43 protein-coding genes and 2 riboswitches (2 of these 45 only partly in view) are annotated in these 57,671 nt (G+C 69.9%); of the genes, 12 read left to right on the top strand and 31 right to left on the bottom strand.

Translation table 11 applies throughout. From position 1 onward, the window contains the following. Nucleotides 1-63, top strand: partial view of a precorrin-3B C(17)-methyltransferase gene (cobJ, locus tag R9B84_RS08575; protein ID WP_423757642.1) — the end only. The gene continues 1,647 nt to the left of window position 1, outside the view; only the last 63 of its 1,710 coding nucleotides appear in the window; the start codon falls outside the window, past its left edge; the stop codon is at nt 61-63. A gap of 6 nt (nt 64-69) precedes the next feature. On the opposite strand, the gene R9B84_RS08570 is transcribed toward cobJ, so the two are convergent. After that, complete coding sequence (locus R9B84_RS08570; protein WP_423757641.1) at nt 70-1,272, bottom strand: MFS transporter; 1,203 nt, start codon at nt 1,270-1,272, stop codon at nt 70-72. A 94-nt stretch (nt 1,273-1,366) separates the two neighbouring features. Here R9B84_RS08570 and R9B84_RS08565 point away from each other — a divergent pair, with 94 nt between their 5' ends. Further along, on the top strand, nt 1,367-2,269 hold the full coding sequence (locus R9B84_RS08565; protein ID WP_423757640.1) for a LysR substrate-binding domain-containing protein: 903 nt from the start codon (nt 1,367-1,369) through the stop codon (nt 2,267-2,269). Between the two features lie 259 nt (nt 2,270-2,528). Then, complete coding sequence (locus R9B84_RS08560) at nt 2,529-3,884, top strand: chitinase (RefSeq protein ID WP_423757639.1); 1,356 nt, start codon at nt 2,529-2,531, stop codon at nt 3,882-3,884. 193 nt (nt 3,885-4,077) lie between these two features. On the opposite strand, the gene R9B84_RS08555 is transcribed toward R9B84_RS08560, so the two are convergent. The 4 genes from R9B84_RS08555 to R9B84_RS08540 all read right to left on the bottom strand — a co-directional run bounded on the left by R9B84_RS08555 (nt 4,078) and on the right by R9B84_RS08540 (nt 8,760). Beyond that, the gene (locus R9B84_RS08555) at nt 4,078-4,821 is read right to left on the bottom strand and encodes an IclR family transcriptional regulator (RefSeq protein WP_423757638.1); all 744 of its coding nucleotides are present in this window, start codon (nt 4,819-4,821) and stop codon (nt 4,078-4,080) included. A gap of 52 nt (nt 4,822-4,873) precedes the next feature. Continuing rightward, complete coding sequence (locus tag R9B84_RS08550; RefSeq protein ID WP_152864030.1) at nt 4,874-6,040, bottom strand: acyl-CoA dehydrogenase family protein; 1,167 nt, start codon at nt 6,038-6,040, stop codon at nt 4,874-4,876. 127 nt (nt 6,041-6,167) lie between these two features. After that, nucleotides 6,168-7,469, bottom strand: a complete 1,302-nt coding sequence (locus R9B84_RS08545; protein WP_423757637.1) for a CitMHS family transporter — start codon at nt 7,467-7,469, stop codon at nt 6,168-6,170. Between the two features lie 127 nt (nt 7,470-7,596). Next, a complete protein-coding gene (locus tag R9B84_RS08540) occupies nt 7,597-8,760 on the bottom strand; it encodes a CaiB/BaiF CoA transferase family protein (RefSeq protein ID WP_423757636.1) in 1,164 nt (387 codons plus the stop codon). Between the two features lie 275 nt (nt 8,761-9,035). Between R9B84_RS08540 and R9B84_RS08535 the strand changes: the two genes are divergently transcribed. Together R9B84_RS08535 and R9B84_RS08530 are read left to right on the top strand one after the other, a co-directional pair. Continuing rightward, nucleotides 9,036-9,260 carry a hypothetical protein gene (locus R9B84_RS08535; RefSeq protein ID WP_423757635.1) on the top strand — a complete coding sequence of 75 codons (225 nt, stop codon included), beginning with the start codon at nt 9,036-9,038 and terminating at the stop codon, nt 9,258-9,260. Nucleotides 9,261-9,410: 150 nt separating this feature from the next. Further along, a complete protein-coding gene (locus R9B84_RS08530; RefSeq protein ID WP_423757634.1) occupies nt 9,411-9,833 on the top strand; it encodes an NUDIX hydrolase in 423 nt (140 codons plus the stop codon). Nucleotides 9,834-9,854: 21 nt separating this feature from the next. Here R9B84_RS08530 and R9B84_RS08525 read toward each other — a convergent pair whose 3' ends face one another. The 8 genes from R9B84_RS08525 to R9B84_RS08490 form a co-directional block, all read right to left on the bottom strand. Next, complete coding sequence (locus R9B84_RS08525) at nt 9,855-10,181, bottom strand: low molecular weight protein tyrosine phosphatase family protein (protein WP_423757633.1); 327 nt, start codon at nt 10,179-10,181, stop codon at nt 9,855-9,857. A gap of 39 nt (nt 10,182-10,220) precedes the next feature. Beyond that, nucleotides 10,221-10,793 (bottom strand): DUF1993 domain-containing protein, encoded by a 573-nt coding sequence (locus R9B84_RS08520; RefSeq protein ID WP_423757632.1) that lies wholly within the window; start codon nt 10,791-10,793, stop codon nt 10,221-10,223. Nucleotides 10,794-10,965: 172 nt separating this feature from the next. After that, nucleotides 10,966-11,418 (bottom strand): YaiI/YqxD family protein, encoded by a 453-nt coding sequence (locus R9B84_RS08515; protein WP_047900659.1) that lies wholly within the window; start codon nt 11,416-11,418, stop codon nt 10,966-10,968. A gap of 82 nt (nt 11,419-11,500) precedes the next feature. Continuing rightward, nucleotides 11,501-12,109, bottom strand: a complete 609-nt coding sequence (locus R9B84_RS08510) for a vWA domain-containing protein (RefSeq protein ID WP_423757631.1) — start codon at nt 12,107-12,109, stop codon at nt 11,501-11,503. A 68-nt stretch (nt 12,110-12,177) separates the two neighbouring features. Further along, nucleotides 12,178-13,263: an ATP-binding protein gene (locus R9B84_RS08505; protein WP_423757630.1), complete on the bottom strand. Its 1,086-nt coding sequence runs from the start codon at nt 13,261-13,263 to the stop codon at nt 12,178-12,180. Further along, nucleotides 13,260-17,069 (bottom strand): cobaltochelatase subunit CobN, encoded by a 3,810-nt coding sequence (gene cobN / locus R9B84_RS08500; RefSeq protein ID WP_423757629.1) that lies wholly within the window; start codon nt 17,067-17,069, stop codon nt 13,260-13,262. Before cobN ends, R9B84_RS08505 begins: the two co-directional genes overlap by 4 nt. A gap of 6 nt (nt 17,070-17,075) precedes the next feature. Next, entirely contained in the window at nt 17,076-18,164 is a 1,089-nt protein-coding gene (cobW, locus tag R9B84_RS08495; RefSeq protein WP_152864010.1) for a cobalamin biosynthesis protein CobW, read from the bottom strand. 25 nt (nt 18,165-18,189) lie between these two features. Further along, entirely contained in the window at nt 18,190-19,248 is a 1,059-nt protein-coding gene (locus tag R9B84_RS08490; protein WP_423757628.1) for a HoxN/HupN/NixA family nickel/cobalt transporter, read from the bottom strand. Nucleotides 19,249-19,436: 188 nt separating this feature from the next. Continuing rightward, nucleotides 19,437-19,700: riboswitch (cobalamin riboswitch) on the bottom strand. Nucleotides 19,701-19,824: 124 nt separating this feature from the next. Next, nucleotides 19,825-20,062, top strand: a riboswitch (cobalamin riboswitch). Between the two features lie 110 nt (nt 20,063-20,172). Between R9B84_RS08490 and cobA the strand changes: the two genes are divergently transcribed. From cobA to R9B84_RS08470, 4 genes are read left to right on the top strand one after another with little or no spacing between them, the layout of a single operon-like run. Next, on the top strand, nt 20,173-20,982 hold the full coding sequence (gene cobA / locus R9B84_RS08485) for a uroporphyrinogen-III C-methyltransferase (protein WP_423757627.1): 810 nt from the start codon (nt 20,173-20,175) through the stop codon (nt 20,980-20,982). Beyond that, nucleotides 20,979-21,356 (top strand): cobalamin biosynthesis protein, encoded by a 378-nt coding sequence (locus R9B84_RS08480; RefSeq protein ID WP_423757626.1) that lies wholly within the window; start codon nt 20,979-20,981, stop codon nt 21,354-21,356. The genes cobA and R9B84_RS08480 overlap by 4 nt, the downstream gene beginning before the upstream one ends. 34 nt (nt 21,357-21,390) lie before the next feature. After that, nucleotides 21,391-21,993, top strand: coding sequence for a cob(I)yrinic acid a,c-diamide adenosyltransferase (cobO, locus tag R9B84_RS08475; protein WP_034184156.1), 603 nt, complete (start codon nt 21,391-21,393; stop codon nt 21,991-21,993). 2 nt (nt 21,994-21,995) lie between these two features. Further along, the gene (locus tag R9B84_RS08470) at nt 21,996-23,300 is read left to right on the top strand and encodes a cobyrinate a,c-diamide synthase (RefSeq protein ID WP_423757625.1); all 1,305 of its coding nucleotides are present in this window, start codon (nt 21,996-21,998) and stop codon (nt 23,298-23,300) included. Between the two features lie 91 nt (nt 23,301-23,391). On the opposite strand, the gene R9B84_RS08465 is transcribed toward R9B84_RS08470, so the two are convergent. From R9B84_RS08465 to R9B84_RS08450, 4 genes are all read right to left on the bottom strand, one after another. After that, entirely contained in the window at nt 23,392-23,691 is a 300-nt protein-coding gene (locus tag R9B84_RS08465; protein ID WP_423757624.1) for a type II toxin-antitoxin system RelE/ParE family toxin, read from the bottom strand. Next, nucleotides 23,681-23,926, bottom strand: a complete 246-nt coding sequence (locus tag R9B84_RS08460) for a type II toxin-antitoxin system ParD family antitoxin (protein WP_152864002.1) — start codon at nt 23,924-23,926, stop codon at nt 23,681-23,683. The genes R9B84_RS08465 and R9B84_RS08460 overlap by 11 nt, the downstream gene beginning before the upstream one ends. Before the next feature lie 121 nt (nt 23,927-24,047). Next, a complete protein-coding gene (bamE, locus tag R9B84_RS08455) occupies nt 24,048-24,587 on the bottom strand; it encodes an outer membrane protein assembly factor BamE domain-containing protein (protein WP_423757623.1) in 540 nt (179 codons plus the stop codon). A 213-nt stretch (nt 24,588-24,800) separates the two neighbouring features. Next, on the bottom strand, nt 24,801-25,964 hold the full coding sequence (locus R9B84_RS08450; RefSeq protein WP_423757622.1) for a M20 aminoacylase family protein: 1,164 nt from the start codon (nt 25,962-25,964) through the stop codon (nt 24,801-24,803). A gap of 341 nt (nt 25,965-26,305) precedes the next feature. On the opposite strand from R9B84_RS08450, the gene R9B84_RS08445 reads away from it, so the two are divergent. Together R9B84_RS08445 and R9B84_RS08440 are read left to right on the top strand one after the other, a co-directional pair. Next, a complete protein-coding gene (locus R9B84_RS08445) occupies nt 26,306-27,379 on the top strand; it encodes a type IV toxin-antitoxin system AbiEi family antitoxin (RefSeq protein WP_423757621.1) in 1,074 nt (357 codons plus the stop codon). After that, nucleotides 27,348-28,253: a nucleotidyl transferase AbiEii/AbiGii toxin family protein gene (locus R9B84_RS08440; protein ID WP_423757620.1), complete on the top strand. Its 906-nt coding sequence runs from the start codon at nt 27,348-27,350 to the stop codon at nt 28,251-28,253. Before R9B84_RS08445 ends, R9B84_RS08440 begins: the two co-directional genes overlap by 32 nt. A gap of 48 nt (nt 28,254-28,301) precedes the next feature. Here the strand turns inward: R9B84_RS08440 and R9B84_RS08435 are convergent, their stop codons facing one another. From R9B84_RS08435 to R9B84_RS08395, 9 genes are all read right to left on the bottom strand, one after another. Continuing rightward, nucleotides 28,302-28,718 carry a PIN domain-containing protein gene (locus R9B84_RS08435; RefSeq protein WP_423757619.1) on the bottom strand — a complete coding sequence of 139 codons (417 nt, stop codon included), beginning with the start codon at nt 28,716-28,718 and terminating at the stop codon, nt 28,302-28,304. Beyond that, the gene (vapB, locus tag R9B84_RS08430) at nt 28,715-28,978 is read right to left on the bottom strand and encodes a type II toxin-antitoxin system VapB family antitoxin (RefSeq protein WP_129514536.1); all 264 of its coding nucleotides are present in this window, start codon (nt 28,976-28,978) and stop codon (nt 28,715-28,717) included. Before vapB ends, R9B84_RS08435 begins: the two co-directional genes overlap by 4 nt. 251 nt (nt 28,979-29,229) lie before the next feature. Beyond that, complete coding sequence (locus R9B84_RS08425; RefSeq protein ID WP_423757618.1) at nt 29,230-30,246, bottom strand: GNAT family N-acetyltransferase; 1,017 nt, start codon at nt 30,244-30,246, stop codon at nt 29,230-29,232. Then, a complete protein-coding gene (locus R9B84_RS08420) occupies nt 30,246-31,085 on the bottom strand; it encodes a formyltransferase family protein (RefSeq protein WP_423757617.1) in 840 nt (279 codons plus the stop codon). Before R9B84_RS08420 ends, R9B84_RS08425 begins: the two co-directional genes overlap by 1 nt. Nucleotides 31,086-31,167: 82 nt before the next feature. Then, nucleotides 31,168-33,468 carry a TonB-dependent siderophore receptor gene (locus tag R9B84_RS08415; RefSeq protein ID WP_423757616.1) on the bottom strand — a complete coding sequence of 767 codons (2,301 nt, stop codon included), beginning with the start codon at nt 33,466-33,468 and terminating at the stop codon, nt 31,168-31,170. 22 nt (nt 33,469-33,490) lie between these two features. After that, nucleotides 33,491-34,867: a lysine N(6)-hydroxylase/L-ornithine N(5)-oxygenase family protein gene (locus tag R9B84_RS08410; protein ID WP_423757615.1), complete on the bottom strand. Its 1,377-nt coding sequence runs from the start codon at nt 34,865-34,867 to the stop codon at nt 33,491-33,493. A 32-nt stretch (nt 34,868-34,899) separates the two neighbouring features. Then, nucleotides 34,900-35,940: a GNAT family N-acetyltransferase gene (locus tag R9B84_RS08405; RefSeq protein WP_423757614.1), complete on the bottom strand. Its 1,041-nt coding sequence runs from the start codon at nt 35,938-35,940 to the stop codon at nt 34,900-34,902. Further along, entirely contained in the window at nt 35,930-40,939 is a 5,010-nt protein-coding gene (locus tag R9B84_RS08400) for an amino acid adenylation domain-containing protein (RefSeq protein ID WP_423757613.1), read from the bottom strand. The genes R9B84_RS08405 and R9B84_RS08400 overlap by 11 nt, the downstream gene beginning before the upstream one ends. Before the next feature lie 9 nt (nt 40,940-40,948). Further along, complete coding sequence (locus R9B84_RS08395; protein ID WP_423757612.1) at nt 40,949-50,614, bottom strand: amino acid adenylation domain-containing protein; 9,666 nt, start codon at nt 50,612-50,614, stop codon at nt 40,949-40,951. A gap of 285 nt (nt 50,615-50,899) precedes the next feature. Between R9B84_RS08395 and R9B84_RS08390 the strand changes: the two genes are divergently transcribed. Next, complete coding sequence (locus R9B84_RS08390; protein WP_423757611.1) at nt 50,900-52,645, top strand: cyclic peptide export ABC transporter; 1,746 nt, start codon at nt 50,900-50,902, stop codon at nt 52,643-52,645. A gap of 179 nt (nt 52,646-52,824) precedes the next feature. On the opposite strand, the gene R9B84_RS08385 is transcribed toward R9B84_RS08390, so the two are convergent. The 5 genes in view from R9B84_RS08385 to R9B84_RS08365 are tightly spaced (each overlapping or abutting the next) and all read right to left on the bottom strand, a layout consistent with a single transcriptional unit that may run on beyond the window. Continuing rightward, entirely contained in the window at nt 52,825-53,850 is a 1,026-nt protein-coding gene (locus R9B84_RS08385) for an ABC transporter substrate-binding protein (RefSeq protein WP_423757610.1), read from the bottom strand. Continuing rightward, entirely contained in the window at nt 53,847-54,647 is an 801-nt protein-coding gene (gene fhuF, locus R9B84_RS08380; protein WP_423757609.1) for a siderophore-iron reductase FhuF, read from the bottom strand. The genes R9B84_RS08385 and fhuF overlap by 4 nt, the downstream gene beginning before the upstream one ends. Next, nucleotides 54,644-56,734, bottom strand: coding sequence for a Fe(3+)-hydroxamate ABC transporter permease FhuB (gene fhuB / locus R9B84_RS08375; protein ID WP_423757608.1), 2,091 nt, complete (start codon nt 56,732-56,734; stop codon nt 54,644-54,646). The genes fhuF and fhuB overlap by 4 nt, the downstream gene beginning before the upstream one ends. After that, entirely contained in the window at nt 56,731-57,579 is an 849-nt protein-coding gene (locus R9B84_RS08370; protein WP_423757607.1) for an ABC transporter ATP-binding protein, read from the bottom strand. Before R9B84_RS08370 ends, fhuB begins: the two co-directional genes overlap by 4 nt. Then, nucleotides 57,569-57,671, bottom strand: the 3' end of a protein-coding gene (locus tag R9B84_RS08365) for a TauD/TfdA family dioxygenase (protein ID WP_423757606.1). Its footprint extends 917 nt past the window's final position; 103 of the gene's 1,020 nt are visible here — the last part of the coding sequence; its start codon lies off the right edge, out of view — the gene reads right to left on this strand; its stop codon occupies nt 57,569-57,571. Before R9B84_RS08365 ends, R9B84_RS08370 begins: the two co-directional genes overlap by 11 nt.

The raw sequence follows: 57,671 nt of genomic DNA, 5'->3' as shown, positions 1-57,671 counted from the left end.
ACACGGCGTTTCGCGATCGACGGCGGACGCGAGTGGGTCTATACGCCGCGCTGGTATCGCTGAACGCGGTCAGCGCGTGAACCGGGCGCCGCGCACGTCGGCATGCCCGGTGCCGGCCGCGCTACCGGTTCGCCAGAACCGGTACACGAGCACGCCGACGATGGCCTGCGCCACGACGACGAACGCGACGCAGCCGGCCCATCCCCAACGATGCCAGCCGGACACCGGCAGGATCGACCCGAGACTGCCGCCGAAGTAATAGCAGGACAGGTAGATGCCGATCGCCGTCGAGCGTGCCGTCGCAGCGGCCTGCGAGATGAACGCGTTGGCCGATGCCTGTTCGACAAACACGGCGGTCGAACTGAGCGCGAGGCCGGCCAGGATCACCGGCACGTTGTCGGACAGCGTCAGCAATGCACCGCCGATCGCGAATGCAGTGGCCGCGAGCCCCGGTGTGCGCGGGCCGCGATGCCGCGCGACGCGCCCCGCGAGCGGCGTGACGACGACGGCCACCAGGAAGACCGCATAGATCGCGCCGATCCCGACCGTGCCGAAGCCGAACGGCGCGCGGGCAAGCCGCAAGCCGACGAACGTGAACGTCGCGACCTGCGACGCAAGCACGCACGCGCCGATCGCGAACGACGCAAGCAGCGGGCCGCGCGTGACGATGCGCCATGGCGGCCCCGTGTCGGCCTCGTTGCCGGAAGGCCGCGCAATCGCGCCGGCCGCCGGCAGGCTCGCGTAAATCGCGACGCCCGTGACGAGACACAGCGCCGCGACGATATCGAGCGCGTGCCGCCAGCCCCACATCGACGTCAGCAGGTTGGTCGCGAAGCGCCCCGCGAAACCGCCGAGCGTCGTACCGGCGACGAACAGCGCGCCGATCTCGGCCGACGTGCCGCGATCGAAGCGCTCGCCGATCGTCGCGATCGACAGCGCGAAGATGAACGGCATCAGCAGCCCGGCGGCAAAACGCGCACCGAGAAACGACGCGAAACTTGCCGCATGTGCGGACCACACGACCGGCAGCGCGACCGCCACCGCCGCGAGCGAAATCGCGATGCGCCGCTCGATGCGCGCAGCCAGCATGCCGACGAACGGCGCGATAATGGCGACGGCCGTCGTGGTCGCGCTCACGCCCTGCCCCGCGCGTTCCGCGCTGACGCCGAAGGTCGCCGCGAGTTCGTGCAGGATGCCCTGCGTCGAATAGAGATTGAGAAACGCGGCGAAGCCGCAAAGAAAGAACGCGACACGCGTGATCCTGTCGTTCATCGGAGTTGCCCTGTCATCGATGCCGACAGTCTGACGAACGCGCCACACGCACGCCAATACCGTTTTCATCGCCATTGATACCGGAACGACAACAATGCTCGACCTGCGCCGCCTTCGCTATTTCGTGGTCGTCGCCGACGAACTGCACTTCGGCCGCGCGGCATTGCGCCTGCGTGTCGCGCAGCCGCCGCTGACGCGCCATATCGCCGCGCTCGAAAGCGAGCTCGGCGTTCGGCTGTTCGAGCGTTCGACGCGTGCGGTGCGGCTGACGCCGGAAGGCACGCTGTTTCTCGAGCATGCGCGCAACGTCGTCAGCGCGGCCGCCGAGGCGGAGACGAGCGCACGCAAGATCGCGCAAGGCGTCGCGGGGCGCATCGTGATCGGCTATGCGAGTTCGATCCCGATGTCCGACACGTTCCCGGACGTGATCCGCGCCGCAAGCCGGACGATGCCCGACGTCGAGCTCGCATTCCGCGAAGCGGCGACTGCCAGCCAGCGCCGGCAGATCGCGGACGGCACGATGGACATCGGCTTCGGCTGGGCGTGGGACGGCGCGCCTGGCGTAGCGGTTGCGTCGCTCGTCGCGTCGCGCGAACCGCTGGTCGCGGCCGTGCCGGCCGGCAATCCGCGCGCGGGCCGCGCGAGCATCGACGTGGCGGAACTCGCGGACGAAACCTTCGTGACCTTTCCGCCCGGTTACGGTTCGGCGTTGGCCGCAGCGCTGGACGACCTGTGCGCGCAAGCCGGATTCGCACCGCGGATCGGCGCGACCGCGGCGCAGATCACGACGCTCGTGTCGCTGGTGGCCGCCGAACGCGGCATCGCGATCGTGCCGGGTTTCACCGCGACGTTGCAGCGTCCGGGCGTCGTCTATGTACCGCTCGCCGGCGCGCGCGCGGTCGAGCAGATCGTGTCGTGGAGCGAGCCGTTTGCGTCGGCGTGCGTCGAACGCTTCGTCGCACTGGCACGTTCGCTCGTGCAACCTGCATCGGCGTAATGCGACGTTAGCGACGCGCATCGGGCGTCGCGCGATCGGCACGATCGATCGGGAAAATCGTCCGCCCGATGCGTTGCACAACGGTGTCGAATCGGCAAGATCGTTACGTATCGGGAATCAAATAACAAAAAGAACTCCTGACTATTCACTATTCGGCGCGAATCCTCCAAGATGGGCACGCCGCCGGCCGGGCATGCCCGGTCGTCCGCCCGGCGGCGATACGCGGGCCAGCGTATCCCTCTTCCACTTGGAGAACACAATGAACAACAATGTGTTGCCGCGTTTCATCCCGCGCGCGCTTGCCGCGGGCTGTCTGCTCGCCGCCGCGAGCGTGTCGCAGGGTGCCGGCGTCTATGCGCCGTTTGTCGACGTGACGCTCTACCCGACGCCGCTCGTCGACCAGATCGGCGTCCGGCAAGGCATCCAGCAGTTCACGCTCGCGTTCGTGGTCGCGGGCAACGGCTGCGCGCCGTCGTGGGGCGGCGTGCAGCCGATCGGCAGCGGCGCGAGCGGCGGCCTGCTGACCGCGCTGTCGACGTCGATCGCGAGCTACCGCGCGAAAGGCGGCGAAGTCGCCGTGTCGTTCGGCGGCGCGAACGGCACGCCGCTGATGCAGGCCTGCTCGACGGTTCCCGCGCTGAAGACCGCGTACCAGACCGTGATCGACACGTACGGCCTCACGCATATCGACTTCGATATCGAAGGCGCGTCGCAGCAGGACACCGCCTCGGTCGCGCGCAACTTCCAGGCCGTCGCGCAACTGCAGTCCGACTATGCGGCGAAGGGCACGCCGCTGCACGTCACGCTGACGCTGCCGACGATGCCGACCGGGCTCACGCAGGACGGCGTGAACGTCGTCAACGCGGCGATCGCGAACAAGTCGACGTTCGACGCGGTGAACCTGATGACGATGGACTACGGCCCCGCGAACATCGACATGGGCGCGGCCGCCATCAGCGCCGCGCAGGCGCTGTACGCGCAGCTCGACACGGCGTTCAAGTCGGCGGGCCAGCCGAAGACCGGCGCGCAGCTCTGGCAGATGGTGGGGGTGACGCCGATGATCGGCGTCAACGACGTGCAGGGCGAGACCTTCACGCTCGCGAACGCGCAAAGCGTGCTGAACGCGGCGGTCAACAACGGCTACGGGTTCTTCGGCAACTGGTCGGTTGGCCGCGACCAGCCGTGCCCGAACAACGGCGCGTATGCGTCGCCGACCTGCTCGGGCGTCGCGCAGCAGCCGTACGCGTTCGCAGCGATCTTCCGCAAGCTCGACGGCAAGTGGGGCGCGGGCGTCACGCAGGACCCGAACTACGGCGGCGGCTCGGACGGCGGCACGCCGCAGCCGGGCGCGCCCTGGGTGGCCGGCCAGGTCTATACGGCCGGCGCGACGGTCACCTACCAGGGCACGACGTATCAGGCGCAATGGTGGACGCAGGGCGACGTGCCCGGCCAGGCGGCGGTGTGGAAGCCGGTCGGCGGCGGCTCGCCCGTGTGGTCGGCCACGACCGCCTACCAGGGCGGCACGTGCGTGATGTACCAGGGCGCGAAATACTGCGCGAAATGGTGGACCCAGGGCGACAACCCGAGTGCCGGCGGCGTGTGGGTGAAGTCGTGATGGTGCAGCGCGTCTGCGCATGACGCGCGGGCCGTTTCCGGTGCGGGAGGATCGAGCACCGGCGAACGGCCCGCTTTACAGGGGGCGTTGACCGGCTCGCTGTGGCAGGCAAGTCGAACGCCCGCTTCGAACACTCAGAACACTCGGAACACCCGGAACACAAGGCCGCTGCCGGCCGTCGCGCATCGCTGCCCTACCCGCGCGCGTGCTCGGCCAGCAGCCGCGCCTTCGCGTCGACGAGCAGCGCCGCATGCATGTCGCGATGCTGGCGGATCCGCTCGGTCGGCCCGACGACCGACAGACCGTACCAGTCGCCGTCGAGCGTCAGCGCGACCGCGATCGCCGACAGCTCGGGCGCGCTTTCGCCGAAGTTCTCGGCCCAGCCGAGTTCGCGAAACCGCGCGGTTTGCGCAACGAGCGCCGGCAGGTCCGCCACCGTCGCGTCGGTGAAGCGCTCGAACGGCAACTGCGCGCCGAGCGCCTGCTGCGCATCGTCGGCGAGTTCCGCGAAGATCGCCTTGCCGATCGAATTCGCGTGCAGCGGGCGCAGTTCGCCCGGCTGGCGCGTATAGCGGATCGCCTGCTCCGACTCGACGACGTCGAGGTAGGTCACCGACGGCCCCTGGATCTTGCCGAGCACGGCCGTCTCGCGGCTCGCGTCGCGCAGCGCGACGAGATGCGGATGGACGATGTCGACGACGGGATCGGTCGCGTCGATCGCGGCGGCGATCGTCTGCAGGCGCCGCGTCGGGTAGTAGCCGCCGCGCTTGCGCACTTCGTACAGGTAGCCGCGGCTCACGAGCGTGCGCGCCATCGCGAGGCAGCTCGACGCCGGCACATTGAGCAGGCGCGCGAGTTCGGTGAGCGGCAGCGGCCGCCGTTCGGCGGCGAACAGCTCGAACAGGTCGAGCGTGCGGGCAACGAGTTTGACGTCCATGACGAGCGCTTGATTCGAAACGGGAAACCGCGCGCCGGCGGGCTGCCGCGCGTCAGTACGACTTCGGCAGCCCGAGCACCTTCTCCGCGATGTAGCACAGGATCAGTTGCGGACTCACGGGCGCGAGCCTCGGAATCATACACTCGCGCAGGTAGCGCTCGACATGGTATTCCTTCGCGTAGCCCATCCCGCCGTGCGTCGCGATCGCCGTCTGGCAGGCCTGGAACGCGGCTTCCGCGCCGAGGTATTTCGCCGCGTTCGCCTCCGCGCCGCACGACTGCCCTGCGTCGTAGCGCGTCGCGGCCTTCATCACCATCAGCCACGCGGCCTCGAGTTGCATCCACGCCAGCGCGAGCGGATGCTGGATCGACTGGTTCTGCCCGATCGGCCGGCCGAACACGACGCGCTCGCACGCATACTGCGTCGCGCGGCGCAGCGCGGCCTGCCCGAGTCCGATCGCCTCCGCGGCGATCAGGATCCGTTCGGGATTCAGCCCGTGCAGCAGATAGCGAAAGCCGTCGCCTTCGTTGCCGATCAGGTCGTCGCGCGACACGCGCAGGTTGTCGATGAACAGCATGTTCGAATCGACGGCCTTGCGGCCCATCTTCTCGATCTCGCGCACCTCGACGCGCGAACGGTCGAGATCGGTATAGAACAGGCTCAGCCCGTCGGTCGGCTTCGCGACCTGGTCGAGCGGCGTCGTGCGCGCGATGATCAGCATCTTGTTCGCGACCTGTGCGGTCGAGATCCAGATCTTGCGCCCGCTCAGCACGTAGTGATCGCCGTCGCGGCGCGCCTGCGTGGTCAGGTGCGTGGTGTCGAGGCCCGCGTCGGGTTCCGTCACCGCGAAGCAAGCCTTGTCGCGCCCGGCGATCAGCGGCGGCAGGAAGCGCGCCTTCTGCGCGTCGTTGCCGAACACCTGCACCGGGTTCAGCCCGAAGATGTTCATGTGGACGGCCGACGCGCCGGACAGGCCGGCGCCCGACGCGCTGATCGTGCGCATCATCAGCGCGGCCTCGGTCATCCCGAGCCCGGCGCCGCCGTGGGCCGGGTCCATCGCGATGCCGAGCCAGCCGGCCTCGGCGAGCGCCGCGTGGAAATCGGCCGGAAACCCGCCCGCGCGATCGCGTTCGAGCCAGTAGTCGTCGCCGAAGCGCGCGCAGATTTTCTCGATCGCGCTTTCGATCGCGCGCTGGTCGTCGGTCAGGTCGAACTGCATGGACTGCTCTCCCGGAAAAGGTGAACGGCCGCGCCGTTCTCAAGAAAACGCCGAGCCGCCCCGAGATATCCGCCCCGAAGGAAGTTACCTCGGAGAGCCTGGCGCGAAGCGACGGGCCTGCGGGCGCTCATAACGGAAACACGCCCGTCGCGACCGCGGCGAAGACCATCAGCACGGTGGCAGCGAACAGGAACGGAATCGTGAATTTCTGGTGTTCGGCGAGCTCGACGCCGGTCAGGCCGACGATCAGGAACGTCGCAGGCGTGAGCGGGCTCACCGGGAAGCCCGTTGTCATCTGGCCAAGCAGCGCGGCCTGCGCCATCTGGATCGGCGGCACGCCGAGCAGCTTGCCGCTTTCCGCGAGCACCGGCAGCACGCCGAAGTAGAACGAATCGGGATCGAACAGCAGGCTGAGCGGCATCGACAACAGCCCGAGCACGAACGGCATGTGGCGCGCATGCTCGATCGGCACATGGGCGACGACGACTTCCGCCATCGCCTTCAGCATCCCGGTGCCGGACATGATGCCGGTGAACGCGCCGGCCGCGAGCAGCACGCTCGCCATCATCAGCGCGGCCTTCGCATGCGCATCGATCCGCTCGCGCTGGGCCTGCACGTCCGGGTAGTTGATCACGAGCGCGGCGACCGTGCCGAGCATGAACATCACCATCGGGTCGACGATGCCCGACACCAGCGTGACGAGCACGACGAGCGTCAGCGCGAGATTGATGCGGAAGCGGTCCGGCCGGCGCAGCGCGCGTTCGGCGTCGGTCAGCTCGCGCGGTGCGACCGCGAGCGACGCCGCGCCGGCGCGATCGAGCCCGAGCCGTTTCGCCTCGCGCGCGCCGAGTACGTACGCGGTGCCGAACACGAACACGAGCCCGACGATCTGCACCGGAATCATCGGCATGAAGATCGTCGAGCCGGGAATGTGCAGCGCCGCGGACGCGCGCAGCATCGGCCCGACCCACGGCAGGAAGTTGACGCCGGCCGCCATCGATGCAACGCACGCGAGGATGCGTCGATCCATCCCGAGCCGCGTATAGAGCGGCATCATCGCGGGCAGCGTGACGAGAAACGTGACGGCGCCCGAGCCGTCGAGATGGATCAGCAGCGCGAGCAGCGCCGAGCCCATCACGATGCGCGGCGGATGGCAGCCGATCACGCGCAGCACGCCCGCGATGATCGGGTCGAGCATTCCCGCGTCGGTGAGGATTCCGAAAAATAGAATCGCAAAAACGAACATCCCGGCGATCGGGCCGATGTTCTGTACGCCGTGCACGATGAACTTGCCGGTCGTCAACCCGAAACCGGCCGCAAGCGACGCGGCCACCGGCACGACGATCAGCGCCAAGAGCGGCGACAGCCGCTTCGTGATGATCAGGCCGAACAGCGCGACGATGGCGATCGCGCCGATCCATGCGAGCATGATGCGTCTCCTCTTCAGCCGGTGCATCCGTGCGCGGGCCGGCGTGGTGTTCGAATGTCGTGTGCGACCCGCGCGGCCGTGTGTCGCCGTCGGGCGCACGGCACGGGGGCGCCGGCCGCGATGCCGGTCAGTCCCGGCGGGTGTCGCTGTCGTTATCGGCGCTGGCAAAAACCTGCGCCGCATGTTCGTTCAGCGCGGGCGGCGGCCGCCGGTACGTGGCCGGCGTGCGGCCGAGCTTGATCGGCGACGCGATGCCGCGATGCCGGCCCAGCTCGACCTTCATCCCCCGATGCGCGACATGCGGGTGGTCGAGCGCCGCGTCGAGCCCGAGCACGGGCGCGCACGGCACGCCGCGGCGCATCAGTTGCTCGGCGAGCGCCGCGCCGTCGTGTCCGGCCAGTGCCGTTTCGAGCAGCACGCGCAGTGCGGCGCGGTTCGCGCTGCGCGCGCGGTTGTCCGCGAAACGCGGATCGCCGGGCCACTCGCGCGTGCCGAGCACGTCGCACAGCGCCGCGAACTGCCCGTTGTTGCCGACCGCCAGAAAGATGTCGACGGTGGCCGTCGGAAAGCTGTCGTACGGCGTGATGTTCGGATGCGCGTTGCCGGTGCGCACGGGCGCGTTGCCCGAATGGAAGTAGTTCGGCGTATGCGGATGCAGGATCGACAGCGCGCAGTCGAACAGCGTCGCTTCGACGAACTGGCCGCGGCCGCTCGCATCGCGCTCGCGCAGCGCCATCAGCACGCCGAGCGCCGCGTTCAGCCCGGTGACCAGGTCGACGATCGGCACGCCGACACGCAGCGGCGCGCCGCCGGCTTCGCCGTTTACGCTCATCAGCCCCGCGAGCGCCTGCACGGCCGCGTCGTAGCCGGGCAGCCCGCCGAGCGGGCCGTCCGCGCCGAAGCCCGATACGCGGCAATAGACGAGGCGAGGGAACCGCGCATGCAGCGCGTCGAAACCGAGCCCCCAGCGCTCCATCGTGCCGATCTTGAAGTTCTCGACGACTGCATCGGCATGTTCGAGCAGGCCGAGCAGCCGCTCGCGGTCGTCCGGTTGCGACAGGTCGAGCGCGACGCCGAGCTTGTTGCGGTTCACGCCGAGGAAGTACGACGCGGTGTCGCCGTCGAACGGCGGGCCCCATGTGCGCGTCTCGTCGCCGGACGGCGGTTCGACCTTGATCACTTCCGCGCCGTGATCGGCGAGGATCTGCGTCGCGTACGGGCCGCCCAGCACCCGCGACAGATCGACGATGCGCAATCCCGCCAGCGCGCCCTGCTGCTCCCGTTCCGCCATGCGTCTCGCTCCTGGTTCCGGTTGATCGGACTGCCGGTTCCGGCGGCCGGCGCCTGCGGCGCGACTTTCCGGATTCGGCAAATAATTCTTGTGTGTGAATTTATATTCACACTCAGGAATTATGTTGTCAAGCCCGGATGCACCCGGCCGACGCGCGGATAACGCCGCTGGACGCAAGTTGGGACGAAACCGAACACGGGCCGGTTGCCGCGTCGCCCCGCCGTTCGTTAAGCTGACGAAAATCGTTCATCTCGAAAAAATCAGGCGGAATATTCATGAAACGGATCTTGCTGGCAGCCTTCATGCTGGCGTCGACGCTGGGCGTCGGACACGCGCAAACCCAGACTTTCCATTTCGGCGAAGGACAGACGGGGACCCCGGACGCACGGCCCGCGCCCGCGCACCGGCACGCGCCGCCGCCTCACCGGCGCGCCGTCCACAAGCGCCGCCAGCCGCGCCACGCGAAGCCGACGCGCAACGGGATCTACACGCACGCGTAACCCGGCGCGGGCGGCGCCTGGCCGTGCACGGAACTGTCACGAACGGCCGGTAAGATCGCTGCGGCAGTCTGCATGCCATCGCGGCCCGCTGCCGGATCACGCACCGCCTACGCGCCATTTCTCCACGATTCAGCACCTGTTTTGCCGAACATGAGTACCGGGCCGGATACCCTCGCCGTCATCAAGGAACGCGCCACGATCGTGTGCCGCCAGCGCAGCAGCGTGCTGCTGGTCGCCCGCACCGCGTCGCGCTGGTCGCTGCCGGGCGGTACGATCCGGCGCGGCGAGACGCCGCTCGAGGCCGCGCAGCGGGAGCTCGCGGAGGAAACGCGGCTCGAGGGGCTTGCGCTCGACTACGCGGTGCAATTCGGCGGATTGACGAAGCTGCATCACGTGTTCGTGGCCGACGTGCCGGCGCACCTGACGCCGCGCGCGAGCAACGAGATCGCCCGCTGCAAGTGGTTCACCGTCGACCGGCTCGACACGCTCCGTGCGAGCGTGCCGACGCGCAAGATCATCGAGCTGCTGCGCCTCGACTGTTTTTCAGCGATGGAGAACGGCCCGCTGCGCTGACGCCGATGTCGGTTGCGGCGGTCACGCGCGCAGGAACGGGCCGGCCTTGCGTTCGAGCAGCGCGACGAGTTCGGGCTGCATGAACGCGTAACGGTCGGGGATGTCGAGGCAGACGATCTTCTTGTGCTTCAGGTGAGCGCCGAATTGCGCCGACAACCTCGCCTTGTGCGCGCGCTCCATCACGAAGACGATGTCGGCCCAATCGAGTTGCTCGGCGCACAGCCGCGTATCCGCGTCGGGCGCGAGGCCCGCGGAGTCGGTTTCGACGCCCGGCCACGCGGCGAATACCGCTTCGGCCGTCGGGCTGCGCAGCCGGTTGCGGCTGCAGATGAACAGTGCCCGCGTCATGCCGCTTCGCGGCCAGTTGGCCCGCTCACCACTTACCACTTACCCTTGCGGAATCGTGCCGGGCCGCACGTACGCGAGCATGTGCGGCACGTAGTCGGCCTTGCCGAGTTCGACGCCGTGATGGCGCAGGATCGCGTACGCGGCGATCGCGTGGAAGTAGAACTGCGGCAGCGCCCAGTCGCGCGCGTATTGTTCGCCCGTCATGTCGAACGCGACTCCGTTCGGCATGTCGAGCGCGATCGGCTGCGCGGCGCCGCCATCGAGCGCATCCGGTGCGAGTTCGCCGAGAAACGCGAGCGTGCCCGCGATGATCGCCTGCGCATCGCTCAGCGAGCCGGGCTGCGCATCCGCATTCCATCCGGCTTCGCGCAATGCCAGCAGCGCATCCGGCAGCGGCTCGCCGCGCAGCCGGTAGACCGGCTCCATCGCCTGGAAGCACGAGAAGCGCACCTGTGCGGCAAGCGGATACATGTCGGCCGCCAGCTTCAGTGCCATCGCCGCATCGGGCTCGTCGCCCGCGGCCTGCCGGTGCGCGACAGCCTTGTCGAGCCACGCGGACTGTGCGCGCAGCATATGGGTAAACGTCGGAACGAGAAGTTGGGTCGGTGACACGCGTGCGCTCCTGTGTAGTGGTTCGCGCCACGATAGCAGCGTCGGCGAAAACCTGCATCCCGACCAGGGTGACGCACACGATCCGATGCGGACCCGGCGCATGGCCGAGTGGCGCGTGCGAGCGTTTCCGCATGCGGGACCATCGATGGCGGATGGCCACCGACACACGGCGTCACGGCTTGCCGTGTCGCGCCAGGAACCGGTCGAGTTGCGACGCAAACGTCTTGCCGTCGCGCGCGCTGAACGGCGCCGGCCCGCCCGTGTCGATGCCCGCGCTGCGCAACTGATCCATCATCGCGCGCGTCGACAGGCGTTCCTCGATGTTCTCGCGGCTGAACCAGTTGCCGCGCGGGTCGAGCGCGTGCGCGCCCTTGTCGAGGACGGCGGCAGCCAGCGGGATGTCGGCGGTGATCACGAGGTCGCCGGCCTCGGCCAGCTCGACGATGCGCGCGTCAGCGACGTCGAAGCCGGCCGGCACCTGCACCGCCTTGATGAACGGCGACGGCGGCGTGCGCAAAAACTGGTTCGCGACCAGCGTCACGCAGATTTCGGCACGACGCGCGGCGCGAAACAGCATGTCCTTGATGACGGCGGGACACGCATCGGCATCGACCAGTACTTGCATGGCGGGTTTTCCAAAGGGGAGAAGCAGAAGCGGCGATCATATCGCACCGTCGGCCATGGCCTTGCGCCGGCACGCGGCCCGATCAGCCTGCGAGGTCCGTGCAAAGCGCATCGGCCATCACCCACTGCGCACCCCACGCATCGGCCAGTCGTGCGCCCTGCCCGATCCGCACGGCCGCATCGTCGAAGTCGACGAACACGACGTGATCGGCCGCCGCGGGTTTCGCCGGCATCTCGCGCGTGCGCCCGTCGGACAGCACCCATAACCAGCGCTGCTTGTCGGGCGTGCGCCGCGCATCGCGCGCGAGCAGGTTCGCGGCGGCCGCGATGCCGTCGGCAAGCGGCGTGCCGCCGCCGCCGTCGACCGGTTCGAGCCAGCGCGCATTCCACCAGCGCGGCACGGCCGGGCCGAAGCGCCGCGCGGCGCCGTTGCCGCCGAAGCAGATCAGTGCGGTTTCGGCGCGGTCGCGCGCCGCGCGATCGAAATACGCGACGATCAACCCCTTCGCCAGCGCGAGCCGATCGTGCGACAGCATCGACGCCGAACAATCGAGCACGAAGCAATGCAGCGCGTTCGGCGTGCCGGCCCGTTTCCGGAAGCGCAGATGGCCGTGGTGCAGCGAATCGCCGCGTTTCGCGGCGAGCGTCGCCGGCCACGCAACGGCCGTGCCGGCACGCACCGTGCCCGGCACGCGCACAGTTGCGCCTGATTGCCATCGAGGACCGCGAACGGCGTTCGCGGCGGCGTCTGCTCGATGGCTCAGCGTTTTTTTAGCGGCAGCGGCACGACGCTTTTCACGTCGCGCAGGCCAGCGGGTTCGGGCGGCAGGTAGCCCCAGTCGCCCTGCGGTGCCGTGGTGTCGTTCCTTGTCGCTCCCGGTTGGTCATCGGGCTGCCGGCGCGCATCCGGCGGCGAACGATCGTTGCGATCGTCACGTTCGCCGCCCGGCTGCGACGCGCCGGACGATGGCGGCGTACCCGCATGGCGCCGGTGCCGCAGCACTGCTTCGGCCACGCGTTCCACATGCGAGACCGTCACCGCATCGGCCTGTTCCAGCGCGGCGAGCGCGCGCGCGGCGCGCAGCATCACGAGATCGGCGCGCAGCCCGTCGACGGCCGCGTCGATGCATAGCGCGCTGACGCGCGCATGCACCGCATCGTCGAAATCGAGCATCGCCAACCGCGCTCGCGCCGCATGAATCCGCTCGCCGAGTTCGCGCTGCGCGGATGCATGACGTGCGCGGAACGCATCCGGATCGAGATCGAATGCAAGCCGCGCCTTCACGATCCGCTCGCGCTGCGCGGCATCGAAACAGTTCTCGAGCTCGACCATCAGCCCGAAGCGGTCGAGCAACTGCGGGCGCAGCTCGCCCTCCTCGGGATTCATCGTGCCGACCAGCACGAAGCGCGCGTCGTGCGCATGCGATACGCCATCGCGCTCGACGATGTTCACGCCGCTCGCGGCGACGTCGAGCAGCGTATCGACGAGGCCGTCGGCGAGCAGGTTCACTTCGTCGACATACAACACGCCGAGATGCGCGCGAGCCAGCAGGCCCGGCCGGAAACGCACGCCGTTTTCGGCCAGCGCATGCGCAAGATCGAGCGTGCCCGTCACCTGTTCGTCGCTCGCCGACAGCGGCAGCGTGACGAACTGCCCTTCGGGCAGCAGCTCCGCGAGGCCGCGCGCGGCGGTCGATTTCGCGGTGCCGCGCGGCCCGCTCACCAGCACGCCGCCGAGCGACGGATCGATCGCGGCGAGCAGCAGCGCCTGCTGCAATGCGTCCTGCGCGACGAGCGCCGCAAACGGAAAGACCGCGCGGGCGAGGTGCATCGTCGGATCGGTCATCGCCGTCCCCCTTCCCGGAGTTGTTCGCTTGCGAGCCAGACCGCTTCGATCCGTTCGCGATAGTCGCCCGGCTGCTGCCACAGGCCGCGCTGCATCGCCTCGACGAAACGTTCGCAGATGCCGTGCAGCGCCTTCGGGTTGTGCCGTTCGACGAATGCGCGCGTGTCGTCGTCGAACAGGTAGGCGTCGGCGACGAGCGCGTACTGGTGGTCGGACAGCACGCGCGCGGTCGCGTCATAGCCGTACAGGTAGTCGACGGTCGCGGCCAGCTCGGCCGCGCCCTTGTAACCATGGCGCTTCACGCCGTCGAGCCATTTCGGGTTGACGACGCGCGAACGGATCACGCGCGCGATCTCCTCGCGCAGCGTGCGCATCTTCGGCGCGACCGGGTTCGCATGGTCGCCGTGATAGATGCTCGGCTGCTGCCCGGACAGGTGCCGCACGGCCGCCGTCATCCCGCCCTGGAACTGGTAGTAGTCGTTCGAATCGAGGATGTCGTGCTCGCGGCTGTCCTGGTTCTGCACGACGACGTCGATCGTCGCCAGCCGCTCGCCGAACACGTCGGGCGCGGCGTCGCCCGCGCTGTTCTGTGCGTAAGCATGGCCGCCCCACTGGCGGTATGCCTCCGCGAGATCGGCGTCGCCCTGCCAGCGGCGCTGGTCGATCAGGTCCTGCAGGCCCGCGCCGTAGCTGCCCGGCCGCGCGCCGAACACGCGCCAGCCGGCGCGGCGCCGCGCTTCGTCGGGCGGCACGCCCTGCGCGATCCATTTCGCGCGTTCGCGCTCGATGCGTGCGCGGATCGGGTTCAGCTCCTCGGGTTCGTCGAGTGCCGCGACGGCCTGCACAGCCGCGTCGAACAGGTGCATCAGGTTCGGGAACGCGTCGCGGAAGAAGCCCGACACGCGCAGCGTCACGTCGATGCGCGGCCGATCGAAAATCTCGATCGGCAGGATCTCGAAGTCGGTCACGCGATGGCTGCCGTGCGCCCATTTCGGCCGCACGCCGAGCAGCGCGAACGCCTGCGCGATGTCGTCGCCGCCCGTGCGCATCGTCGCCGTGCCCCACACGGACAGGCCGATCGCGCGCGGATAGTCGCCGTGATCCTGCAGATGCCGCTCGATCAGTTGCTGCGCGGATTTCAGGCCGAGCGACCACGCGGCCTGCGTCGGCACCGCGCGCGTGTCGACCGAGTAGAAGTTGCGGCCGGTCGGCAGCACGTCGGGACGGCCGCGCGACGGCGAGCCGCTCGGCCCCGGCGGCACGAAGCGGCCGTCGAGCCCGCGCAGCAGCTGGCGCATTTCCTCGCCGCCGCATGCGTCGAGCGCGGGCATCAGCGTCGAGCGGACACGTTCGATCACCGCGAGCGTATGCGGCCATTCGCCGGGCGGCGTCGCGTCGGTGCCGGGGTTGCCGCCGGCGGCTGCGCACAGCCCGTCGAGCCATTGCTGCGCGAGCCGTTCGAGCCGCTCGCGCGTATCGCCCGCATGACGCCACGGCGATGCGTCGAGCGCCTGCAGGATCGCCGGCCGCGGGCCGGCCCACGGCGCGGCCCAGTCGGCCGACAGCGGATCGAAATCGTCGCCGGGCATCAGGTCGCGCGCGAGCGCGCCGATCAGCCCCGCGCGTGCGCCCTTGCCGTCGCCGACCGGAAAGCGCGCGAGCGCGAGCAGCGTGTCGCGCCGCTGACGACCGGCCGGCGATACGCCGAACACATGCAGCCCGTCGCGAATCTGCGCTTCCTTCAGTTCGCACAGCCATGCGTCGACGCGCGTCAGCAGCGCATCCTCGTCGCCCGCGTCGCGCGGCGGCGATACGCTCAGTTCGTCGTGCAGCCGGTGTTCGGCGATCGTCGCGAGAATCGTCTTCCTCAGCAGCTTCGCACGCCGCGCATCGACCATCAGCGCTTCGTAGTATTCGTCGACCTGCCGCTCGAGATCCTGCAGCGGGCCGTAGTTTTCCGCGCGCGTGAGCGGCGGCATCAGGTGATCGACGATCACCGCCTGCGCGCGCCGCTTCGCCTGGCTGCCCTCGCCCGGATCGTTGACGATGAACGGATACAGATGCGGCAGCGGCCCGAGCGTCAGGTCGGGCCAGCACGCGTCGGACAGCGCGACGCTCTTGCCCGGCAGCCATTCGAGGTTGCCGTGCTTGCCGAGATGGATGATCGCGTCGATGCGATACGCATCGCGCAGCCAGAAATAGAACGCGAGATACGCATGCGGCGGCACGAGATCCGCGTCGTGGTAGCTCGCGTAGTCGTTCTCGTCGCGCGAGCGCGACGGCTGGATCCCGACGAACACGTTGCCCGCGCGCCAGCCCGCGATAGTGAAACGCCCGTGGCGCAGCGTCGGATCGGCTTCGGGCGGGCCCCAGCGCGCGTTCAGCGCGTCGCGCACGGCCGCCGGCAGCCGCGCGAAACGCGCGACGTAATCGGCCAGCGCGAAACTCTGGAACGCCGGGCGCAGCGCATGCACGGCCGCGTCGTTGGTCACGCCTTCGGTGAGCCGCGCGATCAGCGCGTCGCCGTCGGGCGGCAGGTCGGCCAGCGCGTAACCCGCGTCGCGCAGCGCCGCGAGCACGCGCAGCGCGGACGCCGGCGTGTCGAGCCCGACGCCGTTGCCGATCCGCCCTTCGCTTTGCGGATAGTTCGCGAGGATCAGCGCGACGCGCTTGCTCGCGTTGTCGAGCGTGCGCAGCCGGCACCAGCCGCGCGCGAGCGCCGCGACGAACGCGATCCGCTCCGCGTCCGGCTGGTAGCGCACGACGTCGACCTCGGTATGCGGGCAGCGATACGCGAGCCCCTTGAAACTCACCGCGCGCGTGACGATGCGCCCGTCGACCTCGGGCAGCGCGATATGCATCGCGATGTCGCGCGCGTGCAGGCCCTGGTTGTCGGCGACCCACGCGTCGCGATTGCCGCCGGACAGGATCACCTGCAGCACCGGCGCGTCGCCGGCGAGCACGTCCGGCTCGGCGGCATCGATCGCGCCGGCCGCGAACGCGGTCGTGTTCAGCACGAGCGCGACGCCGTGCGTGTCGCACAGCTGCGTGATGACCTCGCGGCTCACCGCGTCCTTCAGCGATGTCACCGCGATCGGCAGCGGATTCAGCCCTTCCTGAACGAGCGCGTCGGCCAGCGCATCGAACACGGCCGTGTTCGCGGCCTGCCAGTGCGCGCGATAGAACAGGATCGCGACGACCGGCGCGCCGGGCGTCCAGCGCGGCCGCCAGTCGTCGACGCTCGCGCGGTCGCGCGCCGGGTGATACAGCGCGGCGGCCGGCAGCGGGCGCGGCAGCTCGGGTTCGTCGCCGAAGCCGAGCGTATGGAATGCGATGCTGCGCAGCAGCGCCTCGGCGTTGTGCACGCCGCCTTCGCGCAGGTAGCGCCACCACATCCGGCACAGGTCCGGCGCGACCGTGCTTTTCGCGACGAGGTTCGGATCTTCCTGCAGGTCGCCCGAGAACATCGCGAGCTGCTGGGCGCGCTTCGACGCAAGCGACACGGCCTGCTCGATCCCGTACGGCCAGTACGCTTCGCCGCCGAGATGATCGATCACGACCGTCTTCGCGTGGCGCAGCACGTCGTCGACATAGAAATCGACGGACGCCGGCTGCCGCAGGAACGTGACGTTCGCGAGCCGCACGCTCGGGAAGCCGGCCGGCAATTGCGGCACGACGCTCGCGAGCAGCGACAGCGTCGTGTCGGCCGAACTCAGGATCACGATGTCGGCCGGTTGCTGGTCGATCCGGACGACACCCTGCGTATCGTCGACGAAGCCGCCCGGCGTGGTGCGCAGCAGATGCATCGTGCGTTACGCCTGTTGCGGTTCGGCCGCGCACGCGGCGTCGAACGCGCGTTGCAGCGCGGCCGCGTCGAGATCCTCGCCGATCAGCACGAAGCGGCTCGCGCGCGTTTCGCCGTCCTGCCAGCGACGGTCGAAGTAGCTGTCGAAGCGGCGGCCGACGCCCTGGATCACGAGCCGCATCGGCGCGCCGGGCAGCGCGGCGAAGCCTTTCGCGCGGTAGATCGTGTGCGCTTCGACGACACGCTGCAGCGCGGCGATCGTCGCTTCGCGCGAGCCCGCGTCGCCCGACACGACCACCGAGTCGAAGTCGTCGTGATGGTGGTCGTGATCGCCGTCGTCGGCCGAGCCGTGATGGTCGTGGCGCAGGTGGATCGTTTCCTCCGACGCCGATTCGAGCCCGAGCAGCATGGCGAGGTCGAGCTCGCCGCGCGTCGCGCGCACGATCTTCACCTGCGGCGGGATCTCGTCGCGGATCGCGGTTTCGATCTGCGCGAACTGCGCGTCGCCGACGAGATCGGCCTTGTTCACGATCACGAGGTCGGCGGACGACAGCTGGTCGGCGAACAGTTCGTGCAGCGGCGATTCGTGGTCGAGGTTCGGATCGGCGCGGCGTTGCGCGTCGACGGCCTGCGGGTTTTCCGCGAACTGGCCGCTCGCGGCGGCCGGCCCGTCGACGACGGTCACAACCGCGTCGACCGTGAAGCTGTTGCGGATCGTCGGCCAGTTGAACGCCTGCACGAGCGGCTTCGGCAGCGCGAGCCCCGATGTCTCGATCAGCACGTGGTCGATGTCCGCGCGGCGCTCGACGAGCGCTTCCATCACCGGATAGAACTCTTCCTGCACGGTGCAGCACAGGCAGCCGTTCGCGAGTTCGTAAAGCTGGCCCGACGCTTCGTCCTGCGCGCCTTCTGTCTCCTCGCAGCCGATGCCGCAGCCCTTGAGGATTTCGCCGTCGATGCCGAGTTCGCCGAACTCGTTGACGATCACCGCGATGCGGCGGCCTTCGGCGTGCTGCAGGATGTGGCGCATCAGCGTCGTCTTGCCGCTGCCGAGAAAGCCCGTGACGATCGTGACGGGCAGCTTGCGTAGGGTCATGGAATATCCAGGTTCGTAAGGGGAGTCAGGCAGAGATCGTCACGTCGATCTCGTCGTAGCGCTTTAACCGGTAGATCAGGGCCGACACGAGCCAGCATGCGAGGAACAGGCCGATCACGACATAGCCGAGCATGCCGAAGTGCGACGCCACCATCGACGCGAAGTCCCACACCGGGCCCTGCAGCGACAGCTTGTCCGCGAGCAGCGCGAGCACCTCGATGCCGCCGATCAGCGCGGCGACCAGCACCGACACGAAGGTGATCGTCATGTTGTAGTAGATCTTGCGGATCGGCCGCACGTACGCCCAGCGATACGCGCCCATCATCAGGATGCCGTCGGTCGTGTCGACCAGCGTCATGCCGGCGGTGAACAGCATCGGCAGCGCCATCACGGACCAGAACGACAGACCGCCCTGCACCTGTGCCGCCGAGATGCCGAACAGCGCGATCTCGGTCGCCGTGTCGAAGCCGAAACCGAACAGGAACCCGACCGGATACAGGTGCCAGCTGCGCGACACGAGCCGGAACAGCGGACGGAACAGGCGCGCGAGCACGCCGCGCTGGTTCAGCAGCAGGTCGAGATCGGCGTCGACGATCGGTTCGCCGCGCTGCGCGGCGCGAAACGTCCGGTAGACGGAAATCAGGATCAGCAGGTTCGCGATCGCGAGCACCAGCAGGAAGAACGCCGACACGCTCGTGCTGATCACGCCGCCCCACGCTTTCATGCTCTCGAAGCGCGCAAGCGACGCGGCCGTGAGCGTGACCACGACCGACATCACGATCACCACCGTCGAATGGCCGAGCGAGAAGAACAGGCCGGCGCCGAGCGGGCTGCGGCCCTCCTGCATCAGCTTGCGCGTAACGTTGTCGATGGCCGCGATGTGGTCGGCGTCGACCGCATGGCGCAGCCCGAACACGTACGCGAGCAGCGCCGTGCCGAGCAGCACGGGCTGGCCGTGGAAGGCGGCGAACGCCCAGATCCACGCGCCTGCGTTGAAGGCGATCAACAACGAATAGATGGCGATGATCTTGCCGCGCAGCCCGGACGGACTGTCGTTGAACAGGCGAAACAGCGAATCGAGCATGACGCTCCCTTGCGAACGGTCGACATGAAGAATGCCAACACGGCCGTCGCTGCGCGGCCCCGCGCGGTCCGGCCCTTCATCGCGCCGGATCATGCGCACTCGCGCAGGCGGTCGGACGACGGGAATCGGGAAACGCTCGGGTGTCGGGCACGCTGCGGCCGTGGACGATGCGCCGCCTCCCCGCGGCGCTGAACCCCAACGTTTAGGCCGGTATCCGGGCTGGCGAACACGCCGCTTCGCCTTCCCGGATGCGCAGGACATCCAGTGGCGGTCGTCCGCATGCGCGCGGCATGCGGCGAAGCGGCGCTGCATCGCGGCGGGCACGATGCGTTCGCTTACCGTTGCGGGGGCAGCACAGGTTGGCTCGACTGCGACGCAGGCAGGCTCCCTGTTTCCCGTTTAACTGCGCGCGCCGGAGGGCACGCGCGAGCACCAAAACGCGTGCGAGTGTAGGCGCCGGGGGCGGGAGCGTCAAGGCGGCTCGGGCGGCCGAACGGCGTCTTGCATGGCCGCCGCGCCACGCCGGAGGCCGCTTCCGGCATCGGCGAAGCGGGTTCGCGCGGGCGGATCGCTGTGCTATCGTAGCGCCGCGTTCGGTGCTCGCATGCGCATTCCGCGCATGCAGTTAAACGGGAAACAGGAGGCGGACGACCGCCCGGCCTGTGCTGTCCCCGCAACGGTACGCCGCCCGCGCGACGCGCTTCCCCGCGCACGCGCCCATGCCGCCCACGATGCCACTGCCCGTCAGCCGGGCGGGAAGGCTGCGGCCTGGCAAGCGGCCAGCCCGGATACCGGCCGACGCAAGGGGCGAGCCCGACGCTCGCCGAACGCCCGATCCGCGGGGGACGGATGGGGTGCGCATTCCGCCCGCGTTCGCGCGGGCTTCGCCCGATCCGTTATGCGTTGCCTGTTCGACGGCCGCCGATGTGCCGCCCGCCTGCCCCTTCCCACTGTTTCGACACGGTGCGCGCCGTGCCGCGCGCAATGAGCCGCGCCTGGCTCATCGGCGCCGGCCCCGGCGACGCCGACCTGCTGACGCTCAAGGCCGTGCGCGCGATCGGCGCGGCGGACGTGCTGCTCGTCGACGATCTCGTGAACCCCGACGTGCTGCGCCATGCGCGCGCCGACCCGCACATCGAGCATGTCGGCAAGCGCGGCGGTCATGCGTCGACGCCGCAGGAAGCGATCGTCGCCGCGATGCTCGCGCACCTGCGCGCCGGCCGCAGCGTCGCGCGGCTCAAGGGCGGCGATCCGTTCGTGTTCGGCCGCGGCGGCGAGGAACTGGCCGCGCTCGGCGCGGCCGGTTTTCCGGTCGAGGTCGTGAACGGCATCACCGCGGGCATTGCCGCACCGGCCGCGCTCGGCATTCCGGTCACGCAGCGCGGCGCCGCGCAGGGCGTGATCTTCGTCACGGGCCACGGCGCGGGCGCCGACGAACCCGACTGGCGCGCGCTGGCGGCCACGCGCATGACGATCGTGATCTACATGGGCATCCGCCGGCTCGACGCGATCGCGGCGGCGCTGCGTGATGGCGGCCTGCCCGGCGATACGCCGTGCGCGGCGATCGAGAACGCGACGCGCCCCGAACAGCGGCACGTGCTCGCGACGCTCGACACCGTCGTCGAACGCGTCGGCGCGACCGGCATCGGTTCGCCGGCGATCGTCGTGATCGGCCGCGTCGCGGCGCTGGCCGGCGATCCCACGGTGCGTGCCGCGCTCGGCGGCGGCGCATGATGCGCGTCGCGCTCGGCGTCGGTTTCCGCGCGGGCGTGACGGCCGCGCAACTCGATGCTGCGATCCGTGCGGCGCTGGCGCTTTATTCGGCCGCCGAACCCGCGCTCGTCGCGACACTCGCCGACAAGGCGCGTGCCCGCGCGCTGCGCACGCTGTGCGCGCGACGCGGCTGGCCGCTCGTCGCGTTCGACGCGACGCAGCTTGCGAGCCGCCCGGAACTGGCCGCGAGCGGCCCGTCGGACGCCGCGCTCGCGCGCTTCGGCGTCGCGGGCGTGGCCGAGCCGTGCGCGCAGCTCGCGGCGCCGCACGGCCGGCTGCTGGGCCCCAAATCCATCCGGGACGGCGTGACGGTCGCACTCGCCGGCCCGCTCTGAACCTTTTGTTTCGCTTTCGACAGGACGATTCCCGATGAAGACCGATTCCGAATCCCATCAGCGGATGGCCGAACGCCGCCGTGCCGGCCACGAGAAGAAACAGGCCGCCGCCACCCATGAAAAAGGCCTGCTGATCGTCCACACCGGTAACGGCAAGGGCAAGAGCACGGCCGCGTTCGGCATGGCCGTACGCGTGCTCGGCCACGGCATGCGGCTCGGCGTCGTGCAGTTCATCAAGGGCGCGCTGCACACGTCCGAGCGCGACTTCCTCGGCGCGGTCGCGGAATGCGACTTCGTGACGATGGGCGACGGCTATACGTGGAACACGCAGAACCGCGACGCCGACATCGCGACCGCGCGCAAGGGCTGGGACGAAGCGCGCCGGATGATCGAAAGCGGCGACTACCGGATGGTGATCCTCGACGAGCTGAACACCGTGCTGAAGTACGAATACCTGCCGCTCGACGAAGTGCTCGCGACGCTCGTCGCGCGTCCGGAGTCGGTGCATGTGGTCGTCACCGGGCGGCACGCGCCCGATGCGCTGATCGATGCGGCCGATCTCGTCACCGAAATGCGGCTGGTCAAGCATCCGTACAAGGAGCAAGGCGTGAAGGCGCAGCGCGGCGTGGAGTTCTGAGCGTGTCGTCCTGCCCCGCACTGTTCGTCAGCGCGCCCGCGTCCGGCCAGGGCAAGACGTCGGTGACGGCCGGCCTCGCGCGGCTGCACCGCCGGCTCGGCCGCCGCGTGCGCGTGTTCAAGACCGGGCCCGATTTTCTCGATCCGATGCTGCTCGAACGCGCGAGCGGCGCGCCCGTGCATGCGCTCGACCTCGGGATGGTCGGCGAGGCTGGCTGCCGCGCGCTGCTGGCCGATGCCGCGCGCGATGCGGACCTGATCCTGATCGAGGGCGTGATGGGGCTGTTCGACGGCACGCCGAGCAGTGCCGACCTCGCGGCCGCGTTCGGCGTGCCGGTGGTCGCGGTGATTTCCGCGAAGGCGATGGCGCAGACCTTCGCGGCGATCGCGTTCGGGCTTGCGCGGTTCCGGCCGGGGTTGCCGTTTCACGGCGTGCTGGCGAACCGCGTCGGCTCGGCCCGGCATGCGGAATTGCTGCAACAGGCGCTGCCTGCCGACCTGCGCTGGCTCGGGCACGTGCCGGCCGATGCGGGCATCGCGTTGCCGGAGCGGCATCTCGGCCTGCACCAGCCGGCCGACATCGACGACCTCGATGCGCGGCTCGAGCGCGCGGCCGACGTGCTCGCGCAGACGGCGCTCGCCGAATTGCCGCCTGCCGTCGCGTTCGCGGAACCGGACGTCGCGGCGCCGCTGCCGCGTGCGCTCGCCGGCAAGCGGATCGCGGTCGCGCGCGATGGGGCGTTCTCGTTCATCTATCCGGCGAATCTCGCACTGCTCGATGCGCTCGGTGCGCAGTTGCGGTTCTTCTCGCCGCTCGCCGACGAACAGGTGCCGGACGATTGCGACGCGCTGTTCCTGCCCGGCGGCTATCCGGAACTGCATGCGGCGACGCTCGCGGCGAATGCCGAAACCGCGCGGACGATTCGTGCGCATGCGGCGGCAGGCCGGCCGATCGTCGCGGAATGCGGGGGGATGGTGTATCTGGGTGAATCGCTGACCGACGTGGACGGCACGACGACGCCGATGCTCGGCCTGCTGCCTGGCCAGGCGACGATGCAGCGCCGGTTCGCGGCGCTCGGCATGCAGCAGCTCGATACGCGCACCGGGCCGATGCGCGGCCATACGTTCCACTATTCGCGGCTCACGACGCCGCTGGAACCGGTCGCGAACGCGGTGCGCCCCGACGGCGCGCCGGGCAGCGGCGAAGCCGTCTATCGCCACGGCGCGATCGTCGCGACGTACATGCACATGTACTGGCCGTCGAATCCGGATGCGGTCGTGGCGTTGTTCAGCGGGGAAGCGTTCTAGATTGATCGATACCGTGCTCGGCTCGAGACGGCACGAGTCATGCCCGGATTGCGGATCACTTTGCAACGATCGCGTTGCTCGACGTGCGCGGCTACAGATGTCGTTCGATATCCATCCGCTGATGCAGGACCCGAATCACATCGATCGTGTCATCCGTTTCGCGATAGAACACGACGTGAGAGCCAACTGCGTACCGAAAATACCCATCCCGAACAATGCAAGTCCGACCAGCCTTCTTGCCGCGTGCCAGCGCTTCCATCGTCCCGATCAGATCCCGGTGGTAGTGGTCTGCCTGTTCGAGTGACCAATGCTCGACGGTATAACGCCAAATGTCTTCGAGATCGAGTTCGGCCAGCGGTGTCAGCCGAAGCCGTCTGCCTTTAACCGCCATGCGTGGCCCGCATGCGGACCAGGAAGGCCTCGCTGTCGAATGGCTTGGGCTCCCCTGATGCCTCACCGGCCTTCAACGCTTCCTGCAACGCCCGCATTTGCGTTTCGTGCGACTCGAGGAGCCGCAAACCGGCGCGCACGACGTCGCTTGCGGAACCGTATCGCCCCGATTGCACTTGAGCGTCGACGAATTCGGCAAAGTGGTCGCCCAGGGAAACGGATGTGTTTCGCGACATGAGTCACCTCCTTTTCGATGCGATGATCATATACCAAAATTTGGTACATCTCGCATTCAGACGCACTGGTGACCTTGCCGAGGTCCGGCCCCGCGCCGCATGCGTTGCTTCCTTCGTCGGGTCAGGGTTTTTCGCGGCCCGGCGCTTCCGAACGCGACGTCCGAACCACAGTGCCGTCGGGCGAGAAATGTGCGTTGAACATCGCATCGCCCGATACGCCACCCTCGGCCCAGTGCCAGCTCCACACTTCTTCATGGCTCAACGCGTATTGCGCGACCTCGGTCGGCTTGCCGAGCAGTTGCCGCACGTCGTCCTTCGACATGCCGGGCACGACCTTCGCGATGTTCGCCGCCGACAGCGCCTGCGTGATCGACACGAGCCGGCCGTCGGGCCCGAAATCGAGCATGTAGGTGCTCGTGCCGTACGGGCCGCGCGGATACTCGAACCGCTGCGAGCCGTCTTCGCCCTGCCTGACCATCTCGGGCTTGCCGGCCTGGCGGAGCACGTCCTCGACCGTCGAGATGCCCGGCTGCAGCTTGCCGAACGCCATCGGATCGGGCTTGATCGCATTGACCGCATCGGCCACCTTCTGGTCGTCGCACCCGGCCGCCAGAACGCCGACCGCACAGGCCGTCAGCACGGTCAGAAACTGTTTTCGCATGTCGTCCACACCTGTATTCATCGAGCCGATCCGGCGTCGCGCGCAGCGTAGCACGCGCGCCTGTTCCGCCGATGTCAAGGAGCGTCAAATCAACGTGGAACGTACTGCAGAGCGCGCGCGTCCGATTTCGTGGACGTGGACGTGGACGTGGACGTGGACGTGGACGCGCATGCGCACACCGGACGGCGGCTGCCACGCCGCCGCGCCGCTGCGTCAAACCAGGAACGCCTCGGCCAGCTTGACCCAGTACGACGCGCCCGTCGGCAACGCAGCGTCGTTGAAGTCGTAGCCCGGGTTGTGCACCATGCAGCCGCCCTCCCCATCGCCGTTGCCGATGATCAGGTAACAGCCCGGCCGCTTCTCGAGCAGGAATGCGAAATCCTCGCTGCCGGTGAGCGGCACCATCGCGTCGATCAGGTTCGCATCGCCCACCCACTCGCGCGCGACGTTGCGCGCGAACGTGGTCATCTCCGCGTCGTTGACGAGCACCGGGTAGCGGCGCTGGTAGTCGATCGTCGCGGTCGCGCCGAACACGGCCGCCTGCGCATGCACGACTTCCTTGATGCGGGTTTCGAGCAGGTCGCGCACCTCGGGTTTCAGCGCGCGCACCGACAGGCGCATCTGCGCGCGATCGGGAATCACGTTCGGCGCCTCGCCCGCGTGGATCGCGCCGACCGTAACGATCGCCATGTCGAGCGGTGACACGTTGCGCGACACGATCGTCTGGAGCGCAATGACGATCTGCGCGCAGACGACCACCGAATCGACCGCCTTGTGCGGCACCGCGCCGTGGCCGCCACGGCCCTGCACGTCGACGATCACCGTATCCGACGACGCCATGAACGGCCCCGGCAGGAAGCCGAATTTGCCGGTCGGGAAACCCGGCATGTTGTGCATCGCGAAGATCGCGTCGCACGGGAACAGCTCGAACAGCCCTTCGTCGAGCATCTTCTTCGCGCCGCCGAGCCCTTCCTCGGCCGGCTGGAATATCAGGTTCAGCGTGCCGGAGAAGCAGCGCTCGCGCGCGAGATGCTTCGCGGCCGCGAGCAGCATCGCCGTGTGGCCGTCGTGGCCGCACGCGTGCATCTTGCCGGCGATCTTGCTCTCGTACGGCAGGCCCGTGGCCTCGTGGATCGGCAGCGCATCCATGTCGGCGCGCAGGCCGAGGCGCTGCGTGCCGGTGCCGACCTTCAACTGCGCGACGACGCCGGTGCCGCCGAGCCCGCGATGCACCGTGTAGCCCCACGACTGCAGTTGCTCGGCGACGAGGTCGCTCGTCGCGAATTCCTCGAAGCCTAGCTCGGGGTGCGCATGGATGCGGTGCCGGATCTCGATCATTTCGTCGGCGAGGCCTGCGGGAATCACGCTGTGCGTCACGGTGTCGTCTCCTGTCCTTGGGGGGAATGTGCTGGCAAGAATAGTCGGTTCGCAGGCAACCGGGCAGACGGAAAGTCGTCGCGGTAGCAACTGATGGTTGCCGTGCCGGGCACCGCGCACGGTATAGGCAAACCGGCCATCCGGATGACTGCCGCACGCGGCCCGGGCACGTGAAACTGTGGGTTCCACATCGAATTGATGAGCACCGGGATTCGACGATGACCGTTCAAGCATCCGGAATAACTCCAATACATCAACGTGTTGCGGACGTTTGTTCATTTTTTGACGTTTGTACATTTTTTGTGTACGCTGACAAAGAAGTGAACAAGCGATCGCCTCCGATGCCCGAGAACGCCCCCCTCCCAATGTCGGAACAACACGTGCTCGACGAAGCCTGCGCCGCGTTCGAACGCGCGACCCGGCGCTTCAGGGCGCGGCCCGTGCGCGTGCCGACCGCGTACACCGGGCAAGCCGACGCGATGATCCGCTTCGACGTTGCCGGGCACGTATTCGAGATGCCGGCCGCCGTGAGCCTGCGCGTCGAATCGCTGCCGGGCGCGCTCGCGGAATTGCGCCGCCGCGGCGGTGCTGCCCCGACGCCAGGCGAGCGGCCGCTGATGCTGATCGCGCCGTATCTTTCGGCCGAACTGGCCGCCGGCCTGACCGACCAGGGCATTCCGTTTCTCGACACCGCAGGCAACGCATGCCTGATTCAGCCGGAGGCGACCGTGATGATCGCGGGCCGGCCGAAGCCCGCACGCGCACCACGCCGGCAGGCGTCGCGTGCGACGACGCCGAAGGGGCTGGCCGTGATGTTCGCGCTCGCGACACAGCCGGGCCTCGTCGCGCAGCCGTATCGGGGGATTGCCGCCGCGTCGGGCGTCGCGCTCGGCACGGTCAATCTCGCGATGGACGATCTGATCGCGCGCGGCCTCGTCGGGCAGCGCCGCAACGGCGAGCGCCTGATTCCAGACTGGCCGCGCTTCGTGCAGGAATGGGTCGCACTGTACCCGAGCCGCTTGCGCGCGAAGCTGCCGAGCCGCCGGTTTGCCGGCCTCGCGCCCGACTGGTGGCGCGGTTTCGATTTCGCGTCGTTCGATGCGCGGCTCGGCGGCGAGCCGGCGGCCGACCTGCTGACGCACGATCTGAAGCCGGCCGCGGTCACCGTCTATACGCACGGCGCGGTGCCGAACCGCCTGCTGCTCCAGGCTCGCCTGCGTCCGGACGAGCGCGGCGACGTCGAAATCCTCGAAGCGTTCTGGCCGCGCTCGCCTGCGCTCGACTGGCGCGAGCAGGATGTGCCACTCGTGCCGCCGCTCCTGATCTACGCGGATCTCGTCTCGTCCGGGGACAGCCGCAATCTTGTCGCAGCCGAACAGATCCATGACCGATACCTCGCCCACCCGCCCGCTTGAAGTCGACGCGCGCCGGCCGCTCGAGCCCGCCGCGGTCGCGCTGCTGCAAGCGGTCGGCCTGGCCTGCGCGCGCCTCGATGCGGCGTTCGTCGTCGCCGGCGCAACCGCGCGCGACATCCTGATGTGGCACGTCCACGGCATCCGGCCGGTGCGCGCGACGCGGGACGTCGACGTCGCGGTGTGTGCGGTGAGCTGGCCGTTTCACGAGCAGCTCGTCGATGCGCTGGTCGCGACCGGGCAATTCACGCGCGCGCCGAAACAGCAACAGAAACTGCTGTTCGATAGCGGAACGCACGGCTTTCACACCGAGCTCGATCTTGTGCCGTTCGGGCCGCTCGAAACGCCGCCGGGCGAGATCGCGTGGCCGCCGGGCGGCGAATTCGTGCTGAACGTGCTCGGGTTCCAGGAAGCGGTCGACACGGCGCAGCCGGTGTCGATCGATGCACGCACTGTGGTACCGGTGGCCAGCCTGCCGGCGCTCGCGCTGCTGAAGTTGCTCGCATGGAAGGACCGGCGCGCGCGCCAGAGCAGCGACGCGTACGACCTGCTGTTCCTGCTGCGCAATTTTCACGATGCCGGCAACCGCGAACGCATCTGGGATGCCGCGCCGGACCTGCTCGAGACGCATGCGTTCCAGCCGGGCCTCGCCGCCGCTGCGCTGCTCGCGCGGGATGCGAAGCGGATTGCTTCGCCGCAAACGCGCGACGCCATCCGCGCGCTGTTGTCCGACGAAGCGACTTACGCGGCGCTCGGCCAGGATCTGCTGGCACGCGCGTTCGCGCTGTTGCCGGGAGAATTCATCGATGACGCCGACCGGTATCTCGACGCGTTCCGCAACGCCTTTCTCGTTGATCCGCCCGCGCCGCACGCGTGACGCGCCGCTGCGAAGCAACAACGTCATCGCGCTTTTGCCGCACTGCGCTCAGGCCGCCCAGTCTTCGAGCAACAACCCGGCGACACGGCCGAATTCCCGCCCGTTGTTCGTGACGAGCACCGCGCCGGCCGCGATCGCATGCCCGGCGATCGACGCATCGTTCGTGCCGATCGGCGTGCCGCGCGCGGCAAGATCCACGCGAATCGCGGCCGTTGCATCGACGGCCGCCGTATCCCACGACAGCACGCCGTCCAGCCGCGAAACAAAGGCCGTCACGAGTTCCGCGTGCTTCGGCGACGCCTTCCTGCCCACGGCCCCGAACCGCATCTCGGCATAGGTAATCGCCGACACGACGATCCGGTGCTGCGCGTTCACGCATGACTGCAACCGCGACAGCACCACGGGCGGCCGCTCGCGCATGATGAACGAACAGATGTTCGTATCGAGCATATAGAGTGTCGTCACCGGCCGGACTCCGTCGACTCGGCGGCATCGCCGGACAGGTCGAAGCGGCCAGACTCGATGACGGCCGGGCGTTCGGCGAGGAAGTCGGTGTCGGCCAGCGGTTCGTTCGCGAACGAGAGCCACGTGGGGCGCACCGGCCGCAGCAGCAGCGTGTCGCCCTCGCGGCGGATCTCGAGTTCCGTCACGCCCTCGAACTCCATGTCCTTCGGGATGCGGATTGCCTGGTTACGGGCGTTCTTGAAAATGGAAACGGTGCGCATGAGCCACTCCACGGGAGTACGATGCGCCCATTCTAGGCATATGCCGGCATATGTCAATATTGGGGGGCGCGAATCGGACGTCGCGTCCCATGCTGTAGCGGGTGTTTTTGCCATGTCGTCGTGCCTGCCGTCGATGAGGAGAGCGATCCATTCTTCACGACGCAGGCCGTGCGGTCCATATCCCGAACGGCCGATGCAGGCGCGATGCATGGCCGCGCGCAACGTCGTACCGACGCTGCGCACCCATCCCGTCACGGCAACCGGAAAGTGTCGAAGAATGTGTCGCGCTCGATCACGGTGAGCGCCGCGCGCTTGTGCGGGAAGTCGAATTCCTTCAGCGTGTGGAACCCGAGCCGGTGCATGTACGCGATATGTCGCACGTGATCGACGCGCGGCTCGCCGACAAGCCGCTGCGTGCGCGGTTCGTCGACGAACATGTAGTGCAGCACCCCGCTCCACCACGCATGCAGCTTGCCCGCGCTCTGGAAGCGCGAGTCGCCGATCAGCAGGTGCAGCCCGCGATCGTAGTCGTGCGCGTCGTAGAACGGCGCGAGGCGGTCCTCCTTCGCCCAGTAGAACTCGAAATAACCGAACGGCGTGTCGTCGAAATAGCCGATCATCGGATGCATGTGCGGATCGGCAAGCCGCTCGGCGAGATACGCCGCATGCTCGTCGCGCGTGCCGCGCTGGTCCCAGAACTGCGCGACGCGATCGAGGTTCATCCAGCCGCTGAACAGGTCCGCGTGCGCGTCGATATCGACGGTGCGCAGGCTGAACGTCATCCCGACCTGCGGCATGGTGCGCGCATAGATCTCGCCGGCCGACGACGGCGGCCGCACCGGGTGCCGGTGGCCGTTCGTGATCGCGTAGCGCAGCGGCATCCCGCCCGATGCGGGCGTCTTCAGCCACGGCCGCGGGTTCTGCCAGAACGTCGTGCGCGACACGTTCAGGCGCAGCGTGTCGCCGGCGACCTGCGCGCCGTCGATCACGCCCTCGCGCACCGCGCGCGCGACGTACGACTCGACGGCCGCCGCACTGGCGCCGCCAAGCGGCACCGAGATCGTTGCCGCGTCGTGCCGCGTATCGGTATTGAACAGCTCGACGAACGCAGCGAGCAGTACGTCCGGCGAGTCGTCGGGATGCCATGCGTCGAGCGTGCGCTCGGCGACCGGCGCCGCCTGCCCGTGCGCGGTGCCGTCGAGCGCAGCCGCCACCTCGCCTTCGACGGCGTCCGCGGCTCCGGCCGGTTTCGTCAGCGTGTCTTCCATCAAAGTGCTCCCGCGTCGTGGCGGTCGGCGAGGACGTGAAGCCCCCGCTCGAGTGCCGGAAACAGGCTGCGCTGGAAGTTGTTCCAGCGCAGTTCGAGAATCGTGTCGTCCGGCGCGATCGGCGTGTCGAGCACGTCGCAGATCACCTCGCCGGAATCGATGCCGTTGTCGACGTAGTGGAACGACGCGCCCGTCATCGTCACGGGCTCGACGGACGACGTCGCGCCGCTCGCCCAGTCGACCCGTTCGCCGCGCGCGCCATGCAGCGCGTCGAGCGTCGCCCACGCGCCGCGCCGCTGATACGGCGAATCGTCGGCCGTGATGCCCGGGTGGATGTTCGCGATGCGCCGGTGAAAGCGCGCGCCGGGCCGCACGAGTTCGTCGAGGATCACGAGCAGCCCGTCGAGCACGACGACCTCCGCGTCGAGTTCGAGCAGGCGCTCGAGCAGGCGGCGCTCGAACGCCTGTTTGGCCGCAGCGCGCTCGCGCGCGTCGCGCGGCAGCCGCCGGTACGTCGACGGAATCGAGCAGAACAGTTCGTCGACCGGCCGGCCCTGCACCGTCAACCCGTCCGGCAGGATCCACGGCCGGCCCGGCGTGCGCGCGAAGCCGTAGTCGGCCACCTTCGCGCGGTCGGCCGGCGAACCGTCGTCGTCGTCGACGATCACGCCCTGGAGCGTGTAGCGCTCGCCGAGCGGCGAGTCGTTCAGGCGCTCGACGATGAATTCGAGCGGCGCCTTCATGTAGCGCGTGCCGCCCTGATAAGCGACCGGCTGGCCGGCGCGATCGGCCGCGCCGTTGCGCAGCGACTGGATGTAGACGAGATTTTTCTTCGGCATGGATGCGTCGTGGAAAAGCGGACGAAGGCGCCGCGGCCGACCCGCGCCGGCCACGAAGGTCGGCAGGCCGCGGCGCGCAACGTCACCAGTTGTATTTCGCGGTCGCGATCACCGTGCGGTCGGTGCCGAAAACGCAGACGTTCATCGACTGGCAACCGCTGATGTAGTGGCGGTTGGCCAGGTTCGTCCCGTTCACGGCGAAGCGCCAGTTGCGCGTGTCGTAATGCACACCCGCGTCGAACAGCGTCACGCTCGACACCGTCAGCGAGTTGTCGGCCGCACCGGCCGACGCGCTCTGGTAGCGAACGCCGCCGCCGAGGCCGAAGCCGGCGAGCGGCCCCGTGTGCCACGTCCAGTCGGCCCACATCGACGCCATCTGGCGCGGGCGCGGAATGTCGACCGGCCAGTTGTTCAGCGATACGTCGTTCGCCTTCACGTTCTTCACGTCCTGGTACACGTACGACGCGATCAGCGACAGGTTCCGCGTGACCTTGCCGGTCGCGCTCAGCTCGATCCCGCGCGAACGCACCTCGCCCGTCTGCACCGACTTCGTACCGCCAGGGTCCTGACTCGGCAGCGCCGACGTGAGCACATTGGTCTGGTTGATCTGGTAGATCGCCGCGTTCAGCATCAGGTTCTTGCCGGGCGGCTGCCAGCGCAGGCCGGCCTCGATCTGCTTGCCGCGGGTCGGCTGCGGCAGCCCGCCGCCGAGCAGGTTCACGCCGATCAGCGGATTGAACGACGTCGCGTAGCTGATGTACGGCGACAGCCCGTAATCGCCCTGGTACGTCAGGCCGACGCGGCCGGTGAACGCCGTCACGTCCGCCTTCGTCGACGTACCGCCCGCGCGATCGTCCATCCGCATGTTGACCCAGTCCTCGCGGCCGCCGAGCGTCAGCGTCCAGCGGTTCCACTTGATCTGGTCCTGCGCGTACAGGCCGAACGTGTTCAGCGTCGTGTACGTGTTGGTGCGGGACGTGGTGTCCGGATTCGAGAACACCGCCGTCGTCACCGGCGTGTACACCGGGTTGTAGATGTTCAGCGGCGGCGCGGCGGCGAGCCATTCGCTGTCGGTCGCGGTCTGGCGGTTGTACTGGAAGCCGAGCAGCAGCGTGTGCTGGAGCGGGCCCGTCGCGAAACGGCCTTCCACGTTGTTGTCGATGTCGAAGCGGCTGTAGTTCATCTGGAACACGCCGGCCCAGCGCGACACGTCGGTCGTGCTGCCGTCGACGAAGCCGTTGCCGAACACCGAGCCGTTGTCGAGCGACAGGTGCATCAGGCGCACGTTCTGCCGGAACTTCCACGCCGGGGTCAGGTTCTGCTCGAACTGGTAACCGACCGACCACTGCTTCTTGCGGTAGTAGTTGAAGTTCGGGTCGCCTTCATAGACGTCCTTGTTGATCTGCCCGTTCGGGTTCGGCAGCACCGTGCCCACCGCCGGCAGGAAGTTCGACGAGATGTCGCCCCAGTCCTGCAGGTACGTCGCGGACAGCGTCAACGACGTATCCGCGTTCGGGCGCCAGCGGAACGACGGCGCGAGTGCGACGCGCTGGTCGTTGTTCGGGCCGGTCAGCGCATTGCCGTCGCGCGCGACGCCGACGAAGCGGTACGCGTACTTGCCGTCGGCGTCGAGCTTGTCGCCGACGTCGATCATGAACTGCTTGCGCGCGTAGTTGCCGATCTGCACGCCGGCCTCGCGCACGCGCTCGCCGTCGGCGAGCTTGGTCTGCACGTCGATGATCGCGCCGGGGTCGCCCGCGCCGTACAGCACCGACGTCGGCCCGCGCAGCACGTTGATGCTGTCGATCATGTACGGATCGACGCGCCAGCTCGCAAGGTTGATCGTGTTCGGCACCTGCAGCCCGTTCACGTAGGCGGTCGGCGTGAAGCCGCGCAGCGCCGCGTACCAGTCCGAACGGTTGTCCGAACCGTACGACGAGAAGCCCGGCACGTAGCGCAGCGCCGCATTCACGTCGGTCGCGCCGGTCATCTCGATCTGCTGCGCGGTGACGACGTTGATCGTCTGCGGGATCTCGTTGATCGGCGTGTCGGTTTTCGTGCCGGTCCTGCTGCGCTTCGCGACGAGCCCGACCGTGCCGTCGCCTTCCGAGGCCGCGTTGACGGTGATCGCCGGCAGCGTGCCGCTCTGCGCGCCGTTCGTCGTGCCATTTTTTGCGCCGGTCGACGCACTCGCCGCCGCACTCGCCGCCGCACCGTTCTGCGCACTGCTGGCCGACGCCGCGGCGCCGGCGTTGACGGCCGGCGCCGTCTGGGCGTAAACCTGCCCCGCCGCCGCACCGAACGCCACGCTCGCCGCGGCTGCGATCGCACGCAAACGCGTGCCTGTTGCCCACTCCATCTTTCTCTGCTCCACTTTTTTCATGCGGTCTCCGACCGCGCCTTTGTCAAAGAGCGAAAGCCATCCGGCCCGCGCTCACCCCGTTTTCCTGTCGTTTTTCGTGCGGTGCCCGGGCCGCGCCATCGTCATGGGCGGGCGCGATCCCGTCTTCGAGCGACGCGCAGATCTCGTCCGCGCGGCGCGCCAGTACCGACAGCAGCGTGTCGGACAATCCGTGGCTGTCTTCGCAGCAGCCTTGCAGGTAGATGCGCGGCGCGAAGTGCTCGGGCGTCGCGAGCAGGTAGTCGCGCGTCACGTCGCCGCGCGTGAGCGCATCGCCCAGGTGCGGCGCGAGCCCATCGAGCAGCGCGGAATGCGTGTCGCGGCGATAGCCGGTCGCGAGCACGAGCGCGTCGAAGCGTTCGACGCGCGTGGCGCCGCTCATCCGGTCGCGCAGCGTCAGCTCGATGCGGCCGTCGCCGGTGCGCACCGCGGCCTCGATCGCGCTGTTCGCGAGCAGCGCATGACGCGGCGTGCCGTCGATGCGCTGCAGGTACAGCATTTCGTAGATCTGCTCGATCAGCGGCCGGTCGACCACTGCGTAGTTCGTATCGCGATAGCGTTCGAGCAGCGCGCGGCGCGCGTCGTGCGGCTGCGCATAGACGACATCGGTGAACTCCGGGCTGAAGATCTCGTTGACGAACGGGCTGTCGTCGGCCGGCTTCAGCGCCCCTGCGCGCATCACGAGGCTCGCGTCGACGTGCGGGAAGCGGCGCGCGAGATCGATGAACACCTCGGCCGCGCTCTGCCCCGCGCCGATCACCGCGACGCGGCGGCGCTCGCCGCCCGGCGACGCGACGAGCCGGTCGATGTCGGTCAGATACGACGACGAATGGATCACGCGGTCGCGGCCGAGCGCGGCGAACGCATCCGGAATCGCGGGCGTGCCGCCGACGCCGACCGACAGCGCGCGCGTGACGCGCTGGCGCTCGTGGCCTGCGGCGTCGCGCGACAGCACGCGCAGCGCGTCGATTCGCGCGCCGTCGCCGTGCACCGGCTCGATCGCCAGCACGGTCTCGCTGTAATGAACGCGATCGTCGAACGCATCGGCGACCCAGCTCAGGTAGTCGTGGAATTCGACGCGGGTCGGATAGAAGTTCTTCAGGTTGACGAATTCGTTCAGCCGGCCGCGTTCGAACAGGTAGTTGATGAACGTGTAGCGGCTTTTCGGATCGCGCATCGTGACGAGATCCTTCAGAAACGAGATCTGCATCCGGCAGTCGTCGAGCAGCATCCCGCGATGCCAGCCGAATTCCGGCTGGCGCTCGACGAAGCAATGGGCGAACGTGCGTGCGCCGCTGCGCTCCGCGAGGCGAATGGCCAGCGCCAGATTCGACGGCCCGAAGCCGACGCCGATCAGGTCGAATACGGTTTCTCTCTGCATGTCTCAGGTCCCTTGTCAGTGATTCCGGCCCGTCAGACGTGACGGCCGGAGAAGAACGTCTCGCGCAGCGTGCGCATCCACAGCGGCTGCGCGTCGGCCAGCGCGAGACGGCGCTGCCGCGCGAAGCCATGCCGCGCGAAGCCATGCCGCGCGAGATGGTCGGCAACCCGCGCGTGGCCGGCCGGAACGGCACAGCCGACCGCTTCGGTACGCGGGTCGTCGAGAAACAGGTAATGAACGACGGACGGCAGCCAGCCCGCCACGCAATGCGGGCCGCGCCAGCGCGACTCGCCGACCAGCATCCGCAGCCCGCGGTCGTAGTCGCGCGCCGCGACGTGCGGCGCGAGCGCGTCTTCCTTCAGCCAGACCGCCTCGAAGTACGCGAACGGCTCGCCGTCGAAACAGCCGACGAGCGGCGTCACGTGCGGATCGGCGTCCGGTGCGGCACCGTCCGCGCCGGGCTGCGTGCCCGGCCAGCCGTCGCGCACGCGCGGCTCGTCGAACCAGCGCGCGAGCCGCCCGGCATCCTCCGCCGGCTGCCAGCCGCGCAGCGTGAAGCGCACGCCGAGCGCCGGCAGATCACGTGCGTAGACGTCGCCACGCGGCGCCGGCGGCCGGCGCGGATGACGCCGGCCGGCGGTGAGCATCGGCAGCGTCGCGCACGGCAGGTGGGTGCCGACGAGCCATAGATCGGCCTGCTGCGCCCAGCCGTCGCGCATGCAGCGGCCGCCGTCGGCGAGCACGCCGCTCGCGCGCAGCGCATCGAGCGCGACCGCCGGCCACGCGGCCGGGTCGAGCCGGATCGCCGCATGGTGTGCGCCGTCCGAAAACGCCGCGGACAGCGCGGCCAGCAGCGCGCGCCGCTGGTCGGCAGGCGCCGCGCGATGGTTGTACGCGACAAGGCGCAGCGTGCCGTCGTCGGCGAGTTGCGCGCGCAGCAACTGCGCGCCGATGCCGACGCCCTGCGCGACGCGGATCTCCGTGCCGTCGCGCGCGGCGAACAGGCCGTCCGCGAACGCGAGGCGGCACGTATCGGGCATCGTGAATCCGTCCGGACGCACTTCAGCCAGCATGGCGTTCCTCCTGTCCTGTTTCTGTTTCCGCTTGCGCATCGAGCCGCGCGCCAAGCGCCGCGAGCGTCGGCGACGCGAATACGTCGGCGACCGTCAGCGCATGACCGGCACGGCCGGCCGCGTCGACGAAACGCACGACGTCGAACGACGTCGCGCCGGCTTCGAACAGGTCCGCACCGGGCTCGGGCGCGGCCGTCGCGAACGCGTCCGACCACAGTGCCGCGAGCGCGGCAGCCGCGTGCGACGGCGCGTCGGCCGATGCTTCCTCGCTTGCTCGTGCAATGAAGTCCGCCTGCGCGACGGCACGCGTATCGGGTGCGCCGAGCGCCGCTTCCGACGCGCCGGCAAAGCGTGCGACTTCGTCGTGATAGACGTCGACCAGCGCATCGACGAAGCCGCGGTCGAGCAGTTCGTCCGCATACGAGAACGCGGCGCTCACGCGGCCGTCCGGATGCTCGACGACGTCCAGCTCCAGCGTGAACACGACGCGATGGCGCGCGTCGTCGAATTCGGCCAGCGACAGGCCGGCCCAGTCGCGTGCGGCCGCGCCCGTCGGGCGCAAGTAGTTGAACATCACCTGGAACAGCGGATTGGCCTGTGCGGTACGCGGCGCGCGCAGCGCCGCGACGACGTCGGCGAACGGCACGTCGGCATGCGCATACGCGGCGAGCGCCGTGTCGCGCACCTGTGCGAGCACGTCCGCGCGACGCGCGGCCGGGTCGATCCGCGTACGCACGACGACCGAATTGATGAACAGGCCGAGCGCATCGCGTGCCGCGTCGCCCGTCAGCGCGCGCGTCGACGCGAGCACGCCGACCGGCTGGTCGGCCGCACCCGTCGCGCGGAACAGCGCGGTGTTGAGCGCCGCGTGCAGCAGCATCGGCAGCGTCGCGTGCGCGGCCGACGCGGCATCGCGTGCGGCGCGGATCAGCGACGTGTCGAATTCGAACGCGATGCGTGCCGCGCGCCATTGCGGCGCGGCCGGCGCATCCGCGCGCTGCGGCAGCACGCGCGACGGCAGATCGGCCAGCGCGTCACGCCAGTACGCGACGCGGGCCGGATGGCACGGTGCGGGCAGCACGAGCGGTAGGACCAGTTGGGCGACCGGTTGGGCGGTCTCTTCCGCCGGCACGGCGTTGCCGCGTACGCGAGCGACATAGCGCGCACGAACCGCATCGAGCCACAGCTCGATCGATTCGCCATCCGACACGATGTGATGGATCGTCACCGACAACACGTGGTCGTCCGTGCCGAGCCGCAGCACGCGTGCGCGCCACAGCGGCGCATCGGCGGCAAGGTCGAATGGCGCGAGCGCATCGTCGTCGGTCAGCGCCGACGCGCGGGCGAGCGCATCGGGTTGCGCCGACAGGTCGAAGACCGGCAGCGCGACCGGCTCCGCCGCGTCGATCCGCTGGCCCGGCAGCGCGCCGTCGCGAGCGACGAGTCGCGCACGCAGCGCCGGATGCACGGCAGCCACATCGGAGAACGCGGCGCGCAGCGCATCGATGTCGAGCGGGCCGCGCACGCGTAGCGCGACCGGGATGTTGTACGCGGCGCTGTTCGGCTGCGCGCGCCACTGGAACCACAGGCCGAGCTGCGCGGGCGACAGCGGCCACACGCCGTTAGCGTCGGGTTTGGCCACCGCAACACCCGGCGCCGCAGTCCCGCCGTGCGCGCCATGCGCGGCGCGCGGCGCGTCGGCGACCTGCAGCGCGTACTGTGCGAGCACCGGCGCCTCGAACAGCGCGCGCACCGGCACGTCGCGGCCGAGCCGTTCGGCCACGCGCGTCGCGACGCGCACCGCGGCGAGCGAATGGCCGCCGAGATCGAAGAAATGGTCGCCGCGGCCGACGCGCTCGAGATTCAGCACGTCGCACCAGATCGCCGCGAGCGCGGCTTCATCGCCGTCGTGCGGCGCCTCGTACGCACGTTCGACGCGCACCGGCGCCGGCAGCCGCGCGCGGTCGACCTTGCTGTTCGCATTGCGCGGCAGCGCGTCGAGCACGATCAGTTGTGCGGGCACCATGTAGTCGGGCAGCGTGCGGCGCAGGTGCGCGTCGAGCGTCGCGGCTTCGACGGGCTGCGCGGCCGCCCGTGCATCGGCGGTCAGTTCGACATACGCGACGAGCTGCGCAAGCGCGCCCTGCCCGTGCACGACCGCGCACGCTTCGCGCACCGCATCGTGCGCGGCAAGCTGCGCCTCGATTTCGCCGAGTTCGATGCGCAGCCCGCGCAGCTTCACCTGATGATCGACGCGGCCGATGAAGTCGAACACGCCGTCCGCGCGGCGCCGCACCAGGTCGCCCGTGCGGTACAGCCGCGCGCCCGGCGCGCCATACGGATCGGGCACGAAACGCTCGGCGGTCAGCGCCGGGCGGTCGAGATAACCGCGCGCGACGCCGATCCCCTCGCCGCCCAGGTACAGCTCGCCGATCACGCCGACCGGCAGCGGATGCAGCCGCTCGTCGAGCACGTGCGCGGTACGTGCGCCGACCAGCGTGCCGATCGGCAGATACGCGGCGTCGCCGAGCGCCGCGAGATCGTCGCCGGGCCGGAACATCCACAGCGTCGGCGTGATGACCGTCTCGGTCGGGCCGTAGCCGTTGACCACGCGCACGTTCGGCAGCGCGCGGCGCAGCATCGCGAACGCCTCGCGCGACGTCGCCTCGCCGCCGACGGTCAGCGAACGCAGCGTCGGCGGTGCGCCGTGCGCGAGCGCCCATTCGGCGAGCTGCGCGGCGCAGCCGGGCGGCACGTAGGTCATCGTCACGCCGTCGCGGACCATCATCGCGCAGGTCTGCGCGGGCGGCCACAGCACGTCGGCCGTCACCGACACGGCGGCGCCCGACATGTATTGCGAAAACCAGCCTTCGTGCGCGCCGTCGAAGTTGACCGACTGGAACAGCAGGAACACGTCCTGCTCGCCCGCGCCGTAGCGCTCGGCAATCGCCGCGCAATGCAGCGCGAACGACGCATGGTCGACGATCACGCCCTTCGGCTTGCCGGTCGAACCCGACGTGTAGATCGCGTAGGCGGCATGACCGGGCAGCACGTCCGGCAGCGCGACGTCCGCGGCTTCGTCGAATGCATCGATTTCATCGGCGCGCCACACGCGCAGTTCGGGCAACTCGGGCAACGACGCGACGCTCACGCCATCGGTCAGCACGTGGGCAATGCTGGCGTCGCCGACGATCTGCGCGAGCCGTTCGCGCGGATGGGCCGGATCGAGCGGCACGAACGCGGCACCGGACTTCAGCACCGCGATCAGTGCGACGAGCAGGTCGACCGAGCGCTGCAGCGCGACGCCGACGCGCATCTCGGGCCGCACGCCGGCCGCCACCAGATGACGCGCCAGGCGCGCCGCGCGTGCATCGACTTCGCCGCGCGTCAGCGCGCGATCGATATCGGCGACGCCGCGTGCATCGGGCCGCGCGTACGCATGCGCGGCGATGCGCGCATGCACGGGCACGAACGGTTCGGCTTCGGTCGCGCCCGCCGGCGCGTTCCATGCAAAGAGCTGTGCGCGCTCGCCGGCGGGCAACCAGTCGAGATCGCCGACCGGCATGTCGGGTCGCGCGAGCGCATCGGCGAGCAGCGTGACGAAGCGTGCGGCCAGTCGTGCGATCGCGTCGGCATCGAACAGGTCGAGCGCGTAGATGAACGCGGCGTCGAACGTACCATCGGGCGTTGCCTCGACGGCGAGCGTGAGATCGAATTTCGCGGACGGCGTACCGGACGGCAGCAACGCGGCCGCTGCCGCGCCGAGCGCCGGCAGCGCGCGGCGTTCGCCGTACGCGGCCATCACCTGGAACAGCGGATGGTGGCTCGCGCTGCGCGGCACGCCGAGCGCATCGACCACCTGCTCGAACGGCACGTCCTGGTGCATCTGCGCGTCGACGAGCGCGCGCTGCGTGCGTGCGACCAGCGACGAGAAATCGCCGTGCGCTGGCACGTCTACGTCGATTGCGAGCGTGTTGACGAAGAAGCCGATCAGGCCGGCGACTTCCGCACGTTCGCGGTTCGCGGCCGGCACGCCGACGCAGATCCGCGCGTCGCCGGTCGCGCGCGCGAGCAGCGCATCGAGCGCGGCGAGCAACACGGCGAACGGCGTTGCGCCCGACGCGGCCGCGAACGCACGCAGTTGCGCGCCGATGCGCGCGTCGAGCGAAAACACATGACGCGCGCCGCGCGCACTGCGGCGCGCCGGTCGTGCGGCCGCCCCCGGCAGCGTCAGCACGCCACGCTGCGGATCGAGCCGGGCGCGCCAGAACGCGAGCTGGCGATCGCGTTCGCCGGCGTCGAGCCAGCGGCGCTGCCACAGCGCGTAGTCGGCGTACTGGATCGGCAGCGGCGCGAGCGGCACCGGTTCCCCCGACGCATACGCGCGATAGAACGCCGCGAGTTCGAACAGCATCACGTCCGACGACCAGCCGTCCGACACGATGTGATGAACGGTCAGCGCGAGCCAGTGATGCGTCGCGTCGAAGCGGATCAGGTGGGCGCGCACGAGCGGCGCCTGGCCGAGATCGAACGCGTCGGCTTCGTCGGCCGTCGCAATGGCCTCCGCGCGCGCGGTGCGCTGCGCGTCCGGCAGCGCTTCGAGATCGGTTTCGCGCCACGGGCAGCGCAACGGCGCGTGGATCGTTTGCGCGACACCGTCCTGCGCTTCGTCGAATGTCGTGCGCAACGCTTCGTGGCGCGCGATCAACGCGTCGCACGCGAGACGCAGCGCATGCGCGTCGAGCGGGCCCGTCAGCGCAAGCCGCTCGGTGATGTGATACGCGTCGGGCGCATCGATCAGCCGCGCGTGCAGCCACAGCCGCGTCTGCGCGAACGACGCCGGCACGCGGTCGCTGCGCGGCGTGCGCGGCGGAATCGGCAGCACGCGGAAGTCGATGCCGGCCGCGCCGAGCTTGTCGATGAAGACCGCGCGCTGCACGTCGGGCAGTTGCGCGAAACGCGTCGCGAGCGCGAGCCAGTCGGGTTGAATCTTCGTCATCCGTCGTCCTTATTGGGTTTCCAGTTCGCCGAGCAGCGCGTCGATCGCGCTCGCCGCATCGGTCGCGCCACGCGCCGCGCAGGCCGCGTCGATCGCTTCCGCGCAGCGCGCGAGCGTGCGCGTGTCGAACAGCGTGCGCAGCGGCAGCGCGAGCCCCCAGTTCAGGTTCGCCTGCGCGTGGGCCTGCGTCGCGAGCAGCGAATGGCCGCCAAGCAGGAAGAAATCGCCGTCGCGGCCGATCGCGTCGACGTGCAGCACGCGTTGCCAGATCTCCGCGAGCGCACGTTCGGTATCGGTTGCGAGTTCGACGGCTTCGGCCGCTTCGCGCACCGGCGCGGGCAACGCGTGGCGGTCGCACTTGCCGTTCGGCGTGACGGGCAGCGCGTCGAGCTCGATCAGTTGCGACGGCACCATGTAGGCCGGCAGTTGCGCGCGCAACGCATCGAGCAGCGCCGCGCGGTCGAGCGGGCCTGCGTCGCCGCGTGCGACATAGCCGATCAGTTGTTCGTCGCGCACGATCACGACCGCATCGTTCACGCCGGGCGCCGCGCGCAGCAGCGCCTCGATCTCGCCCGGCTCGATCCGCTGGCCGCGCAGCTTCACCTGCGTGTCAACGCGGCCGAGGTAGTCGAGCGCACCGTCGACGCGCCGGCGTGCGAGGTCGCCCGTGCGGTACATGCGTGCGCCCGGCACGAACGGATCGGGCACGAAGCGCTCGGCGGTCAGCGCCGGGCGGTCGAGATAACCGCGCGCCAGGCCCGCGCCCGCGAGATACAGTTCGCCGGTCGCGCCGGCCGGCACCGGTTGCCATGCGGCATCGAGCACGTGCAGTTGCAGGTTCGCGATCGGATGGCCGATCGGCACCGCGACCGCATTCGCGTCGTCGGGGCCGCAGGTCCAGTGCGACACGTCGATCGCGGCTTCGGTCGGCCCGTACAGGTTCACGAGCGTCGCGTTCGGCAGCAGCCGCGCCATCTTCGCGACGAGTTCGGGCGCAAGTGCCTCGCCGCTCGCGACGATCAGGCGCACGCTGTCGCATTGCGCGGCGGCCGAGAAATCGTCGAGATACGCGGCGAATGCGGCGAGCATCGACGGCACGTAATGCAGCACCGTCACGCCATGTGCATGGATCGCGGCCGCGAGACGCGCCGGATCGCGATGGTCGCCGGGCGCGGCGATCGCGAGCTTCGCGCCGATCGCCAGCGGCCACACGAATTCCCAGACCGACACGTCGAAGCCGAACGGCGTCTTGTGCAGTACGACGTCGTCGCGCGTCAGACGGTATGCGTGCTGCATCCACGCGATCCGGTTCGCGAGCGCGCCGTGCGTGTTGCCGGCGCCCTTCGGCTTGCCGGTCGAGCCCGAGGTGTAGATCAGGTATGCGAGTTGGGCGTCGTCGATGGCGATGTCTGCGGGCACCGCTTCACGTTCGCCGCCTTCATCGGCGAGCAGGTCCGCAACCGTCAGCAACTGCGTCGTAGCATCGTCACCCAAAGCAGCCTCGACCTGCTCGCGCAGATGGGCCTGCGTGATCGCGACGGCCGGTCGCGCATCGCGCAGCAGGTATGCGATGCGCTCGGCCGGATAGTCGGGATCGACCGGCAGATACGCGGCACCGGCCTTCAGCACGCCGACGAGCGCCATCACCATGTCGAACGAACGCTCGACGCACAGCGCGACCGGCGTGTCGGGCCGCACGCCGCGCCGGCGCAGCGCGGCCGCGATGCGCGACGTGCCGATGTCGAGTTCGCGATAGGTCGCGCGATGCACGCCGCCGTGGACGTCCGCGTATTCGAGCGCGATCGCGTCGGGCGTCGCGTGCGCCGCATCGACGAACTGCAGATGCAGCGGCTGCCGTTGCGAAGCCGGCCATGAGCGCGCCGTGTCCTGCGCACGCGCCAGTGCGTCGCGGGTTGCGTCGTCGACGATCGACAGCGCGCCGAGCAGCGCATCCGGCGTGCGGGCCAGCGCATCGAGCGCGCACGCGAACGCGCGGTGCCAGGTCTCGACCTGCCGCGCATCGATGCGCGCGGTGTCGTAGCCGTAGTCGATCGTCAGTTCGGCACCGCTCTCGATCACGAGCGTCAGCGCGAAATCGGTCGCTTCGATGCTGCGCACGCCGCTCAGCGCAAGCGCGCGCGGATCGGCGTCGCGCGCCGTGTCGTCCACCGGGTAGTTCTCGAACACGACCAGCGTGTCGAACAGTGCGCCGCCCGCGCCGCGCGCCCAGCGCTGGATGTCGGCAAGCGGCGTGTGCGCATGCTCGGCGGCGGCCGCATTCTCGCGCTGCAGCGTTTGCAGCCAGTCGGCCGCGCGTTGCTGCGGCGCAGGTGCGGTGATGACCGGCAGCGTGTTGATGAACAGGCCGAGCACCGTGTCGACGTCCGCCAGCGCATCGGGACGCCCCGCGACGGTCGCGCCGAACGCGACGGCCGGCTGGTGCGTCATCCGTTGCAGCGCGAGCGCCCACGCGCCCTGCACCAGCGTGTTGATTGTCAGCTTCAGTGCGCGCGCCGTCTGCGCGACGCGCGTCATCGCGTCTGCATCGATCGTCGCGCGCCACGTGACCATCTCGGCGTCCGCGCGGTCGGCTGTGCGTTCGGCGATCAGCGTCGGCGCGTCGAGCCGTGCGAGGCGTTCGGTCCAGAAGCGTTCGTCGGCATCGCGGTCGCGCGTGCCGAGCCATGCGATGAAGTCGCGATAGCGCAGCGTCGGACGGCTTGCGAACGGCGACACGGCGTCCGGGTCGCGATAGTCGCGCAGCACGTCGGCGAGCAGGCGCGCGGTGCTCCAGCCGTCGAGCAGCACGTGGTGACGCGTCCATACGACGCGCCAGGCATCGTCCGTCACGCGGATCAGCGTGAGCCGCATCAGCGGCGGCTCGCGCCAGTCGAACCCGCGTGCGCGGTCGGCCGCGAGCCATGCGTCGAAATCGGCGTCGAGCGTGTCGCCGCGCGTGCGCCAGTCGAGCTGTTCGACCGGCATGTGTGCGTGGCGATGCACGCACTGCAGCGGCGCGGCTTCGTCGGGCATCACGCTCGTGCGCAGGATGTCGTGGCGTGCGACCGACGCGTCGAACGCAGCCGCGAGGCGGTCGGCATCGAGCGCGGTCGCGGTCGCGACGAGCTGGTTCACGTAGCTCGCGTGGCCCGGCGCGAACAGCGCATGGAACAGGATGCCCTGCTGCATCGGCGACAACGGATACACGTCATCGATCGCGCGCCAGTCGAGCGGCGTGCGTTCGATCGCTGCTTGCGTGAGACCGGCGGCCTGCGCGAGCGGGAAATCGCCCGGCGTCGCGCCACCGCCGCGATGCGCGATGCGCGACGCACAGGCGTCGACCAGCTCGCGCAGCGCCACCGCGAAGCGTTCGGCGAACGCGTCGATCGTCGCGCGCTCGAACTGCGGCGCGCCATACACCCAGTGCACTTTCAGCGTGCGCGCGCCGTCGCGGTCCGTATCGAGGTACGCGTGAATCGCGAGCGTATTGCCGAGCGGCCCTTGCGGGTCGCGTTCGACGCCGGTGCCGCCGAAACGCGGCACGAGCGTTGCGTCGCGCGGCGCGTCGAACTGGCCGAGATAGTTGAACGTGACGCGCGGACGCGGCACGGCGGCCAGCGCCGCGCGCGTCGCCGCATCGCCGTAGTGCGCGAGCACGCCGAAGCCGAGCCCCTTGTGCGGCACCGCGCGCAGCGTGTCCTTGACTGCGCACAGCGTGTCGCTCGCGGTCGCTTCGACCGGCAACGTCACCGGGTAGTGGCTGGTCAGCCAGCCGATCGTGCGGCTCGCGTCCGCATCGTCGAACAATGCCTCGCGGCCATGCCCTTCCAGTTCGATGCGGCACGATGCCGAGCCACGCACGCCGGCCAATGCCAGCGCGAGCGCCGCGCCCAGCAGTTCGATCGTCTGCGTGCGATACGCCGCATGCGCATCGGTCAGCGCCGCACGCGTCAATGCCGCATCGATCGTCTGCACGACGACGGCTGCATCGGCATTCGTCGCCATTGCGCCGGGGTGATCGGACACGAGGTCGTCGCCCTGCGCCATGCCGGCCCAGTATGCTGCCTCGGCCGCGAACGGCGATGCCGGTTCCGTCGCGGCGCGTGCGAGCCGTGCGGCCCATGCGTCCGCGCTCAGGCCCGGCTGCGACAGCCGGACCGGCGTGCGTTCGCATGCGGCGCGGTAAGCCGAGTCGAGGTCATCGAGCAGGATGCGCCACGACACGCCGTCGACGATCGCGTGGTGAATCGCCAGATAGAGCTGAGTCGAACCGTCCGGCAGCCGTGCCGCGCACGCGCATGCGAGCGGCCCGCGGCCAAGGTCGAGACGGCGCTGCAACGCGTCGAAGCGCGCGAGCGCGTCGGCTTCGTCGCGTGCGGCGACTTCGACGAACGGCAGCGCATCGTACGGCTTCGCGGCAGCGCTGGCGTGCCACGTGCCGTCCGTACCGCGCGCGAAGCGCTGGCGGAACGCGTCGTGATGCGTCAGCAACGCATCGAATGCGCGCGCGAACGCGTCCGCGTCGAACGGCCCGCGCACGTCGAACGCGACCGACTGGTTCCAGTGGCCGCGCTGCGGAACGTCGAGCGCGAAGAAGCGTTGCTGCGCAGGCGTCAGGATTGGCGTGGCGGCCGGCGTCGCTGCTGCGGTCGCGGTTGCGATGGCAGGCTGAGCAGCAGCGGTCACGTCTTCGGTTTTCGCGATGCGTGCGAGTTCGGCCACCGTCGGACCGTCGAACAGTTGCTTCGGCGTGAAGCGCACGCCGCGCTTGCGCGCACGGGCGATCACCTGCAGCACGAGAATCGAATCGCCGCCGAGTTCGAAGAAGTTGTCGTCGCGGCCCACATGCGGCGCCTTCAGCACGGCCTGCCAGACTTCGGCGAGTACCGTTTCGACCGCACCCTGCGGCGCGTCGCCGGACGCGAGCGCGACCGGCGCGGCCGCCCGTTCGCGCAGCGCCGCACGATCGATCTTGCCGTTCACGGTCACCGGCAGGCGCGCGAGCGCGACGAATTGCGCCGGCACCATGTAGTCGGGCAGCTTCGCGGCGAGCGCCGCGCGCATGGCGGCCTCGTCGAATGCCGCACCGTCGCGCATCACGACGAAGGTCGCGAGCCGCAGGCGGCCGTCATGCTCGATCGCGAGCGTTTCGGCTTGCGCAACCGGACCGGCCGCGCGCACGGCCGCACTCACCTCGCCCGGTTCGACGCGGTAACCGCGAATCTTCACCTGGTCGTCGATGCGGCCGAGGAACGCGAGACGGCCGTCCGCGCGCAAGCGCACGCGGTCGCCGGTGCGATACAGGCGCGCGCCGGACGTGAACGGATCGGGCACGAAGCGTTCGGCGGTCTGCGCCGGACGCCCGAGGTAGCCGCGCGCGACGCCCGGCCCGCCCAGATACAACTCGCCCGTCGCGCCGGCCGGCACGCATGCGCCGAACGCGTCGAGCACGAGCGCGCGCGCATTCGGTAGCGGCAAGCCGAGCGGCACGCCGCTCGCGGGATCGCGCGCCTCGGCGGCGATCGACGCCGTGTCGCACGCGATCGCGCCGACCGTCGCTTCGGTCGGCCCGTAATGGTTGATCACGCGGCAGGCCGGCGCGAGCGCGGCCAGGCGCGCCACGAGCGCCCACGTGAGCGTTTCGCCGCCCGTCACGAGCGCGTGGCGCGGCAGCACGTCGGCCGGCACGCGCGCGTCGAGCAGCGCCTGCAGGTGGCTCGGCACGATCTTCAGCACGCCGACGTCGCGGCGGCGCATCTCGTCCGCGAACAGGTCCGGATCGAACGCGCATGCGGCCGGCAGCAGGTGCAGCGTGCGGCCCGCGCACAGCGCGCCGAACAGCGTCGTGTGGCCGAGATCGGCGGCGACGGTCGACACCATCGCGAACGACGCGTCCGGTGCGAACGCGAGTTCGTCGAGCATCCCCTGCACGTAGTCGGCCAGTGCACCGTGCGACACGACGACGCCCTTCGGCGTGCCGGTCGAACCCGACGTATAGATCAGGTATGCGCCCTGTTCCGGATGCGGTGCGACGCGCACGCCGGCCGCATGCGCGAGCATCGCGTCCTGTGCGAGCGTATCGACGTCGAGCGGCTGCGCGTCGATGTCGGCGGGCCATGCGGCCGTGTCCGCGACGAGCGCCCAGCGCGCGCCGCAGTCGGTCGCCGCCGCGGCGAGTCGTGCGGCAGGTTGCGCGGGATCGACCAACACGGCGAGCGCACCGGCCTTCAGCGCGCCGAGCAGGCCGACGACGAAGCGTGCGGACCGTTCGATGCAGATGACGACCGGTGCTTCTGCCGTCGCGCCACGCTGCTTCAGCGCATGCGCGATGCGGTTCGACGCATCGTCGAGTTCGGCGAACGTCAGCGACGCCGACGCATCGGCGAGCGCGACGCGATGCGGATACGCGGCCGCCTGCCGCGCGAACGCGGCGACAATATCGCTATGTTCGACACGCAGCGTGCGACCGTCGCGCGGCTGGCGCGATGCGGCCGATGCGTCGCACGGCAGCGCGGCCGTCGTGCGCTGCGGATCGTGCGCGGCCGCGCCGACGAGCGCCGCATAGCTGTCGAGCCACGCGCGTGCGGTATCGGTGTCGATGCAGTCGGTCGCATAGGCCGCGACCAGTTCGATTCCGCTCACGTCGTCGGTGAAATCCAGCGCGAAGTCGAAACGCGCGGCGAGATCCGGGCCCGGCGTTGCAACCGCCGTCGCACCCGGCAGCACGCTGTCGTGCCGCGCGTCGAACTGCTGCGCGAATTTCACGCGCAGCCATTCGTCGCCGCGCTTGACCGGCGGCTTCACCGCATCGACGACACGCTCGAACGGCACGTCCTGGTGCGCGACCGCGTCGAGCGCCGCCGTGCGCGCCGCGTCGACGAGCGTGCGGAACGGCAGCGTCGGCGCCACGCGCACGCGCAGCGCGACCGTATTCAGGAACAGCCCCAGCAACGCGCGCGTTTCAGGCCGCTGGCGATGCGCGACCGGCACCGCGACCACGACGTCCGTTTCGCCGGTCAGGCGCGACAGCCATGCGTCGAGCGCAGCCAGCAGCACCGTGAAGACGGTGGCCTGCGCGTCGCGCGCGAGCTGTCGTACGTCGGCCGCAACCATGTCGGGCAGACGCACCGACACGCGCGCGCCCTGCAGCGTGCGCGCGGCGCCCGGCTGCCGGTCGACCGGCAGCGCGATCGGGCCCGGCACGTCGTGCAATGCGCCGCGCCAGTAGTCGAGCTGGCGTTCGCCCTCGCCGCCGGCCAGCATGTCGCGCTGCCAGTCCGCGTAGTCGGCGTACTGGATCGGCAGATCGGGCAACGACGGTTCGCGGCCTTCGGCATACGCGCGGTACGCGGCCGACAGTTCGTCGAATGCACAGTGCGAGCTCCAGCCGTCGGTGATCGCGTGATGCGCTGTCAGCAGCAGGCGGTGACGATCGTCGGCGAGCGCGACGAGCGTCGCGCGCAGCAGCGGGCCGCGTGCGAGGTCGAACGGTTCGGCCGCGTCGCGCTCGGCGAGTCGTGCGGCTTGCGCGTCGCGCGCGGCCGGCGGCTGGTCGCGCAGGTCGATGTCGGCGATCGACACCGGCAGATGCGCATGAATCCGCTGCATCACGACGCCGTCGTCGTTGTCGACGAGCGTCGTGCGCCACGCTTCGTGCCGGCCGATCACGTGATCGAGCGCACGCTGCAGCGCGTCGCGCTCGAGCATGCCGTCGATCGTCCAGTGCGCGGCGATGTGATACGCGGCGCTCGCATCGCGCGTTTGCGCGAGCACCCAGAAACGTTGCTGCGCGAGCGATGCCGCACGGTCGACATGCGGCGCGCCCGATGCGGCTGCGTCGGCCGTCGCGCGGCGTGCGGAAATGACGGCCAGCGGCTCGCCGGTCTCGCGTTCCGAACGATCGACCGTTTCGGCCAGTTCGGCGAGCGCCGGGTCGGCGAACAGCGCATCGAGCCGCAGGTTCGCGCGCGATGCGGCGCGAATCGCGGCCTGCAACTGCATCACGGCGAGCGAATCGGCGCCCAGCGCAAAGAAATGGTCGTCGCGCGACGGCGCGGCGTCGAGACCGAGCAGCGTTTGCCAGAGGCCGGCGAGTTGCTGCTCGGTCGGCGTGCGCGGCGCGTCGCCGGCACCTTGCGTCGTGTCGCGCGCGGCGGCAATCCGCTCACGCAGCGCGGCGCGATCGACCTTGCCGTTCAGCGTATACGGCAGCGCATCGCAGCGTACGAACCGGTGCGGCTGCCATGCCGCCGGCAATTGCGCTCCCACGTGCGCCTTCAGCGCTGCATCGTCGGCCGCCGCGCGCAGCGCAACGCACGCGATCAGCCGCGTCGGCCCGTTGCCGGTTTCGGCAACCACGGCCGCATCGGCCACGGCCGGATGCGAGCGCAGGCACGCAGCGATTTCCGCGGGCTCCACGCGCACGCCGCGCACCTGGACCTGGTCGTCGAGACGGCCGAGATAGTCATATGCACCGTCGTCGCGCAGGCGTGCGAGATCGCCGGTGCGGTAAACGCGTGCGCCGGGCTCGCCGTCCGGATCGGGAATGAAGCGTTCTGCCGTCAGCGCCGGGCGGCCGTGATAGCCGCGCGCGATACAGACGCCGCCGAGCAGCAACTCGCCGCCTTCGCCCGACTCGCCGTCGATACGCGCGACGCGCGGGCCGATCACGCGGCCGATCGGCAGCGACGCATATGCGTCGTTAGCGGCCAGCACGGGCGTCTCGCCCGGCTCGACCGGCCACAGCATCGGCGAGATCACGGCCTCGGTCGGCCCGTAACCGTTGATCAGACGCACCGCCGGGAACGTGCGGCGCACGAATTCGAATGCCTGCTGCGGCAGCGCTTCGCCGCCGAATGCGAGTACGCGCAATGCCGGCGGCACGCCGTCGCGCGCGGCGACAGCCGCGAACTCGCGCAGGTATGCGGGCGGAAATGCGGCGACGTTGACCGATTCGCGCACCAGCAGCGCATGAGCGGCGTCGGGCGCGAACGGCTGCGGCGGCGCCACAACGATACTGGCACCGATCGCGAGCGGTGCGAGCCAGCACTCATGAGCGGCGTCGAAATTGACCGACGCGAAATGCAGCAGACGGTCGCCGGCCTCGATCGGCAGCGCTGCCGCGAGCGCGTCGCAGTGCGCGGCGAGCGGCCCGTGCTCGACGACGACCGCCTTCGGCGTGCCGGTCGAGCCCGACGTATAGATCATGTAGGCGGCCGAACGCGGGTGTACGGGCGCCGGTTCGTCATCGGCAGCGACGTTCTGCTCGCCCGCGGCTTCCGCTGCCACGTCGAACGTATGGTCGAACGGCATGCCGAGCGCCGCGCGGCCGGCTTCGTCGACGATGCCGTGCCGCAGTTGCGCATCCTGGACGATCCAGTCGAGGCGCGCGGCCGGATGACGCGGATCGAGCGGCACGAACACGCCGCCCGCCTTCAGCACGGCCAGCAGCGCGACGAACAGCTCGCACGAGCGCTCGACGCAGACGCCGACCCGCACTTCCGCGCCGACGCCGGCCGCGCGCAGTTGCCGGGCGAGCCGCGACGCACGCGCGTCGAGCGCGCCGCGCGACAGGCGCAAATCGTTCTGGAAAGGTACCGCGATGGCGGGCGCGTCGGGCGCGACGCGCGCCAGTTCGCGGATTCGGTGATGCAGCGCAGTCGGGAAACTCGTCATGTGCGTGAAGTCCTTCGGTCCGGCCGCTTCGGCCAAGTCTCGGGGCCGCTTGGGGCGGCTTCACTGGTGTGACGAACGGCGCGGCCGATTTTTTACCGTTTTGTGCTCAAAGCATGCGTGGTCGTCTTTTTTTTGCGCGCCGCTAAATATTTGCGCGGCCCGTTCGTCTATCAGTGAGGAAAGCCGGAACGGGCGTACCCCGCCCGCCGCTTTCGCATCACCTTTTCCGTTTCCGCGTTTTGCGTTTCCGCGTATTCGCTTGCCTTCCCTTTACCGACGTTGCCGATGACTGCTGCCCACGAGCCTGCTTCCCCGCCGTCCCTCGACGCCTCGCCCGCCCGCCCCGCGGCGCGCCTGATCCTCGCGCTGCTGCGCGAAAGCCGTACGTCGCTCGCGCTGGCGCTCACCGCGTGCGTGCTGAACGGCGTCGCGAGCGTGCTGCTCGTCGCGACGCTGAACCGCGCGCTCGCGCAACCGGGCGCCGCCGATGCGTCGCTCGCGTGGCGCTTCGCGCTGTGCGCGGTGATCGCGCTCGTCACGCGGATCGTGTCAGGCACGCTGTTCGCGCGCCTGTCGCAGGACACGATGGCGCGGCTGCGCGTGCATCTCGCGCGGCGCGTCGGCGCCGCCGAGCTGCGCGACATCGAGCGGATCGGCGCGGCGCCCGTGCAATCGGTGCTGACCGACGATGCGACCAACGTGTCGATGCTGTTCTTCGCGCTGCCGAACCTGGTCATGCACGGCTCGATCGTGTTCGGCTGCCTCGGTTATCTCGCGTGGCTGTCGTGGCCCGTGTGCGTGCTGGCGCTGGCCGCGATCATCGCCGGCTCGCTCGGTTATCACACCGGCGACCGCCGCGCGATCGCGTCGCTCGAAGCGGCCGGCCAGGCGCAGGACCGCCTGTTCGGTTATCTCGGCGCGCTGTTTTCCGGCGCGAAGGAACTGAAGCTGCACGATGCGCGCGCACGCCAGTTCGTCGACGGCCAGCTCGGCGCCGCGATCGGCGAGGTGCGCGACCACCGCCGCCGCGCGTTCAGTGCGTACGCGGTTGGCGTCGGCTGGATCATCTTCCTGTTCTACGTGTTCCTCGGCGTCGCGTCGTTCTGGCCGCAGCTCGGCGTGCATGCCGATCCGGGCGCGGCGGCCGGCTACGTCGTCGTGTTCCTGTTCATGCTCGTGCCGCTCGACGGGCTGCTGAACAACCTGCCGACCGTCAACGCGGCACGCGTGTCGCTGACGCGGATCGAAGGCGTGATGGCCGAGTTCGGCGCGCTGCGCACGGTGCCGCCCGCGACCGACGCGCCCGACGTACCGCCGGCCGGCGCCGTCACATTGCGCGGCGTCACGCACGCGTATTTCCACGAGCGCGACGAACGGATGTTCAGCATCGGGCCGATCGACATGACGATCAAGCCGGGCGAGCTCGTGTTCATCGTCGGCGGCAACGGCAGCGGCAAGACGACGCTCGCGAAGGTGCTGACCGGGCTCTACGAGCCCGAGGAAGGCACGATCGAGGTCGACGGCCGCACGATCGGCTGGCGCGAGCGGGCAGCGTATCGGCAGCGCTTCAGCGCGGTGTTCAACGATTTCCACCTGTTCGATGCGCTGCTCGGCATCGTCGATCCCGACGATCCGGCCCGCGCGCAGGCCGATGCGCGGGCGAATGCGCTCGTCGCGAAGCTGGCGCTGGACCACAAGGTGAAAGTGGTCGACGGCGCGTTCTCGACCCGTGCGCTGTCGACCGGGCAGCGCAAGCGGCTCGCGCTCGTCGTCGCGTACCTGGAAGACCGGCCGTTCTACCTGTTCGACGAATGGGCGGCCGACCAGGATCCGTCGTTCAAGGCCGTGTTCTACGAGCAACTGCTGCCCGAGCTGCGCGCACGCGGCAAGGCCGTGATCGTGATCACGCACGACGACCGCTATTTCGATCTCGCCGACCGGCTGCTGAAGCTCGACAACGGGCGCATCGTCAGCGACACGATGCCCGCGCGTTCGCGTGCGCAGGACGGCGTCGATGCGCTGAGTGTGTAAGCCATTGATGGATCGATCGCCGACGCGCCGCAATGGCAGCGCGTCGGCGATGTTCGGTTCAGAAGGGAATGTTGCCGGAGCGTGGCGACAAGGAAAGGCCGGGGCATTGACCGTCAAGCCGATTACAACGCCCTGCCCGTCAAAACAGCGTTATCGATGCCCGGCAACCCTCCGCGCGCTCAACGCGCGGCCGGCAGCTTCAGCATCGTATCGGTCATCACGTCGGCCAGCTTCAACGCCGACATCGGCCCGCCGAACCCCCAGATATTGCGTTCGATGAGCGCGGTCCTGTGATTGCGCAGCGCGGGCACGAAGCGCCACACCGGCGAATCGAGTTTCGCCGCCAGCGGCACGTCCATCCCCGACGCGGTCACGAACAGCACGGCCAGGTCGCGCTGCGTGAGCAGGTCGGCCGACGTCACGTACAGCGTGCCTTCCCGCGTCGGTTTCTTCGGCCACGGATCGAGCCCGAGCGCACGCGCGAGGCCGGCCGACGTGCTGTTGCCCGTATAGGCCCAGTAGCGGTCGGGCAAGCCGAGATCCTGCAGCAGCGCGATGCGCTCGCCCTTTCTGCCCGCCGCAGCGAGGCGTGCCGCATTGCGCGCGATCCCCGCGTCGAGTTGCGCGTCGACGGCCTGCGCGCGCGCGTCGCGCCCCGTCACCGCACCGATCGTCCGGAAGATCTGCCGCATCCAGTCGAGCTGCGTGACGGGCACGCCGTCCTCGGCAACATTCGGGCTGAACTGGAACAGGATCGTCGGCGCGATCCGGTCGAGCGCATCGAAGATCGGCGCATGCCGGAAGCCGACGCCGATGATCAGATCGGGCTTGACCGCGGCGATCGCCTCGAGCCCCGGCTCCTGCCGCGAGCCGATGTCGGTCACGTGCGCGAGCCGGTCGCTCCGGTAGCCGAGCCAGCCCGGATAAAACGCCGTATCGGCCATCCCGACCGGCACGATGTCGAGCGCGATCACGCTTTCCGCGAACATGAAGTCGAGCGCGACCACGCGCTGCGGTCGCACGGGCATCGTCGCGCTCGCCTGCGACACGACCGGGTTGCCGGCCAGCGACACGGCGCCCGGCGTGCGGTTGCCGCCGCCGGCAACGGCAACCGCACCGGCCGACGCGGAAAACACGCCGCAGCACGCAGCACCGAGCGCGGCGAATGCGCCCAACGCGTGCCGACGGCCCGCGTCGTGCGTCACCGGATCGCGTCCTGCCCGGCCAGCGCCGCGTCGTCCATCGTCAGTAGCAGGGGGCAGCTTCCACACAGTTGCGTTTCTCCAGGAATTTCGTAGCGCAGGCAGCACACGCGACGCGCGCGAAACGGTGTCGGCAGCAGCGGCGAGCGCGGCACGGCATCGCGCACCGGCATGCGCAGCGGATTCGGTTCGCAGGCAAAGCACGTCGCGCCGAACAGCCAGCCCGCATCGCGCACGGGATCGGCTGCGCAACGCAGCGACCGGCAGGTGTCGAGCAGATAGTCGAGCAGATTGCCCGCGTTGCTCCACAGCACGCGCGGCGTGACGCGGCCCATCGCGGCGAGCAGGTCGATCACCGCGCCGAGATGCGCGACGAGCCCTGCATAGCGAAGCGCGGGATCGTCGCACGGCGCGCCGAGCGCGTCCGCCGCGAAATACAGCGCAACAGGCATCCCGTCGTCGAGCGCGACGAACGTGCGCTCGGGCGTCATGTCGAGCGGCCGGCCGAGCGTCAGCGCAGCGACGACGCCGGCCGGCACCGCACGGCCGAAATAGTATTTGCTCCATTGCGACATCAGCGCGCGCGCATGCTGTGCCGGATCGCCGCCGTAATGGCGGACCATCGCATCGAGCACTGCGTCGCGATGCTCGGGCAACGCGCTGACGGGCACGACGATGCGGCCCGGCGCGTGCGCGTCGTCAGGCATGCCGAGCCAGACGACGTCGAGATGCTCGGCGAACGGTTCGGGCGCGAACGCCGAGAAGCGCGTGGCGCGCGCGCCGTCGAGCGACGGCGTCATCGCCCCGCGCGCCGGGCGCGGCGCCCCTCGAGAATCAGCAGCCCGAGCAGGTACGGCGCGCCGATCAGCGCGGTCAGCACGCCGGCCGGCACTTCGCGCGGCGCGACGACCGTGCGCGCCGCGAGATCCGCGACGCCGAGGATCAGCGCGCCGCACGCGGCCGCGAGCCACAGCCGCGTGCGATGCCGACGCGCGCCGAGCATCGTCGCGACGTGCGGCGCCATCAACCCGATGAAACCGACCGGCCCGACCGCCGCGACGGCCGCGCATGCGGCGAGCGTCGCGATCGTCAGCGCGAGCGGCCGCAGCGCGGCCACCGGCAAGCCGAGCGCGGCCGCCTGGTCGTCGCCGAGCGCGAGCATGTCGAGCGGTCGCGCGAGCCACGCGAACACGGGCACCGCGAGCACGCACCACGGCAGCAGCATCGACACCTCGCCCCAACTCCGGCCATAGGTGCCGCCGACGAGCCACACGACGAAGCGCGCGGGCTGCACGCTTTCCTGCGTGATCAGCCATTGCGCGAGCGTGGTCCACAGCGCGCCGATCGCGATACCCGTCAGCGCCACCGCGAGCGGCGCATAACGATGCCGGTGATTCAGCGCGAGCGTGATCGCGAGCGACAGTCCGCCGCCGATCAGCGCGGCCGCCGCGAGCGTCACGTGACCCATCAACGGCCACGTCGACAATGCGAACAGCGTAACGAGCCCCGCGCCCTGCGTGACGCCGAGCACTTCGGGGCCCGCGAGCGGATTACGCACGACGCTCTGCATCGCGACGCCGCTCGCGGCCAGCAGCGCGCCCGCGAGCAGTGCACACAGCAGGCGCGGCATGCGCAGGTCGATCAGCATCCGCGCGAGCGCATCGTGGCCGGACAGCGCGGCGGACCAACGCGCGGGCGACAGCCACTCGGGGCCGGCCGACACGCCGCCCCACACCACCAGCGCGCCGACCACGAAGCACAACGCCGTGCGCAGCGGCCAGCCGAGCCGTTCGAGCCAGCCGACGAGCCGCGTCGAGCCGCCGCCCGCCGCGCGTTCGCCATCCGCATGCAGCACGCCCGACCACGCGGCGCCGCGCCGGATCATCGCGAGCATCAGCGGCGTGCCGACCAGTGCGATCGCGACGCCGGTCGACAGCGTCGCGTCGAGGCCCGACACGAGCACCGCGCTGTCGGTGACGAGCACCAGCGCGCCACCGGCAAGCGCCGACAGCGGCACCAGCACGCCGAGCCGCGCCGCGCGCGCGCCGCGCACCTGGCGCAACAGGTTCGGCGCGACGAGACCGACATACGACAGCGGCCCCGCGATACTGACGGCCACGCTCGTGAACGCGACCGCGACGAGCGTCGCGGCGAGCCGCGTCGCATCGACGCGCACGCCGGCCGCGGCCGCCGCATCGTCGCCGAGCGTGAGCGGATTCAGCGGCCGGATCACGAACGGCAGCGCGACCAGCGGCACGACGAGCCAGCGCGCGGCGAGCGCGAGGCCCGTCGCGCCCGGCTGGTAAAGACTGCCGTTGGTCCACAGCGCGGCGCCCGCGATATTCTGCTCGAAGAACGCGAGCACGAGCGTCGACAGCGCGGCGAACAGCAGCATGCACACGCTGCCCGCGAGCACGAGCCGCAACGGCGTCGCGCGCCAGCCGCCGGCCGCAACGATCGCGCACGCGGCGGCGGCCAGCCCGCACACGAACAGCAGCGGCACCGATGCGACGCCCGCCAGTGCCGGCACGAGCATCGCCGCGAGCAGGCCGAGCTGCGCGCCGCCCGTCACGCCGAGCAGGTCGGGCGACGCGAGCGGATTGCGCGTGAGCGACTGGAACAGCGCGCCCGCGATGCCGAGGCAGCCGCCCGCGACGAGCGCGGCCGCGACACGCGGCAGGTTGAGGTCGAACAGGAACACGTGTGCGAGCGCGGCACCGTCGCTGCCGGGCGCCGCCGCCCACCACACGCGCACATCGGGTGCGACGCGCAGCGCCGCGAGTATCGCGATCAGCGCGACGAGGCCGATCGCGATCGTGCCTGCCCGGCCGGACGTCGCGCCCTTCCCCGTCGCCGCGAGGCGCTTGCGCATCGCGAACGTCGTCATACGGCGAGATCCCGATCGAAGACGCCGGCCGCCTCCGGCATGCCGGCGCTCGACGGCCCGTAGGCCGGCACGCACATCGGCGCGCCCGTCTGCGGATGCGCGAGTTTCAGCATCTCGACGCCGAACGCCGCGCGTAGCCGCGCCGGATCGAGCATCGCGTCGGGCGAGCCCTGCGCGACGAGGCGGCCCGCGCGCATCAGCACGATCTCGTCGCTGTATGCGGCCGCCTGGTTCAGGTCGTGCAGCACCCACACGATCGTCAGCCCGCGCGCGCGGTTCAGCGCGCGCAGCGCATCGAGGATATCGAGCTGGTGATGGATGTCGAGATAGGTCGTCGGTTCGTCGAGCAGCACGATCGGCGCCTGCTGCGCGAGTGCCATCGCGATCCACGCACGCTGCCGTTCGCCGCCCGACAGCGCGCCGACGTCGCGGCCCGCGTCGTCGGCAAGGCCGCTCGTCTCGAGCGCCTCGTCGATCGCCGCATGGTCGGCCCGCGACAGGCCGCGCAGGAAGCCGCCGTACGCATAGCGCCCGTACGCGACGAGCTCGCGCACCGTGAGGCCCGACGGAATCTGGTTGAACTGCGCGAGCATCGTCAGCTCGCGCGCGAGCGCGCGACGGCGAAACGACGCGAGCGGCTTGCCGTTCACTTCGACATGGCCGGCACGCGCAGGCTGCAGGCCCGCGAGCGTGCGCAGCAGCGTGCTCTTGCCGCAGCCGTTCGGCCCGCACAGCGCGGTCACGCGGCCGGCCGCGATCGACAGGTCCAGCCCGTCGATCACGACATGGTCGCGATAACCCACCGTCAACCCGCGCGCGGCAAGCGCGGCGGTACTACGCGTCACCGGTCCTCCGTTCGGTCGCGCGCGGGACCGTACAACTCTGCGCCATCGCGACGACGACCTTGCGCGGCCCCTCGAACGGGTCGCGCGCATGC

The sequence above is a fragment of the Burkholderia sp. NLJ2 genome (assembly GCF_049487195.1).
Taxonomy (GTDB): domain Bacteria; phylum Pseudomonadota; class Gammaproteobacteria; order Burkholderiales; family Burkholderiaceae; genus Burkholderia; species Burkholderia pyrrocinia.
Note: the sequence above shows the minus strand (reverse complement) of the source record. Positions and strands in the feature narration are given on the sequence as shown.

Coding starts and splice junctions, on each gene's coding strand:
- R9B84_RS08515 (WP_047900659.1), bottom strand. CDS start 11,418: ATGCAAGTACTGGTCGATGCCGATGCGTGTCCCGCCGTCATCAAGGAC.
- R9B84_RS08565 (WP_423757640.1), top strand. CDS start 1,367: ATGCTCGACCTGCGCCGCCTTCGCTATTTCGTGGTCGTCGCCGACGAA.
- R9B84_RS08525 (WP_423757633.1), bottom strand. CDS start 10,181: ATGACGCGGGCACTGTTCATCTGCAGCCGCAACCGGCTGCGCAGCCCG.
- R9B84_RS08560 (WP_423757639.1), top strand. CDS start 2,529: ATGAACAACAATGTGTTGCCGCGTTTCATCCCGCGCGCGCTTGCCGCG.
- R9B84_RS08445 (WP_423757621.1), top strand. CDS start 26,306: ATGCCCGAGAACGCCCCCCTCCCAATGTCGGAACAACACGTGCTCGAC.
- R9B84_RS08405 (WP_423757614.1), bottom strand. CDS start 35,940: ATGCTGGCTGAAGTGCGTCCGGACGGATTCACGATGCCCGATACGTGC.
- vapB (WP_129514536.1), bottom strand. CDS start 28,978: ATGCGCACCGTTTCCATTTTCAAGAACGCCCGTAACCAGGCAATCCGC.
- R9B84_RS08465 (WP_423757624.1), bottom strand. CDS start 23,691: ATGGCGGTTAAAGGCAGACGGCTTCGGCTGACACCGCTGGCCGAACTC.
- R9B84_RS08545 (WP_423757637.1), bottom strand. CDS start 7,469: ATGCTCGCATGGATCGGCGCGATCGCCATCGTCGCGCTGTTCGGCCTG.
- R9B84_RS08460 (WP_152864002.1), bottom strand. CDS start 23,926: ATGTCGCGAAACACATCCGTTTCCCTGGGCGACCACTTTGCCGAATTC.
- R9B84_RS08535 (WP_423757635.1), top strand. CDS start 9,036: ATGAAACGGATCTTGCTGGCAGCCTTCATGCTGGCGTCGACGCTGGGC.
- fhuF (WP_423757609.1), bottom strand. CDS start 54,647: ATGACGCCGTCGCTCGACGGCGCGCGCGCCACGCGCTTCTCGGCGTTC.
- R9B84_RS08550 (WP_152864030.1), bottom strand. CDS start 6,040: ATGCAGTTCGACCTGACCGACGACCAGCGCGCGATCGAAAGCGCGATC.
- R9B84_RS08390 (WP_423757611.1), top strand. CDS start 50,900: ATGACTGCTGCCCACGAGCCTGCTTCCCCGCCGTCCCTCGACGCCTCG.
- R9B84_RS08570 (WP_423757641.1), bottom strand. CDS start 1,272: ATGAACGACAGGATCACGCGTGTCGCGTTCTTTCTTTGCGGCTTCGCC.
- R9B84_RS08410 (WP_423757615.1), bottom strand. CDS start 34,867: ATGCAGAGAGAAACCGTATTCGACCTGATCGGCGTCGGCTTCGGGCCG.
- R9B84_RS08540 (WP_423757636.1), bottom strand. CDS start 8,760: ATGGCGGAACGGGAGCAGCAGGGCGCGCTGGCGGGATTGCGCATCGTC.
- cobW (WP_152864010.1), bottom strand. CDS start 18,164: ATGACCCTACGCAAGCTGCCCGTCACGATCGTCACGGGCTTTCTCGGC.
- R9B84_RS08490 (WP_423757628.1), bottom strand. CDS start 19,248: ATGCTCGATTCGCTGTTTCGCCTGTTCAACGACAGTCCGTCCGGGCTG.
- R9B84_RS08415 (WP_423757616.1), bottom strand. CDS start 33,468: ATGAAAAAAGTGGAGCAGAGAAAGATGGAGTGGGCAACAGGCACGCGT.
- R9B84_RS08505 (WP_423757630.1), bottom strand. CDS start 13,263: ATGACCGATCCGACGATGCACCTCGCCCGCGCGGTCTTTCCGTTTGCG.
- cobN (WP_423757629.1), bottom strand. CDS start 17,069: ATGCATCTGCTGCGCACCACGCCGGGCGGCTTCGTCGACGATACGCAG.
- fhuB (WP_423757608.1), bottom strand. CDS start 56,734: ATGACGACGTTCGCGATGCGCAAGCGCCTCGCGGCGACGGGGAAGGGC.
- R9B84_RS08440 (WP_423757620.1), top strand. CDS start 27,348: ATGACCGATACCTCGCCCACCCGCCCGCTTGAAGTCGACGCGCGCCGG.
- R9B84_RS08420 (WP_423757617.1), bottom strand. CDS start 31,085: ATGCCGAAGAAAAATCTCGTCTACATCCAGTCGCTGCGCAACGGCGCG.
- R9B84_RS08480 (WP_423757626.1), top strand. CDS start 20,979: ATGATGCGCGTCGCGCTCGGCGTCGGTTTCCGCGCGGGCGTGACGGCC.
- bamE (WP_423757623.1), bottom strand. CDS start 24,587: ATGCGAAAACAGTTTCTGACCGTGCTGACGGCCTGTGCGGTCGGCGTT.
- R9B84_RS08400 (WP_423757613.1), bottom strand. CDS start 40,939: ATGACGAAGATTCAACCCGACTGGCTCGCGCTCGCGACGCGTTTCGCG.
- R9B84_RS08530 (WP_423757634.1), top strand. CDS start 9,411: ATGAGTACCGGGCCGGATACCCTCGCCGTCATCAAGGAACGCGCCACG.
- cobO (WP_034184156.1), top strand. CDS start 21,391: ATGAAGACCGATTCCGAATCCCATCAGCGGATGGCCGAACGCCGCCGT.
- R9B84_RS08425 (WP_423757618.1), bottom strand. CDS start 30,246: ATGGAAGACACGCTGACGAAACCGGCCGGAGCCGCGGACGCCGTCGAA.
- R9B84_RS08555 (WP_423757638.1), bottom strand. CDS start 4,821: ATGGACGTCAAACTCGTTGCCCGCACGCTCGACCTGTTCGAGCTGTTC.
- cobA (WP_423757627.1), top strand. CDS start 20,173: ATGTGCCGCCCGCCTGCCCCTTCCCACTGTTTCGACACGGTGCGCGCC.
- R9B84_RS08395 (WP_423757612.1), bottom strand. CDS start 50,614: ATGACGAGTTTCCCGACTGCGCTGCATCACCGAATCCGCGAACTGGCG.